The 55969-nt window shown below is 71.2% G+C and carries 56 protein-coding genes (2 of these 56 running past the window's edge); 34 read left to right on the plus strand and 22 right to left on the minus strand.

The features are described from left to right. Window positions 1–16 carry the final stretch of an AAA family ATPase gene (locus tag ACWD5F_RS25785; protein ID WP_451257722.1) on the plus strand. It extends 725 nt beyond the left edge of the window, so 16 of the gene's 741 nt are visible here — the last part of the coding sequence; its start codon lies beyond the left edge, outside the window; the stop codon is at window positions 14–16. Between the two features lie 316 nt (window positions 17–332). Here ACWD5F_RS25785 and ybaK read toward each other — a convergent pair whose 3' ends face one another. From ybaK to ACWD5F_RS25805, 4 genes are all read right to left on the minus strand, one after another. After that, window positions 333–839, minus strand: a complete 507-nt coding sequence (ybaK, locus tag ACWD5F_RS25790) for a Cys-tRNA(Pro) deacylase (protein WP_451257724.1) — start codon at window positions 837–839, stop codon at window positions 333–335. Between the two features lie 12 nt (window positions 840–851). Next, window positions 852–1592: an LON peptidase substrate-binding domain-containing protein gene (locus ACWD5F_RS25795; protein WP_451257726.1), complete on the minus strand. Its 741-nt coding sequence runs from the start codon at window positions 1590–1592 to the stop codon at window positions 852–854. A gap of 11 nt (window positions 1593–1603) precedes the next feature. After that, window positions 1604–2635 (minus strand): hypothetical protein, encoded by a 1032-nt coding sequence (locus ACWD5F_RS25800; RefSeq protein WP_451257728.1) that lies wholly within the window; start codon window positions 2633–2635, stop codon window positions 1604–1606. 217 nt (window positions 2636–2852) lie between these two features. Then, on the minus strand, window positions 2853–4430 hold the full coding sequence (locus ACWD5F_RS25805) for an oxidoreductase (protein WP_451257730.1): 1578 nt from the start codon (window positions 4428–4430) through the stop codon (window positions 2853–2855). Between the two features lie 171 nt (window positions 4431–4601). On the opposite strand from ACWD5F_RS25805, the gene hisD reads away from it, so the two are divergent. The 8 genes from hisD to hisF are packed head-to-tail and all read left to right on the plus strand — an operon-like array spanning window position 4602 to window position 10295. Next, window positions 4602–5924, plus strand: a complete 1323-nt coding sequence (gene hisD, locus ACWD5F_RS25810; RefSeq protein ID WP_451257732.1) for a histidinol dehydrogenase — start codon at window positions 4602–4604, stop codon at window positions 5922–5924. Beyond that, window positions 5921–7030 carry a histidinol-phosphate transaminase gene (locus ACWD5F_RS25815; RefSeq protein WP_401727337.1) on the plus strand — a complete coding sequence of 370 codons (1110 nt, stop codon included), beginning with the start codon at window positions 5921–5923 and terminating at the stop codon, window positions 7028–7030. Before hisD ends, ACWD5F_RS25815 begins: the two co-directional genes overlap by 4 nt. Beyond that, a complete protein-coding gene (gene hisB / locus ACWD5F_RS25820; protein WP_401727336.1) occupies window positions 7027–7620 on the plus strand; it encodes an imidazoleglycerol-phosphate dehydratase HisB in 594 nt (197 codons plus the stop codon). Before ACWD5F_RS25815 ends, hisB begins: the two co-directional genes overlap by 4 nt. Next, window positions 7617–7781, plus strand: coding sequence for a hypothetical protein (locus ACWD5F_RS25825; protein WP_280877318.1), 165 nt, complete (start codon window positions 7617–7619; stop codon window positions 7779–7781). Before hisB ends, ACWD5F_RS25825 begins: the two co-directional genes overlap by 4 nt. Then, complete coding sequence (gene hisH, locus ACWD5F_RS25830; protein ID WP_451257734.1) at window positions 7772–8419, plus strand: imidazole glycerol phosphate synthase subunit HisH; 648 nt, start codon at window positions 7772–7774, stop codon at window positions 8417–8419. The genes ACWD5F_RS25825 and hisH overlap by 10 nt, the downstream gene beginning before the upstream one ends. Window positions 8420–8422: 3 nt before the next feature. Next, the gene (priA, locus tag ACWD5F_RS25835; protein WP_451257736.1) at window positions 8423–9148 is read left to right on the plus strand and encodes a bifunctional 1-(5-phosphoribosyl)-5-((5-phosphoribosylamino)methylideneamino)imidazole-4-carboxamide isomerase/phosphoribosylanthranilate isomerase PriA; all 726 of its coding nucleotides are present in this window, start codon (window positions 8423–8425) and stop codon (window positions 9146–9148) included. Beyond that, entirely contained in the window at window positions 9145–9543 is a 399-nt protein-coding gene (locus tag ACWD5F_RS25840; protein WP_401727333.1) for a RidA family protein, read from the plus strand. The genes priA and ACWD5F_RS25840 overlap by 4 nt, the downstream gene beginning before the upstream one ends. Next, a complete protein-coding gene (gene hisF / locus ACWD5F_RS25845) occupies window positions 9540–10295 on the plus strand; it encodes an imidazole glycerol phosphate synthase subunit HisF (RefSeq protein WP_401727332.1) in 756 nt (251 codons plus the stop codon). Before ACWD5F_RS25840 ends, hisF begins: the two co-directional genes overlap by 4 nt. Window positions 10296–10349: 54 nt before the next feature. Here the strand turns inward: hisF and ACWD5F_RS25850 are convergent, their stop codons facing one another. Beyond that, on the minus strand, window positions 10350–10985 hold the full coding sequence (locus tag ACWD5F_RS25850) for a TIGR03085 family metal-binding protein (protein ID WP_401727331.1): 636 nt from the start codon (window positions 10983–10985) through the stop codon (window positions 10350–10352). Window positions 10986–11068: 83 nt separating this feature from the next. On the opposite strand from ACWD5F_RS25850, the gene hisI reads away from it, so the two are divergent. The 11 genes from hisI to lgt all read left to right on the plus strand — a co-directional run bounded on the left by hisI (window position 11069) and on the right by lgt (window position 20025). Next, window positions 11069–11512, plus strand: a complete 444-nt coding sequence (gene hisI, locus ACWD5F_RS25855) for a phosphoribosyl-AMP cyclohydrolase (RefSeq protein WP_451257739.1) — start codon at window positions 11069–11071, stop codon at window positions 11510–11512. An 11-nt stretch (window positions 11513–11523) separates the two neighbouring features. Then, window positions 11524–13002, plus strand: coding sequence for an anthranilate synthase component I (locus ACWD5F_RS25860; RefSeq protein WP_451257741.1), 1479 nt, complete (start codon window positions 11524–11526; stop codon window positions 13000–13002). Window positions 13003–13085: 83 nt separating this feature from the next. Beyond that, window positions 13086–13727, plus strand: coding sequence for a TIGR02234 family membrane protein (locus tag ACWD5F_RS25865; RefSeq protein WP_451257743.1), 642 nt, complete (start codon window positions 13086–13088; stop codon window positions 13725–13727). A gap of 112 nt (window positions 13728–13839) precedes the next feature. Next, window positions 13840–14100 (plus strand): HGxxPAAW family protein, encoded by a 261-nt coding sequence (locus ACWD5F_RS25870; protein WP_401727327.1) that lies wholly within the window; start codon window positions 13840–13842, stop codon window positions 14098–14100. Between the two features lie 82 nt (window positions 14101–14182). Then, entirely contained in the window at window positions 14183–14629 is a 447-nt protein-coding gene (locus tag ACWD5F_RS25875; RefSeq protein ID WP_451257745.1) for a DUF2752 domain-containing protein, read from the plus strand. Between the two features lie 145 nt (window positions 14630–14774). Beyond that, window positions 14775–15584, plus strand: coding sequence for an indole-3-glycerol phosphate synthase TrpC (gene trpC / locus ACWD5F_RS25880; protein WP_451257747.1), 810 nt, complete (start codon window positions 14775–14777; stop codon window positions 15582–15584). A gap of 21 nt (window positions 15585–15605) precedes the next feature. Next, window positions 15606–15830, plus strand: a complete 225-nt coding sequence (trpM, locus tag ACWD5F_RS25885) for a tryptophan biosynthesis modulator TrpM (protein ID WP_451257749.1) — start codon at window positions 15606–15608, stop codon at window positions 15828–15830. 79 nt (window positions 15831–15909) lie between these two features. After that, window positions 15910–17193, plus strand: a complete 1284-nt coding sequence (gene trpB, locus ACWD5F_RS25890) for a tryptophan synthase subunit beta (RefSeq protein WP_451257751.1) — start codon at window positions 15910–15912, stop codon at window positions 17191–17193. Next, window positions 17190–18008, plus strand: a complete 819-nt coding sequence (trpA, locus tag ACWD5F_RS25895) for a tryptophan synthase subunit alpha (protein WP_401727322.1) — start codon at window positions 17190–17192, stop codon at window positions 18006–18008. The genes trpB and trpA overlap by 4 nt, the downstream gene beginning before the upstream one ends. 126 nt (window positions 18009–18134) lie before the next feature. Continuing rightward, the gene (locus ACWD5F_RS25900; protein WP_451257753.1) at window positions 18135–18911 is read left to right on the plus strand and encodes a DsbA family protein; all 777 of its coding nucleotides are present in this window, start codon (window positions 18135–18137) and stop codon (window positions 18909–18911) included. A 109-nt stretch (window positions 18912–19020) separates the two neighbouring features. Next, window positions 19021–20025, plus strand: coding sequence for a prolipoprotein diacylglyceryl transferase (gene lgt / locus ACWD5F_RS25905; protein WP_451257755.1), 1005 nt, complete (start codon window positions 19021–19023; stop codon window positions 20023–20025). Between the two features lie 20 nt (window positions 20026–20045). Here lgt and ACWD5F_RS25910 read toward each other — a convergent pair whose 3' ends face one another. The 7 genes from ACWD5F_RS25910 to ACWD5F_RS25940 all read right to left on the minus strand — a co-directional run bounded on the left by ACWD5F_RS25910 (window position 20046) and on the right by ACWD5F_RS25940 (window position 28289). Next, entirely contained in the window at window positions 20046–20885 is an 840-nt protein-coding gene (locus tag ACWD5F_RS25910) for an HpcH/HpaI aldolase/citrate lyase family protein (RefSeq protein ID WP_451258274.1), read from the minus strand. A 41-nt stretch (window positions 20886–20926) separates the two neighbouring features. Next, entirely contained in the window at window positions 20927–22117 is a 1191-nt protein-coding gene (locus ACWD5F_RS25915; protein WP_451258276.1) for a CaiB/BaiF CoA transferase family protein, read from the minus strand. 62 nt (window positions 22118–22179) lie between these two features. Next, on the minus strand, window positions 22180–23073 hold the full coding sequence (gene rbsK / locus ACWD5F_RS25920) for a ribokinase (RefSeq protein WP_451257757.1): 894 nt from the start codon (window positions 23071–23073) through the stop codon (window positions 22180–22182). Beyond that, on the minus strand, window positions 23070–24581 hold the full coding sequence (locus ACWD5F_RS25925) for an ADP-ribosylglycohydrolase family protein (RefSeq protein WP_451257759.1): 1512 nt from the start codon (window positions 24579–24581) through the stop codon (window positions 23070–23072). The genes rbsK and ACWD5F_RS25925 overlap by 4 nt, the downstream gene beginning before the upstream one ends. Then, entirely contained in the window at window positions 24569–25744 is a 1176-nt protein-coding gene (locus ACWD5F_RS25930; RefSeq protein ID WP_451257761.1) for an ADP-ribosylglycohydrolase family protein, read from the minus strand. Before ACWD5F_RS25930 ends, ACWD5F_RS25925 begins: the two co-directional genes overlap by 13 nt. An 8-nt stretch (window positions 25745–25752) precedes the next feature. Further along, window positions 25753–27186 carry an ADP-ribosylglycohydrolase family protein gene (locus ACWD5F_RS25935; protein ID WP_451257763.1) on the minus strand — a complete coding sequence of 478 codons (1434 nt, stop codon included), beginning with the start codon at window positions 27184–27186 and terminating at the stop codon, window positions 25753–25755. A 50-nt stretch (window positions 27187–27236) separates the two neighbouring features. After that, entirely contained in the window at window positions 27237–28289 is a 1053-nt protein-coding gene (locus tag ACWD5F_RS25940; RefSeq protein ID WP_451257765.1) for an ADP-ribosylglycohydrolase family protein, read from the minus strand. A 274-nt stretch (window positions 28290–28563) separates the two neighbouring features. On the opposite strand from ACWD5F_RS25940, the gene ACWD5F_RS25945 reads away from it, so the two are divergent. From ACWD5F_RS25945 to ACWD5F_RS25955, 3 genes are all read left to right on the plus strand, one after another. After that, window positions 28564–29295 carry a VIT1/CCC1 transporter family protein gene (locus ACWD5F_RS25945; RefSeq protein WP_451257767.1) on the plus strand — a complete coding sequence of 244 codons (732 nt, stop codon included), beginning with the start codon at window positions 28564–28566 and terminating at the stop codon, window positions 29293–29295. A gap of 371 nt (window positions 29296–29666) precedes the next feature. Further along, on the plus strand, window positions 29667–34259 hold the full coding sequence (gltB, locus tag ACWD5F_RS25950) for a glutamate synthase large subunit (RefSeq protein WP_451257769.1): 4593 nt from the start codon (window positions 29667–29669) through the stop codon (window positions 34257–34259). After that, a complete protein-coding gene (locus tag ACWD5F_RS25955; protein ID WP_401727309.1) occupies window positions 34252–35715 on the plus strand; it encodes a glutamate synthase subunit beta in 1464 nt (487 codons plus the stop codon). Before gltB ends, ACWD5F_RS25955 begins: the two co-directional genes overlap by 8 nt. A 127-nt stretch (window positions 35716–35842) precedes the next feature. On the opposite strand, the gene ACWD5F_RS25960 is transcribed toward ACWD5F_RS25955, so the two are convergent. Both ACWD5F_RS25960 and ACWD5F_RS25965 read right to left on the minus strand, forming a co-directional pair. Beyond that, entirely contained in the window at window positions 35843–36709 is an 867-nt protein-coding gene (locus ACWD5F_RS25960) for a chitosanase (RefSeq protein WP_451257770.1), read from the minus strand. 48 nt (window positions 36710–36757) lie between these two features. Then, on the minus strand, window positions 36758–37669 hold the full coding sequence (locus ACWD5F_RS25965; protein ID WP_451257772.1) for a rhomboid family intramembrane serine protease: 912 nt from the start codon (window positions 37667–37669) through the stop codon (window positions 36758–36760). Window positions 37670–37885: 216 nt separating this feature from the next. Here ACWD5F_RS25965 and qcrB point away from each other — a divergent pair, with 216 nt between their 5' ends. After that, window positions 37886–39544: a cytochrome bc1 complex cytochrome b subunit gene (qcrB, locus tag ACWD5F_RS25970; protein WP_451257773.1), complete on the plus strand. Its 1659-nt coding sequence runs from the start codon at window positions 37886–37888 to the stop codon at window positions 39542–39544. 6 nt (window positions 39545–39550) lie between these two features. Here qcrB and ACWD5F_RS25975 read toward each other — a convergent pair whose 3' ends face one another. Together ACWD5F_RS25975 and ACWD5F_RS25980 are read right to left on the minus strand one after the other, a co-directional pair. Further along, window positions 39551–40510 carry an acyl-CoA dehydrogenase family protein gene (locus ACWD5F_RS25975; RefSeq protein ID WP_451257775.1) on the minus strand — a complete coding sequence of 320 codons (960 nt, stop codon included), beginning with the start codon at window positions 40508–40510 and terminating at the stop codon, window positions 39551–39553. After that, window positions 40510–41649 carry an acyl-CoA dehydrogenase family protein gene (locus tag ACWD5F_RS25980; RefSeq protein ID WP_451257777.1) on the minus strand — a complete coding sequence of 380 codons (1140 nt, stop codon included), beginning with the start codon at window positions 41647–41649 and terminating at the stop codon, window positions 40510–40512. Before ACWD5F_RS25980 ends, ACWD5F_RS25975 begins: the two co-directional genes overlap by 1 nt. Window positions 41650–41697: 48 nt before the next feature. On the opposite strand from ACWD5F_RS25980, the gene ACWD5F_RS25985 reads away from it, so the two are divergent. The 3 genes from ACWD5F_RS25985 to ACWD5F_RS25995 all read left to right on the plus strand — a co-directional run bounded on the left by ACWD5F_RS25985 (window position 41698) and on the right by ACWD5F_RS25995 (window position 44407). After that, window positions 41698–42486 (plus strand): SDR family oxidoreductase, encoded by a 789-nt coding sequence (locus ACWD5F_RS25985; protein WP_451257779.1) that lies wholly within the window; start codon window positions 41698–41700, stop codon window positions 42484–42486. 93 nt (window positions 42487–42579) lie between these two features. Beyond that, entirely contained in the window at window positions 42580–43191 is a 612-nt protein-coding gene (locus tag ACWD5F_RS25990; protein ID WP_401727302.1) for a TetR/AcrR family transcriptional regulator, read from the plus strand. A 58-nt stretch (window positions 43192–43249) separates the two neighbouring features. Then, complete coding sequence (locus ACWD5F_RS25995; RefSeq protein WP_401727301.1) at window positions 43250–44407, plus strand: acetyl-CoA C-acetyltransferase; 1158 nt, start codon at window positions 43250–43252, stop codon at window positions 44405–44407. 61 nt (window positions 44408–44468) lie between these two features. On the opposite strand, the gene ACWD5F_RS26000 is transcribed toward ACWD5F_RS25995, so the two are convergent. The 4 genes from ACWD5F_RS26000 to ACWD5F_RS26015 are packed head-to-tail and all read right to left on the minus strand — an operon-like array spanning window position 44469 to window position 47849. Next, window positions 44469–45521: an NAD(P)H-dependent flavin oxidoreductase gene (locus ACWD5F_RS26000; protein ID WP_451257782.1), complete on the minus strand. Its 1053-nt coding sequence runs from the start codon at window positions 45519–45521 to the stop codon at window positions 44469–44471. After that, entirely contained in the window at window positions 45518–46258 is a 741-nt protein-coding gene (locus tag ACWD5F_RS26005) for a CoA-transferase subunit beta (RefSeq protein ID WP_451257784.1), read from the minus strand. Before ACWD5F_RS26005 ends, ACWD5F_RS26000 begins: the two co-directional genes overlap by 4 nt. Next, the gene (locus ACWD5F_RS26010; RefSeq protein WP_451257786.1) at window positions 46255–47082 is read right to left on the minus strand and encodes a CoA transferase subunit A; all 828 of its coding nucleotides are present in this window, start codon (window positions 47080–47082) and stop codon (window positions 46255–46257) included. Before ACWD5F_RS26010 ends, ACWD5F_RS26005 begins: the two co-directional genes overlap by 4 nt. A 2-nt stretch (window positions 47083–47084) precedes the next feature. Beyond that, window positions 47085–47849, minus strand: a complete 765-nt coding sequence (locus ACWD5F_RS26015; protein ID WP_451257788.1) for an enoyl-CoA hydratase family protein — start codon at window positions 47847–47849, stop codon at window positions 47085–47087. 53 nt (window positions 47850–47902) lie between these two features. On the opposite strand from ACWD5F_RS26015, the gene ACWD5F_RS26020 reads away from it, so the two are divergent. Both ACWD5F_RS26020 and ACWD5F_RS26025 read left to right on the plus strand, forming a co-directional pair. After that, on the plus strand, window positions 47903–48685 hold the full coding sequence (locus ACWD5F_RS26020; RefSeq protein ID WP_451257790.1) for an SDR family oxidoreductase: 783 nt from the start codon (window positions 47903–47905) through the stop codon (window positions 48683–48685). A gap of 1 nt (window position 48686) precedes the next feature. Beyond that, entirely contained in the window at window positions 48687–49592 is a 906-nt protein-coding gene (locus ACWD5F_RS26025) for an SDR family oxidoreductase (RefSeq protein WP_451257792.1), read from the plus strand. A 35-nt stretch (window positions 49593–49627) separates the two neighbouring features. Here the strand turns inward: ACWD5F_RS26025 and ACWD5F_RS26030 are convergent, their stop codons facing one another. Continuing rightward, window positions 49628–50560: a hypothetical protein gene (locus ACWD5F_RS26030; RefSeq protein WP_451257794.1), complete on the minus strand. Its 933-nt coding sequence runs from the start codon at window positions 50558–50560 to the stop codon at window positions 49628–49630. A 176-nt stretch (window positions 50561–50736) separates the two neighbouring features. Between ACWD5F_RS26030 and ACWD5F_RS26035 the strand changes: the two genes are divergently transcribed. Further along, window positions 50737–51531 (plus strand): S1 family peptidase, encoded by a 795-nt coding sequence (locus ACWD5F_RS26035; RefSeq protein WP_451257796.1) that lies wholly within the window; start codon window positions 50737–50739, stop codon window positions 51529–51531. 36 nt (window positions 51532–51567) lie between these two features. Here the strand turns inward: ACWD5F_RS26035 and ACWD5F_RS26040 are convergent, their stop codons facing one another. Continuing rightward, window positions 51568–53346: a glycoside hydrolase family 35 protein gene (locus ACWD5F_RS26040; protein WP_451257799.1), complete on the minus strand. Its 1779-nt coding sequence runs from the start codon at window positions 53344–53346 to the stop codon at window positions 51568–51570. Window positions 53347–53434: 88 nt separating this feature from the next. Here ACWD5F_RS26040 and ACWD5F_RS26045 point away from each other — a divergent pair, with 88 nt between their 5' ends. The 4 genes from ACWD5F_RS26045 to pepN all read left to right on the plus strand — a co-directional run. Beyond that, window positions 53435–54319 (plus strand): helix-turn-helix domain-containing protein, encoded by an 885-nt coding sequence (locus tag ACWD5F_RS26045; protein ID WP_451257801.1) that lies wholly within the window; start codon window positions 53435–53437, stop codon window positions 54317–54319. A gap of 26 nt (window positions 54320–54345) precedes the next feature. Beyond that, window positions 54346–54696 carry a chorismate mutase gene (locus tag ACWD5F_RS26050; protein WP_401727290.1) on the plus strand — a complete coding sequence of 117 codons (351 nt, stop codon included), beginning with the start codon at window positions 54346–54348 and terminating at the stop codon, window positions 54694–54696. A gap of 149 nt (window positions 54697–54845) precedes the next feature. Beyond that, window positions 54846–55388, plus strand: coding sequence for a response regulator (locus ACWD5F_RS26055; protein ID WP_451257803.1), 543 nt, complete (start codon window positions 54846–54848; stop codon window positions 55386–55388). A gap of 85 nt (window positions 55389–55473) precedes the next feature. Then, window positions 55474–55969, plus strand: partial view of an aminopeptidase N gene (gene pepN, locus ACWD5F_RS26060; RefSeq protein WP_451257805.1) — the 5' portion only. The gene runs 1991 nt beyond the window's last position; the window shows 496 of its 2487 coding nt (coding positions 1–496); it begins with the start codon at window positions 55474–55476; its stop codon lies off the right edge, out of view.

Genomic DNA, 55969 nt, shown 5'->3' on the forward strand with positions numbered 1-55969 from the left:
GGCGCCGCTGTCGTAGGCGGGTTTTCTCGCCCCCGCCGCCCCTACCCGTCCCATCCTTCTGGGGCTCCGCCCCAGACCCCGCTCCTCAAACGCCGGAGGGGCTGAGTTTTCACCGACCTGGGCTTGAATCTTTCAGCCCGTCCGGCGTTTGAGGACGAGGCCGTTCAGGCCGAAGCGGGGGTCTGGGGGCGGCAGCCCCCAGAGATGGGGCGAGAGAGGCCCGTTATGCCGGGCGGTGGCCGTGGTTGGCCTTTCTGGTGCGCCACTTGCGTTTGCGGGTTTTCTTCGACATGGGTGTGGGTCTAACCGAGGATCGGGCCCGCGTCGAGGGGTCAGGCGCGGCCGATCGGGGCCAGTACCGCGCCAGTGAGGGTGGCCAGGGAATCCGGCGAGAGTTCCACCTCCAGGCCCCGGCGGCCCGCCGAGACGCAGATCGTGGAGTGGGACGACGCCGACTCGTCCAGCACCGTGGGGAGCTTCTTGCGCTGGCCGAGCGGGGAGATGCCGCCGCGGACGTAGCCGGTCGTTCGTTCCGCCAGCGTCGGGTCCGCCATCGCCGCCCGTTTGCCGCCCACAGCGGCCGCCAGCGCCTTCAGATCCAACGTGCCCACCACCGGGACCACCGCCACCGTCAGCGTGCCGTCCACGTCCGCGACGAGCGTCTTGAAGACCCGGTCCGGGGACACGCCCATCGCCTCGGCCGCCTCCTCGCCGTAGGACGGGTGGGAGGGGTCGTGGTCGTAGGAGTGGATCGTGTGCGACACCCCCGCGGACGTCAGGGCCACCGTCGCCGGTGTGCCGCCCGCGGAGGGCTGGTGCTTCTTGGACTTCTTCGCCATGGGTGCCGTGCCTCAGTTCAGGCTCGTCGGGCTGCGCGTCAGTTCCGACGCCGGTAGGGACGGCAGGTTACGGATGATCGCCGTCTCGGTGCGAAGGAGTTTCAGTTCCTCGCGGAGACGGGAGGCGATGTCCGGCGCTTGCAGCAGACGCTGCTTCGTCGGCGTGTCGAGCATGATCGCGGCGGCCACGAGGTACGAGACCACGGACGGGTCGTCGGGGAGGTCCGCGCCCGTCGACAGCGAGCGCTCCCGCGCCCCTGCCAGCCGCTTCTGATACTGGCGGAACGCCCGCAGCACCCCCTCCGCCAGCGCCCCGGCCTCCTCGCCCTGCTCCTCCGGCAGCTCCTCCACCTCGGCCGTCAGGAACGGGCCCGACGCGTCGACCGACAGCAGCCGCGCCCTGGCCGTGCCCGTGGCGAGCACCTCGAAGGTGCCGTCCGCGCGCTCCCGGATCGTCGCCGCGTCGGCGATGCAGCCCGTGCCGTGGAAGGACTTGAGCGGGTCGGGACCGAAGCCGGCCGCAGGTCCCACATCGCGCGGCGCGGTCGGGTCGGGCATGCCGGGCGCGGTCGGCGCCACTTCATGCCCGTCGCGGATCGCCACGACGGCGAACCGGCGCGGTTCGTCCTCGGGGGTCTTGAGCAGTTCGCGCATCATGGCGCGATAGCGCTCCTCGAAAATGTTCAGAGGCAGCACCAGCCCCGGGAACAACACCGAGTTCAGGGGGAAGAGCGGGAGCTGGACGGTGGTCACGGCGCAGAAGCCTAATGGTCTCCGGAGCGGGCGCGTCCGCCCCGCTCACTCCGTGGATGCCGGGGCGACGACGACAGCACCGCTGAACGGATCTCGTCGCGGGTCCTCAGGAACAGCGCGAGCGGGTCGTCCGACTGCCGGTCCCACGGGAAGGACGTGGCGTACGGGCCGATCAGCCGCAGCTGCGCGTAGGCGTCGTCCCAGCGCTCCAGGCGTACGAGGACGTACATCAGTTTGTTGCGCAGCTCGGCCGGCCAGGGGCGGGCCGCGGGGAAGCGGGCGGAGAGCGCGATCGCCCGGTCGGCCGCCGCGTCCAGCCGGTGCCGGGGCACCTCGGGGCCGCAGTCGTCGGTGAGGTAGGCCAGGACCGCGCGGGCCGGCAGCCCCTGGACCAGCGAGTCCGCGGGCGCGTCCTGTGCGGCCCGGTCGGCGAAGTCCAGGCACTCGCGGTGCGAGCCGTGCCAGAAGGCGGCGAGGTAGTTCAGGGCGGCCACATGGCAGCCGTAGTGGTGCGGGGCGCGGCGGACCGCGGCCTCCCACAGCTCCTCGAAGTACTTGTGCCCGGCGTTCGCCCCGCGCGCGTGGTCCAGCGCGATCCGCCACGGCACCGGGTCGCGGTCGTCGCCGCGCGCCGCGGCCGTGATCAGCGGGCTCACCTCGCGCAGCAGCTCCGCGCGCGCCGGGGAGGGCCAGGCCCGGTCGACGGCGAGCTGGGCCGCGACCACGCGCGCGTCGGGGTCGTTCGGGGCGGCCTCGTACCACTGCTCGAACCACTCCGCGCGTGAGCACGCGAAGGCCGCGAGACGGCGTACGCAGCGGTCGCGGCCCTCCCAGTCGGCGCCCCGGCGGGTGGCGGCGAGCAGATCGGCCGCCGGCCGGTGCTCGCCACGGGCCGCCGCGACCAGCACGGCGCCGAGACCGTCGTCGGGCACGTCGAGCAGCACCTCGTCGTCGGCCGGGAGGCCGGGGGAGAGGCGCGGCTCGGCCCGGGGTGTGCGGGCCGCGCGGCTGAAGGGGTGCAGCAGAGCCATGGTGTCGACCATTGAAGGACCGCAGGTCAGCCCGGCGCCAGATGGAGCGGGCAACTCATCGAAAGTTGTACGCGCCTAGGTCAAGGGAAGGTAAAAGGTGATGACTGTTCAACAACCGTTCGGTCGGGGCAGGCGCGAGATCTGGAGGTCATGTGCGTTCGGTGCGCATTCCGTGTGCACCCCTTGCGCGCCCGGAGACGACTCCAGGCGGCCGCCCCGACGACAGGCCCTAGTTCCGCCGCAGCAGCCGGGTCGCGCCCGCCGCGACCGTCGTCGCCAGGATCCAGCCCAGGATGATCATCGTGGCCGCCAGCCACTGCCAGCCGCCCCTCAGCTGCCAGACGCCGACCTGACCGAGGTCGATCACCGGGAGCAGCAGGTCGAGGGCGAACAGGGCCGGGTTCCACGCCGGATGGCCCCCGGCCTGCACCGGCGGATGGCTCGCGTGCGCGAACGCCACCGAGCCCGCGGCCCACAGCACCGCCATCCACACCGCGGCCCGCCCCGGCCGGTACCCGTAGGCCACCGCCCAGTCCTGCACGTACCCCCAGAGCTTGGCCGCCGGTGGCAGCGTCTCGCGGCGCCGGCGCTGCTTGGCGAGCAGCACCTCGCGCGCGTCCTCGTCCTCGCCGCCGGCCCGCAGCACGGCGGCCAGCCGCTCGTACGGCTCCGGGTTGTACTCGGCGGTCGCCGCGGCCACCCAGCCCAGCCGCTCCTCCAGCGGGAACCGGCCGGTCGGCACCAGGTTCTCGTACGCGAAGCCGCCCATCTGCAGGTTGCCGGGGGTCGGCCAGGCGCTCGACCGGTCGACCAGGTTGATCACCTTCGCGCCCGACAGGACGACCGCCCCGCGCTGCGGCCGCTCGCCCAGGAAGCGCAGTTCGGGCGTCTGCACCCGGCGCAGCGACAGTTCCTGGTCGTCGGTGAAGGTGAACCGGGCCCGTTCCAGGTCGACCGAGTCGCCGAACCGTCCGTCGTCCAGACGCACCCCGCCCTGGCACTCGAAGCGCTGGATGCGGGTCCCGCGCGCGGGCGTCGAACCGCTCAGCGCGGGGCTGCCGACGCCCGCCGGGGTCAGGTACAGGGTCCGGCCCACGGTCAGCTGGGGCGCGTTCAGCGCGAGCCGGGTGTACGGGTTGGCAAGGCGCGCCCCGCGCAGGCTCAGCGAGACGCCGACCTTGGCGCTGCGCAGGCTCAGCTCGCCGTGCGACTCCAGCAGCTCCGCCTGGAGGTCCTGGCCCACCGTCATGCCGTCGGCGGCGATCGAACGGCCGCTGCGGTCGCGGTAGACGATCGCCTGGTTGAGCAGCAGATCGGTGCCGATGTGCGCGTCGGTCAGCCGTACGCCGTTGTGGAACCGGCAGCGGGGCAGGTGCAGGTCACCCTCCGTGTGCACCCGGGCCGCCTCCAGGCGCGGCACCGAGCAGTCCACCATCCGCATGGTCTGGAACCGTGCCTCGGGCAGCAGGACCTCCCGCTCGAAACGGCAGCCGCGCAGCTCCACGTACGGCGTCACCGTGCCGCCCGCGAGGTCCAGCACCCCGCTGATCTGCACGCCACGGAGTTTCAGTGACGCCACCCGGCCGGAGAGCGCGGGCGGGCCGTCCAGCAGCAGCCAGCACACGATCCGCGCGCGTACCGTGCGCTCGGGGCCCCAGGGATGGCCGCCGTGCGGATCGTCGACGACGGTGTCCCCGCTGCTCAGGTCGTACACGCTGCCGTTGCGGAAGGCCTGCCACATGCCGGCCTCGGCGGCGGTCAGATCGTCCGGCAGATCCCCCGCGCGAATGCCGGCACCCTCAGTCACTGCTTTTCCTTCCTCCCCGTCCAGTGACGGGTTTCGCACCCCGGGTGATGCCCGCTCAGTAACGCCCGGAACACTAGACGCGACGACGATCTTCCGGGTTCCGGCCACGTTCTGTATCAGCCATTGATACGCGCGGACGACGGCCGATCGCCGTCTGAGAGAATTGGCCCCGTGATCTCCCGAATCGATCTGCGCGGCGATGCCCTCCCTCAAGGGCCCGCCCTGCGCGACCTGCTGCCCCGAGCCGACTTCGACGTCTCGGCCGCCCTGGAGAAGGTGCGGCCGATCTGCGAGGCCGTGCATCATCGGGGCGACGCGGCGCTGATCGACTTCGCCGAGAAGTTCGACGGGGTGCGGCTGGAATCCGTACGGGTCCCGGTCGAGGCGCTGCGCGAGGCTCTGGAGCAGCTCGATCCGGCCGTGCGCGCGGCCCTGGAGGAGTCCATCCGGCGCGCCCGTCTCGTCCACCGCGAGCAGCGCCGTACGACGCACACGACCCAGGTCGTGCCGGGCGGTTCCGTCACCGAGAAGTGGGTGCCGGTCGACCGGGTGGGGCTCTACGCGCCCGGCGGGCGGTCCGTGTATCCGTCGACCGTGGTCATGAACGTGGTCCCGGCCCAGGAGGCGGGCGTCGAGTCGATCGCCCTCGCCTCCCCGGCGCAGGCCGATTTCGGTGGTCTGCCGCACCCGACGATCCTCGCGGCCTGTGCGCTGCTCGGCGTCGACGAGGTGTACGCGGCGGGCGGCGCGACCGCCGTCGCGATGTTCGCGTACGGCACGGAGTCCTGCGCCCCCACGAACATGGTGATGGGCCCCGGCAACATCTGGGTCGCCGCCGCCAAGCGCTACTTCGCGGGCAAGATCGGCATCGACACGGAGGCCGGTCCCACCGAGATCGCGATCCTCGCGGACGAGACCGCCGACCCGGTGCACGTCGCCTCCGACCTGATCAGCCAGGCCGAGCACGACCCGCTCGCGGCCGCCGTCCTGGTCACCGACTCCGTGACGCTCGCGGACGCCGTCGAGAAGGAGCTGGAGCCGCAGGTCGCGGCCACCAAGCACATCGAGGACCGGATCGTCCCCGCGCTGCGGGGCAGGCAGTCCGCGATCGTCCTCGTCGACGGCGTCGACGAGGGGCTGCGGGTGGTCGACGCGTACGGCGCCGAGCACCTGGAGATCCAGACGGCGGACGCGGCGGCGGTGGCCGACCGGGTCAGGAACGCCGGCGCGATCTTCGTCGGACCCTGGGCGCCGGTCTCCCTCGGGGACTACGCGGCCGGCTCCAACCACGTGCTGCCGACCGGGGGTTGTGCCTGCCACTCCTCCGGCCTGTCGGTGCAGTCCTTCCTCCGGGGCATCCACGTCGTCGACTACACGAAGGACGCGCTGGCCGACGTGGCGCATCACGTGGTCACGCTGGCGGAGGCGGAGGACCTGCCCGCGCACGGCGCGGCGATCAAGGCAAGGTTCGGTTGGAAGGTGCCCGGGAAGTGAGCTTCGGAATCGACGATCTTCCCGTACGGGACGAGCTGCGCGGCAAGTCCCCTTACGGCGCGCCCCAGTTGGACGTGCCCGTACGGCTGAACACCAACGAGAACCCCTACCCGCTGCCCGAGGCCCTGGTCGAGCGCATCGCCGAGCGCGTCCGCGAGGCCGCCCGCGACCTCAACCGCTACCCGGACCGGGACGCGGTCGAGCTGCGCACCCAGCTCGCCAAGTACCTGACGGACACGGCGGGTCACGCGGTCGGCCGGGCCAACGTCTGGGCCGCCAACGGCTCCAACGAGGTCATCCAGCAGCTGCTCCAGACCTTCGGCGGACCCGGCCGCACGGCGATCGGCTTCGAACCGTCGTACTCGATGCACGCGCTCATCGCGCGCGGCACGGGCACGGGCTGGATCTCCGGCCCGCGCAACGCCGACTTCACGATCGATCTCGCCGCCGCCGAGCGGTGGATCGCCGAGAACAAGCCCGACGTCGTGTTCATCACCACCCCCAACAACCCCACGGGCAACGCCGTTCCGCCCGAGACGGTCCTCGCGCTCTACGAGGCCGCGCAGGCCGCCAAGCCCTCGATGGTGATCGTCGACGAGGCGTACATCGAGTTCAGCCACGGCGACTCGCTGCTGCCGCTGCTCGAAGGTCGGCCGAATCTCGTCGTCTCGCGGACGATGTCGAAGGCGTTCGGGGCGGCGGGCCTGCGGCTCGGCTATCTCGCCGCGCACCCGGCCGTCGTCGACGCCGTGCAGCTCGTACGGCTGCCCTACCACCTGTCGGCCGTCACCCAGGCGACCGCGCTGGCCGCCCTGGAGCACACCGACACACTGCTCGGGTACGTGGAGCAGCTGAAGGGCGAACGGGACCGGCTGGTGGGCGAGTTGCGGGCCATCGGCTACGAAGTCGTCGAATCGGACGCCAACTTCGTGCAGTTCGGGCGGTTCGCGGATTCCCACACCGCCTGGCAGGCGATCCTCGACCGGGGTGTCCTGGTCCGGGACAACGGCATCCCGGGGTGGCTGCGGGTCTCCGCCGGAACCCCGGAGGAGAACGACGCGTTCCTCGACGCGGTCCGTGAACTGAAGAAGGAGCAGAGCGCATGAACCGCGTAGGACGTGTGGAGCGGGTGACCAAGGAGACCTCGGTCGTCGTCGAGATCGATCTCGACGGAGCCGGCAAGGTCGACGTGTCGACAGGGGTCGGCTTCTACGACCACATGCTCGACCAGCTCGGCCGGCACGGTCTGTTCGACCTCACGGTGAAGACCGAGGGCGACCTGCACATCGACTCGCACCACACCATCGAGGACACCGCCCTCGCCCTCGGCGCCGCCTTCAAGCAGGCGCTCGGCGACAAGGTCGGGATCTATCGGTTCGGGAACTGCACGGTCCCGCTGGACGAGTCCCTCGCCCAGGTGACCGTCGACCTCTCCGGCCGCCCCTACCTCGTGCACACCGAGCCCGAGAAGATGGCGCCGATGATCGGCGAGTACGACACGACGATGACCCGGCACATCCTGGAGTCCTTCGTCGCCCAGGCCCAGATCGCGCTGCACGTGCACGTGCCGTACGGGCGCAACGCGCACCACATCGTGGAGTGCCAGTTCAAGGCGCTGGCCCGGGCCCTGCGCTACGCCTCCGAGCGCGACCCGCGCGCGGCCGGCATCCTCCCCTCCACGAAGGGCGCGCTGTGACCGGCCTGTCGACCATCCTGATCGTCGTCGGCCTCTTCCTGGTCGGCGGCATCATCTCCTTCGTCAAGCAGGAGATGCCCAAGAGCCTGATCGTGCTGCTGTCGATCGCCGCCGCGATGTGCCTGGTGGCGGGTGTGGTCCGGCTGGAGGTGTGGAATTGAGCGCGGCCAAGAAGGTCGTCGTCTTCGACTACGGCTTCGGGAACGTCCGTTCCGCGGAACGTGCCCTCGCGCGCGTGGGTGCCGAGGTCGAGATAACGGGCGACTTCGACAAGGCCATGAACGCGGACGGTCTGCTGGTGCCGGGCGTCGGCGCCTTCGCCGCCTGTATGCGGGGTCTCAAGGACGCGCGCGGTGACTGGATCGTCGGCCGCAGGCTGGCCGGCGGGCGCCCGGTGCTGGGCATCTGCGTCGGCATGCAGATCCTGTTCGCGCGGGGCATCGAGCACGGCGTGGAGACCGAGGGTCTCGACGAGTGGCCCGGCACGGTCGGACCGTTGCAGGCCGACATCGTGCCGCACATGGGCTGGAACACCGTCGAGGCACCGGCCGACTCCCAGCTCTTCGCAGGCCTGGACACGGACGCGCGCTTCTACTTCGTGCACTCCTACGCCGTCCACGACTGGTCCCTGGAAGTCCACAACGGCCTGCTGCGCGCACCCAAGGTGGCCTGGTCGACGCACGGCAAGCCCTTCGTGGCGGCCGTGGAGAACGGCGCCCTGTGGGCCACCCAGTTCCACCCCGAGAAGTCCGGCGACGCCGGAGCACAGCTGCTCACCAACTGGATCGGAACCCTCTAGACCATGGCCAAGCTCGAACTCCTTCCCGCCGTCGACGTCCGTGACGGTCAGGCCGTCCGCCTCGTGCACGGCGAGTCCGGCACGGAGACCTCGTACGGCTCCCCGCTGGAGGCCGCCCTCGCCTGGCAGCGGTCGGGCGTCGAGTGGCTGCACCTGGTCGACCTGGACGCCGCGTTCGGGACCGGCGACAACCGTGCGCTGATCGCCGAGGTCACCGGAGCCATGGACATCAAGGTGGAGCTGTCCGGCGGCATCCGCGACGACGACACCCTCGCCGCGGCCCTCGCCACCGGCTGCACCCGGGTGAACCTCGGCACGGCCGCCCTGGAGACCCCGGAGTGGGTCGCCAAGGTCATCGCCGAGCACGGCGACAGGATCGCGGTCGGTCTCGACGTACGCGGAACGACCCTGCGCGGCCGCGGCTGGACCCGTGACGGCGGCGACCTCTACGAGACGCTGGAGCGCCTCGACAAGGAGGGCTGCGCGCGGTACGTCGTCACCGACATCGCCAAGGACGGCACGCTCCAGGGCCCCAATCTGGAGCTGCTGCGCAACGTGTGCGCGGCCACCGACCGCCCGGTCGTGGCGTCCGGCGGCGTGTCCTCGCTCGACGACCTGCGCGCCATCTCCGAGCTGGTACCTCTCGGTGTCGAGGGCTCCATCGTCGGGAAGGCCCTGTACGCGAAGGCGTTCACCCTGGAAGAGGCCTTGGAGGCGGTAGCCAAGTGAGCGGTGTACGACGCGTGTCGAGCGGAGCGCCCTGGGAGGAGCAGTTCGGCTACTCCCGCGCGGTGGAGCTGCCGAACGGACTGGTGCTGGTCGCCGGCTGCACGTCGATAGTGGACGGCGAGATCGCCGGGGGCGGTCCCTACGAGCAGACGATCAACGCGTTCAAGGTGGCGGTCGCGGCACTCGAACAGCTGGGTCTGGGCCGGGACGACGTGGTGCGTACGCGCATGTACATCACGCATGCCCGGGACGTGGACGACGTCGGGCGCGCGCACAAGGAGCTGTTCGACACGGTCCGGCCCGCCGCATCGATGATCATCGTCTCCGGCTTCGTGGACCCCAGCCTGGTCGTCGAGGTCGAGGTGGAGGCGTACCGAGGGGAGTCCTCCGCATGACCCTCGCGGTACGCGTCATCCCCTGCCTGGACGTCGACAACGGCCGGGTCGTCAAGGGCGTCAACTTCCAGAACCTGCGCGACGCGGGCGACCCCGTCGAGATGGCCAAGGTCTACGACGCCGAGGGCGCCGACGAGCTGACCTTCCTGGACATCACCGCGTCCTCGGGCAACCGCGAGACGACGTACGACGTCGTGCGCCGCACCGCCGAACAGGTGTTCATCCCGCTCACGGTCGGCGGCGGTGTCCGCACCGCCGAGGACGTGGACAAGCTGCTGCGGGCCGGCGCCGACAAGGTGGGCGTCAACACGGCGGCGATCGCGCGCCCCGAGCTGATCCAGGAGATCGCCGAGCGCTTCGGCAGCCAAGTGCTGGTCCTCTCGGTGGACGCGCGGCGCACGGAGAGCGGGTCCTTCGAGGTCACCACGCACGGCGGCCGCAAGGGCACCGGCATCGACGCGGTCGAGTGGGCGCACCGGGCCGCCGAGCTGGGCGCGGGCGAGATCCTGCTCAACTCGATGGACGCGGACGGCACCAAGGACGGCTACGACATCGAGATGATCGAGGCCGTCCGCAAGCACGTCACGGTCCCGCTGATCGCCTCCGGCGGCGCGGGCCGGCTCACCGACTTCCCGCCGGCCATCGGCGCGGGCGCGGACGCCGTGCTCGCCGCGTCCGTCTTCCACTTCGGGGATCTGCGGATCGGGGAAGTGAAGCGGGCGCTCAGGGACGCGGGGCATCCCGTTCGCTAGCTGAAGAGGGGCGCCCTTCCAAAGAAGAGCGCCCTTCCGGATGCCTGGGATGCCTCAGATCCCGAGCTGCTTGGCCTCCTGGAGCTTGGCGATCGCGTTCTCGTCGCCGTCCAGCTCCACCTTGGCCACGTTCTGCCGGCCGTGGACGAACAGCAGCAGCTCCGAGGGCTCACCCGTCACCGTCACGACCGGTGCGCCCTTGTGGGCGACCGCGGTCTGGCCGTCGGGACGGCGCAGCACCAGGCCGGTGGGCGCGCCGCGGCCCATCAGCCGGGCCATGCGCTCCAGGCGGGACCACAGGGCGTCCTGGAACACCGGGTCCAGCTCGCGGGGCGTCCACTCCGGCTGCGCACGCCGTACGTCCTCCGTGTGGACGTAGAACTCGACCGTGTTGGACGCCTCGTCGAGCTGCTTGAGCTGGAACGGCGAGAAGCGCGGCGGCCCCGTACGGATGAGCTGGATCAGCTCCTCATAGGGCTTCGCCGCGAACTCCGCCATCACCCGGTCCAGACGTGGCGCGAGCTGCTTGATCATGATGCCGCCGGCCGCGTCGGCGCGGCGCTCGCGCACCACCACGTGCGCGGCGAGGTCCCGGGCCTGCCAGCCCTCGCAGAGGGTCGGGGCGTCAGGGCCCGCGGTTTCCAAGAGATCGGCGAGCAGAAGCCGTTCGCGCTTGGCAAAGGTCGACATGCTGCCAGCGTACGACCGTCCACCAAGTCCGCACAGTGGACACCGTCCCGTCACTGTCAGTGCCGCGCGGCACAATGGCACCCATGACCAGCAAGCCCCAGTCCAGCGGTCTCGACCCCGAGATCGCCGCCCGCCTCAAGCGCAGCCCCGACGGGCTCGTGCCCGCCATCGCCCAGCAGTACGACACCGGAGAGGTGCTGATGCTCGGCTGGATGGACGACGAGGCGCTGCACCGCACCCTGACCACCGGCCGCTGCACGTACTGGTCGCGCAGCCGCCGGGAGTACTGGGTCAAGGGCGACACCTCGGGGCACGTCCAGCACGTCAGGTCCGTCGCCCTGGACTGCGACGCGGACACGGTCCTCGTGAAGGTCGACCAGGTCGGCGCCGCCTGCCACACCGGCGCGCGCACCTGCTTCGACGCGGACGTGCTCCTCAAGGACGGTGCCGAGGCGCTTCTCAAGGACGGCTCCGAAGCGCTCCTCAAGGACGGCTCCGATTCCGGCTCCGCCGTCCCGAATCAGTAGGGTCAGCCGCCATGGACCTCGAGACCTTCCGCAAGCTGGCCACCGACCGTCGGGTCATCCCGGTCACCCGCAAGCTCCTCGCCGACGGCGACACCCCGGTCGCGCTCTACCGCAAGCTCGCCGCCGAGCGCCCCGGCACCTTCCTGCTGGAGTCCGCGGAGAACGGCCGCTCCTGGTCCCGGTACTCCTTCGTGGGAGTCCGCAGCGCCGCCACGCTCACGGCCCGCGACGGCCAGGCGCACTGGCTGGGCACCCCTCCCGTCGGCGTCCCGGTCGACGGTGACCCGCTGGCCGCCCTGCGCGCCACCATCGAGGCCCTGCACACCCCCCACCAGGAGGGCCTGCCGCCCTTCACCGGCGGCATGGTCGGCTATCTGGGCTACGACATCGTGCGCCGCCTGGAGAAGATCGGCCCCGGCGAGCGGGACGACCTCAAGCTCCCCGAGCTGACCATGCTCCTGACCAGCGACCTCGCCGTCATGGACCACTGGGAGGGCTCGGTCCTGCTGATCGCCAACGCGATCAACCACAACGACCTCGACACGGGCGTCGACGAGGCCCACGCGGACGCGGTCGCCCGCCTCGACGCCATGGAGGCCGACCTCTCGCGCGCGGTGGCCCAGCCGCCGGCCATACTCCCGCCCTCCGAACTGCCCGAGTACACCGCGCTGTGGGGCGGCCCCGACTTCCGGGCCGCCGTCGAGGACGTCAAGGAGCGCATCCGGGCCGGCGAGGCCTTCCAGGTCGTCCCCTCCCAGCGCTTCGAAACGCCGTGCACGGCAAGCGCGTTGGACGTCTACCGGGTCCTGCGGGCAACCAATCCGTCGCCGTACATGTATCTCTTCCGCTTCGAGGGCTTCGACGTGGTCGGCTCCAGCCCGGAGGCGCTGGTGAAGGTCGAGGACGGGCGGGCCATGGTCCACCCCATCGCCGGCACCCGCCCGCGCGGGGCCACTCCGCAGGAGGACCAGGCCCTCGCCGACGAGCTGCTCGCCGACCCCAAGGAGCGCGCCGAGCACCTCATGCTGGTCGACCTCGGACGTAACGATCTGGGACGGGTCTGCGAGCCGGGCTCGGTCGAGGTCGTCGACTTCATGTCCATCGAGCGCTACTCGCACGTGATGCACATCGTCTCCACGGTGACCGGCCGGGTGGCCCCGGGCCGCACCGCCTACGACGTCCTGACGGCCTGCTTCCCGGCCGGCACCCTCTCCGGCGCGCCCAAGCCCCGGGCGATGCAGATCATCGACGAACTGGAGCCGTCCAGGCGGGGGTTGTACGGCGGCTGCGTCGGCTACCTCGACTTCGCGGGCGACTCCGACACCGCCATCGCCATCCGCACGGCCCTGCTGCGCGACGGCACAGCGTACGTCCAGGCGGGCGCCGGCATCGTCGCCGACTCCGATCCGGTCGCCGAGGACGAGGAGTGCCGCAACAAGGCGGCGGCGGTCCTGCGCGCCGTCCACACGGCGAACCGGCTGGGCAGTTAAGGCCGCAAACCGGACTCTTTCCGGGCAGTGGGGCGCGTATCACGTGAGCCCCGGGTGACGGTTCGCCCGGGGTTCAGGCGATAGTGGGGTACGTGACTGCTGTTCCTCACCCCCGATCCGAAGCCGCGGGACCCGCTCGGGCCGCCCGCCGGAGTCTTGCCGTGGCCCTGACGTCCGGCGCGCTCGGCGCGGCCGTGGCCCTGTTGTCGACGCGACAACGCTGGTCGGAGGGCACCGCGACGGTGGCCGGCGGCGCGTTTCCGCTGACCGCCAGGGGAAGCGACGTCACGGGTGTGCCCGCGGCGCTGGCGATAGTCGGCCTTGCCGCGCTGGTCGCCGTTTTCGCCGTTCGCAAGGCGGGGCGGTTGCTGGTCTCGGTGCTGCTCGCGCTCTCGGGCGCCGGCACGGTTGCCGCTGCGCTGCTTGGCGTGTCCGACAGCTCGGCGTTGGACGAGCAGGCGGCGAAGGCGGCGGGCGATACGTCGGCGACTGTGGATGCGCTCTCGCATACCGCTTGGCCGTACGTCGCGGCGGTGGGCGGGGCGCTGATTCTGCTGGCCGGTCTTCTCGCCATTCGCTATGGGCGCCTGTGGCCTGCGATGTCCGGTCGTTACGAGCGCAATGGGGCCCCGAGGGTTCGCCGTAGGGCCGCGCCGGTCGACCCGGATCGGCCGGAGGAGATCTGGAAGGCACTCGACAGGGGTGAAGATCCGACGGGCGCCTAGCCGTTCCGGAGTGACCCCGGGATAGGTTGCACCGGCGTATGCGGAAGAATGAGATCTGAGCGTTCCTGCTCGGAGACGTACACGACGTACACACAGCAACGAGGAGCAAGTCATGGCGGGCAGCAGCCACGGTCACACCCCGGCCGCCTGGACCGGTGTCACGATCGCCTTCATCGGGTTCTGCGTTTCGGGTGTCTTTATGGTGATGGCTGAGCCCGCGGGCTTCTGGGCCGGCATGGTCGTCGTGGTCCTCGGCGGGGTCGTCGGCCTCATCATGCGCGGGATGGGCCTCGGCCAGTCGAAGGAGGACCCGCACGCGGAGGCGCGGGCCGCCGCGGCTGCCGCGAGCAACCCGGTGGGCGTCAAGAGCTGACGCGCGTACACACCTTTTGTGAGGGGCGATCCGGTGCCGGGTCGCCCCTCACTCGTGTCGCATTCGTGTGCGAGGGGGCAGAATGCGAGACGTGAACGCCGACAGCCAGAGGGTGACGCCGTCCGACTCCGGGTCGGCACTGGGACGGATCGCGGTCCCCGCGGGGATCCTCGCCGCGGTCGTCGGAGCCTTCGCCTACGTGGGCACCGTGGACCCGAACGAACCCGGCCACTACCCGGCCTGCCCCCTGTACAGCCTCACCGGCATCTACTGTCCCGGCTGCGGCGGCCTGCGCAGCGCGCACGCCTTCGCGCACGGGGACTTCCTGGCGGCGCTCCAGGACAACGCGCTGGCCGTGGTCGCCTATCTGGGCTTCGCCGTGGTGTGGACCGTATGGGTGGTGCGCGCGGCGCGCGGACGGCCGCTGCGGATCGATCTCGGGCCGGTGCACCTGTGGTCGCTGGGGACATTGCTGCTGGTCTTCACGGTTGTCCGGAACCTGCCCCTCGGTGGCTGGCTGCACCCTTGATCAATTGCCGAATGTCCAGGTAGTGGGACCGGCGTCAACCGGATGTGAGGCCTACGCCCCGCTCCGGATACCATCGACGTGACCACCGGTTTTATCTCCGGGTCAACCGCTTCAACAGTCAACCGTCTGGAAGGGGGCCGCTCGCGTGAGTGTGCTCGACGAGATCATCGACGGAGTCCGTGCCGACCTCGCGGAGCGGCAGGCGCGCGTCAGCCTCGACGAGCTCAAGGAGCGCGCGGCGAAGGCTCCCGCGGCCAAGGACGGACTGGCCGCGCTCAAGGGCGACGGCGTCAAGGTCATCTGTGAGGTCAAGCGCTCCAGCCCCTCCAAGGGCGCGCTGGCCGCGATCGCCGACCCGGCCGGACTCGCCGCGGACTACGAGGCGGGCGGCGCGGCCGTCATCTCCGTGCTGACCGAGCAGCGCCGCTTCGGCGGCTCGCTGGCCGACCTGGAGGCCGTCCGCGCCCGCGTGGACATCCCGGTCCTGCGCAAGGACTTCATCGTCACGTCGTACCAGCTGTGGGAGGCCCGCGCGTACGGCGCCGACCTCGCGCTGCTGATCGTGGCCGCCCTGGAGCAGCCGGCCCTGGAGTCGCTGATCGAGCGGGCCGTCTCCATCGGGCTGACCCCGATCGTCGAGGTGCACGACGAGGACGAGGTCGAGCGGGCGGTGGACGCGGGCGCCAAGATCATCGGCGTCAACGCGCGCAACCTGAAGACCCTGGAGGTCGACCGCGGCACCTTCGAGCGCCTCGCGCCCGAGATCCCCGCCGGCCTCGTCAAGATCGCCGAGTCCGGCGTCCGCGGCCCGCACGACCTCATCGCCTACGCCAACGCCGGCGCCGACGCGGTCCTGGTCGGCGAGTCCCTGGTGACGGGCAAGGACCCGAAGACCGCGGTCGCGGACCTGGTGGCCGCGGGCGAACACCCCGCACTCCGCCACGGCCGCGGCTGATCTCCGGCTAGAGTTGCCCCGATGACGCTCACCCTGACCCCCATGGACCGGCACGCCCGCCTCGCGCGCGGCTGCCGCCCTCGGGGCTGCCGCGCCCCGGCGCGCAGGATCCACGGCCGCAGGGTCCGTTACGTCATCGGAGACGAACCCGGGCAGGTGAACGGCCGCCGATGGCAGCGCCCCGTAAGGGGCGCGGGGCTCTTGTCGACGTGCGGCTACCGCCGCGTGAGCGCGAGCAACCACTGACGGCCTGCCGTCAACAGACAAGTCCCCGCCCCCACGGCGAACAGTGTCTTTTCACACGCACTCACCGTGAGGTTTCCGCATGCCCAGCGAGTTCTTCATTCCCGACCCCGAGGGTCAGATCCCCAGCGCCGAAGGCTACTTCGGCGCGTTCGGCGGCAAGTTCATCCCGGAGGCTCTCGTCGCCGCCGTGGACGAGGTCGCCGTCGAGTACGAAAAGGCCAAGCACGACGAGGAGTTCGCCCGCGAACTGGACGACCTCCTGGTCAACTACACCGGCAGGCCGAGCGCGCTCACCGAGGTGTCCCGTTTCGCCGCGGAAGCGGGCGGTGCCCGTGTGTTCCTCAAGCGCGAGGACCTCAACCACACCGGCTCGCACAAGATCAACAACGTCCTCGGCCAGGCCCTGCTCACCAAGCGCATGGGCAAGACCAGGGTCATCGCGGAGACCGGCGCCGGCCAGCACGGCGTGGCGACCGCGACGGCCTGCGCGCTGTTCGGCCTCGAATGCACCATCTACATGGGCGAGATCGACACCCAGCGGCAGGCCCTGAACGTGGCCCGCATGCGCATGCTCGGCGCCGAGGTCGTCGCCGTGAAGTCCGGCAGCCGCACGCTGAAGGACGCGATCAACGAGGCCTTCCGCGACTGGGTCGCCAACGTCGACCACACGCACTACCTGTTCGGTACGGTCGCCGGCCCGCACCCCTTCCCGGCCATGGTCCGCGACTTCCACCGCGTGATCGGCGTCGAGACCCGCCGGCAGATCCTGGAGCGCGCCGGACGCCTCCCCGACGCGGCGATCGCCTGTGTCGGCGGCGGCTCCAACGCCATCGGCCTGTTCCACGCCTTCATCCCGGACGCCGGCGTACGCCTCATCGGCTGCGAGCCCGCGGGGCACGGCGTGGAGACCGGCGAGCACGCGGCGACCCTCACCGCGGGCGAGCCCGGCATCCTGCACGGCTCCCGCTCCTACGTCCTCCAGGACGAGGAGGGCCAGATCACCGAGCCGTACTCCATCTCGGCCGGCCTGGACTACCCGGGCATCGGCCCCGAGCACTCCTACCTCAAGGACAGCGGCCGCGGCGAGTACCGCGCGGTCACCGACGACGCGGCGATGCAGGCCCTGCGCCTGCTGTCCCGCACCGAGGGCATCATCCCGGCCATCGAGAGCGCCCACGCGCTGGCCGGCGCCCTGGAGGTCGGCCGGGAGCTGGGCAAGGACGGGCTGATCGTCATCAACCTGTCCGGCCGCGGCGACAAGGACATGGACACGGCCGCACGCTACTTCGGCCTGTACGACACCGACGCCGAGGTCGCGGCCGACGCCGCCGCCACCGCCGAGATCGAGGGGGACGCCAAGTGAGCGGGAACATTCAGCTGCTGTCCGACACCCTCGCCGGTGCCAAGGCCGAGGGCCGCTCCGCGCTCATCGCCTACCTCCCGGCCGGGTTCCCGACCGTGGACGGCGGCATCGAGGCGATCAAGGCCGCCTTCGACGGAGGCGCGGACGTCGTCGAGGTGGGGCTGCCGCACAGCGACCCCGTCCTCGACGGTCCCGTCATCCAGACCGCCGACGACATCGCCCTGCGGGGTGGCGTCAAGATCGCGGACGTCATGCGTACGGTCCGCGAGGCGCACGCGGCGAGCGGGAAGCCCGTACTCGTCATGACGTACTGGAACCCCATCGACCGCTACGGCGTCGAGCGCTTCACCGCCGAGCTCGCCGAGGCCGGCGGGGCGGGCTGCATCCTGCCCGACCTGCCGGTGCAGGAGGCGGGGCTGTGGAGGGAGCACGCCGAGAAGCACGGGCTCGCCACGGTCTTCGTGGTCGCGCCCAGCAGCAAGGACGAGCGGCTCGCACGGATCACCGCGGCGGGCAGCGGCTTCGTCTACGCCGCCTCGCTGATGGGCGTCACCGGTACCCGCGCCTCCGTGGGCGCGCAGGCCCAGGACCTGGTGGCACGCACCCGCGCCACCGGCACCGACCTGCCCGTCTGCGTCGGGCTCGGGGTCTCCGACGCCAAGCAGGCCGCCGAGGTGGCCGGCTTCGCCGACGGTGTGATCGTCGGCTCGGCCTTCGTCAAGCGCATGCTGGACGCGCCGGACGACGCGGCCGGCGTCGAGGCGGTCCGCGCGCTCGCCGGTGAACTGGCCAAGGGCGTGCGCGGACAGGCGTAGGCCGAACGGAGGCGTGAAGGCGTGGACACGCGCGCCTGAAAGCTCGTGACAGAACAGCCAGTCACTCGAACGGGTGGAGCTGGGACCGGGGAGGCGCGCTGCGCCTCCCCGGTTCGTTCTGGGGGTGTGAGTGAGAAGAACCGTGACGGAAAGCGCACCGCTCGCGAGCGGCTGGCGGTCGAGCGTGAGAAGCAGAAGGCCGGGGAGCGGCGACGGCGGACGCTGATCGTGGGCGCGAGCGTCGTCTGCGTCCTGGGTCTTGCGGCGGTGATCGGCGTGGTCGCCGCCAACTCGGGCAAGGACGACGGCAGCAAGTCCGCGGGACCGGTCGTGGCACCCTCCGGGGCGCAGGGCAAGGACAGCCTGGCGATCCCGGTCGGCAAGGACGGGGCGAAGACGACCCTCACGGTCTGGGAGGACTTCCGCTGCCCGGCCTGCAAGGCCTTCGAGTCGGCGTACCGCTCGACGCTGCACGAGCTGACGGACTCCGGCCAGTTGCGGGTCGAGTACCACCTGGTCACGATCATCGACGGCAACCTCGGCGGCACCGGCTCGCGCAACGCGGCCAACGCGGCGGCCTGCGCCCAGGACGCCGGAAAGTTCCGCGACTACCACGACACGCTGTACGAGAACCAGCCGACGGAGACAGACGACGCCTACGCCAAGAACAGCAAGCTGATCGAGCTGGCGGGCAAGGTCGACGGACTCGACACGGCGACGTTCCGTACATGTGTCGAGGACGGTACGCACAACAGCTGGGTCGCGAAGTCCGCGCAGGCCTTCTCCACCGGCGGCTTCACCGGCACGCCGACCGTCCTGCTGAACGGCAAGAACATCTACGCGGACCAGTCGATGACTCCCGCGAAGCTGAAGCAGCAGGTGCAGGAGGCGGACAAGGGGTAGCGATCCAGGGTGCGCCATCAAGGGTGAGCGATTCTCACCACCCTGTTATGGACCCGTTGCCGGGCCGCCCGTCGTGTGCCCGGTCCGGCACGGTAGCGTCGACCCTGCCATGGAACTTGCCTACATTCCCAGCCCGTCGCGCTCGGTGGTGCACCTCTTCGGTGTCATTCCGCTCCGCGGCTACGCGTTCTGCATCATCATCGGCGTCTTCGTCGCGGTCTGGCTCGGCAACAAGCGCTGGATCGCCCGCGGCGGGCGGGCCGGCACAGTGGCCGACATCGCGGTCTGGGCCGTGCCGTTCGGCCTGGTCGGCGGTCGCCTCTACCACGTGATCACGGACTACGAGCTGTACTTCAGCGAGGGCCGTGACTGGGTGGACGCCTTCAAGGTGTGGGAGGGCGGCCTCGGTATCTGGGGCGCGATCGCCCTCGGCGCGGTGGGCGCCTGGATCGGCTGTCGGCGCCGGGGCATCCCGCTGCCGGCGTGGGCCGACGCCCTCGCACCCGGCATCGCCCTCGCACAGGCGATCGGCCGCTGGGGCAACTGGTTCAACCAGGAGCTCTACGGCAAGGCGACGGATCTGCCCTGGGCCGTGAAGATCACGTCCTCGACGGACGGGCGGGTGCCCGGCACCTACCAGCCGACCTTCCTCTACGAGTCCCTGTGGTGCGTCGGCGTCGCCTTCCTGGTCATCTGGGCCGACCGGCGCTTCAAGCTCGGCCACGGGCGGGCCTTCGCGCTGTACGTCGCCTCGTACTGTGTGGGCCGCGCCTGGATCGAGTATCTGCGCGTCGACGACGCCCACCACATCCTGGGCCTGCGGCTGAACGACTGGACCGCGCTGGTCGTCTTCCTGCTGGCGGTCACGTACTTCGTGATCTCGGCGAAGAAGCGGCCGGGACGCGAGGAGGTCGTGGAGCCGGGTGCCGCGGAGGACGGCGAGGCCGACGGCGACGGGGACGAGAAGAAGACTGACGTCTCCGCCAAGGCGGACGCCGGTGACAAGGAGGCGTCCTCGGAGGCGAAGGAAGCCGCCGAGGACGACACCACCGACGAGAAGGCCGTAGCCGGCGAAGACGTGAAGGACGAGGCCGAGTCGGCCAAGAAGGGCTGACCGGCCAGCTTTTCCGACTCTCAGCGTCGGCGGGCGAGTGACAGGGTGCGGTGCGCCGCTGTCACCACCGCCGCGTCGATGAACCTCCCGTCCGGCAGCGCCTGGGCGCCCTGTTCCCTCGTCGCCGCCTTCACGACCGTCTCCGCCTCCTCGATCTCCCGTTCCGTGGGCAGGTAGGCCCGTTCGATGATCGGGAGTTGACGGGGATGGATGGCGGCCCGGCCCAGGAGACCCAGGGTGCGGCCGTGCGCGCAGGACGCGGCCAGGCCCTCCAGGTCACGGATGTCCGGATGGACCGATTGCGGCGGCGGGGGCAGCGCGGCCGCCCGTGCCGCCACCACGACCCGCGACCGGCACCAGTCGAGCCCCGCGTCCTCGCGTACGCCCAGGTCGGCCCGTAGATCCGCCTCGCCCAGCGCGATACCGCGCAGCGCGGGGTGGGCGGTGGCGATGGCGTGGGCGTGTTCGATGCCGAGGGCGGATTCCAGGAGGGCGTGGAGGGCGGGCGCGTCTCCCTCGGCGGGGGCGGCGGGGGCCGTGGCCTCCGCGACGACGATCACCTGTGCCGCGGACGTCACCTTCGGGAGGCGGAGACCGGAGAGACCGGGGAGGGCGGCCAGTACGGCGAGGTCCTGGACCGCGAGCGGGCCGTCGAGGGCGTTCACGCGGACGTGGACGGGGACGGGCTGGGGTGCGGTGAGGAGTTCGGCGGTGGCCGCGCGGGCGTACTCCTTGCGGTCCGGGGCGACCGCGTCCTCCAGGTCGACCACCACCACATCGGCGCCGGACGCGAGCGCCTTGGCCACCACGTGCGGGCGGTCGCCGGGGGCGTAGAGCCACGTCAGTGGGGTCGTGGGCAGGAGGGTCGTGCTCGTCGCGGTTGCGTTCAGCGGGGTTGCGTTCATACGGCGCCCGCCGCGCGCAGGGTGGCCAGTTCGGCCGGGGTCAGGCCCAGGTCGGTCAGGACCTCGTCGGTGTCCGCGCCGTGCGGGCGGCCCGCCCAGCGGATCGCGCCGGGGGTGGCGGAGAGGCGGAAGAGGACGTTCTGCATGCGCAGGGGGCCCAGTTCGGGGTCCTCGACGGTGGTGATCGTGTCGAGGGCCGCGTACTGCGGGTCCTCCATCACATCCCGTACGTCCTGGATCGGGGCGACCGCGGCCTCCGCCTTCTCGAAGGCCGCGAGCACCTCGTCGCGAGGGCGCTCGGCGATCCAGCCGCCGACGGCCTCGTCGAGCAGGTCGGCGTGGCGGGCCCGTCCCTCGCCCGTCGCGAACCACGGTTCGTCGATCAGCTCCGGGCGGCCCACCAGGCGCAGCACCCGCTCGGCGATCGACTGGGCGGAGGTCGAGACGGCGACCCAACTGCCGTCGGCGGTGCTGTAGGTGCCGCGCGGGGCGTTGTTGACGGACCGGTTGCCGGTGCGCGGCTGGACGTGGCCGAGCTGGTCGTACCAGAGGGGCTGCGGGCCGAGCACGGTGAGGATCGGCTCGATGATCGCCATGTCGACGACCTGACCCTCGCCGGTGCGGTCGCGGGCGGCGAGTGCGGTCATCACGGCGTACGCCGTCGCCAGGCCCGCGATCGAGTCGGCCAGGCCGAACGGCGGGAGGGCCGGGGGCGCGTCCGGTTCGCCGGTGATGGCGGCGAAGCCGCTGAGCGCCTCCGCGAGGGTGCCGAAGCCGGGGCGGTGCGCGTACGGGCCGAACTGACCGAAGCCGGTGACCCGGGCGAGGACCAACCCGGGGTTGGCGGCGGAGAGTTCGGCCCACCCGAGGTCCCATTTCTCCAGGGTGCCGGGGCGGAAGTTCTCGATGATCACGTCGGCGGTGGCGGCGAGGCGCAGGAGAGTCTCCCGGCCGCCGGGTTTGGACAGGTCCAGGGTGATCGTGCGCTTGTTGCGGCCCAGCAGCTTCCACCACAGGCCGACGCCGTCCTTGGACGGGCCGTGGCCGCGCGAGGGGTCGGGTTTCGTCGGGTGCTCGATCTTGACGACCTCGGCGCCGAAGTCGCCGAGCAGGGTGGCGGCGAGGGGGCCGGCGAAGAGGGTGGCGAGGTCGAGGACGCGCAGGCCGGTGAGCGGGGGAGAGGTCATGGAGGCAGAGGTAGTGGCGGGGGTGGTCGTGGTGGCGGGGGTGGTTCTGGTGGGTTCGGTGTTCATGAGGCGTACTCCGTCTCGATCTCGGTGCGGTACGGCATCGACGCCGACGCGCCCCGACGCTGTACCGACAACGCGGCTGCCGCTGCTGCCCACTTGAGGGCCTCGCGGATCGGGCGCTCCTCGGCGAGGGCCACCGCGAGGGCGCCCACGAAGGTGTCGCCGGCGCCGGTCGAGTCGACGGCGGTCGCTTCGGGTGCGGGGACGGCGAGGGGTTCGGCGCCGCGGGTGACGTAGAGGCAGCCGGCCGGGCCGAGGGTGACGACGGCCGCCGGCACGCTGTCGAGCAGGGCGGTGGCCGCGGCGATCGGGTCGGCGAGGCCGGTGAGGGTGGTCGCCTCGTGCTCGTTGGGGACCAACAGGTCGACGGCGGCGAGGAGTTCGGGTGGGAGCGGTTGGGCGGGGGCGGGGGTGAGGATCGTGCGGACGCCGTGGGCGCGGGCTGTCTGCGCGCCCACGATCACCGCCGCGAGGGGGATCTCCAACTGGAGGAGCAGGGCGTCGGCGGAGGCGATGAGGGCCTCGTCGCCGGGGGCGAGGTGGTCGACGGTGCCGTTGGCGCCGGGGATGACCACGATCGCGTTGCCGCCGTCGTCGTCCACGACGATGTGGGCGGTGCCGGAGGGGGTGTCGATCGTGCGGAGGAGGTCGGTGTCGACGCCGGAGTGTTCGAGGGCGGACCGGAGTTGGGGGCCGTACACGTCATTGCCGACGGCGCCGATCATTGTCACGGTGGCGCCGGCGCGGGCGGCGGCGATCGCCTGGTTGGCGCCCTTGCCGCCGGGGATCGTACGGAACTCCCGTCCCGTCACGGTCTCTCCGCGCTCCGGCGCCCTGTCGACGTACGCGACCAGGTCCATGTTCGTGCTGCCCAGCACGACGATGTGGGTCATGGGCGGGAAGCCTCCCGGTGGGTGAGGTGGGCCAGGGTGTCGAAGCCGGTGCCGTCGAAGTCGCCGACGGAGGTGGCGAGTCGGTTCTTCAACGGGGTCGTCCAGTGGTCGGGGAGGGCGGTGGGGGTACCGGCGAGGAGTCCGGCGATGCTGCCCGCGGTGGCGCCGTTGGAGTCGGTGTCCCAACCGCCGCCCACCGCGCGGGAGATGGAGCCGGTGAAGTCGCCGTTCGCGTGGGTGAGGGCGGCGGTGATCAGGGCGGTGTTGGGGATGGCGTGGACCCAGTGGTGGGTGGGGGTGTAGGTGGCGTGGAGTTCGTCGACGACCGTGTCGAAGTCATCGTGTTTGTGGGCGAGTTGGATCGCGTGGTGGATGGCTTCGGCGAGGCGGGATCGGGGTGGGATCACCGTGAGGCCGGTGCGGAGGCAGGTGTGGATGTCGTGGGTGCCGGTGGTCGCCTGGGCGATGGTGGCCGCGATGAACATCGCCGCGTAGACGCCGTTGGCGGTGTGGGTGAGGGTGGCGTCGCGGTGGGCCTGTTCGGCCGCGGCGGCGGGGGCGGCGGGGTTGGTCCAGCCGTGGACGTCGGCGCGGATCAGAGCGCCGATCCATTCTCGGAAGGGGTTGCGGTGGCGGGCGGTCTGTGGGGGTTCGATGCCGGTGAGGAGGTTGCGGTAGGCGATTCGCTCCGCGGTGAAGGTGCGGCCGGCCGGGAGTTCGTCGAGCCAGAGGGTGGCCAGGTCGGTGGGGGTGAAGTGTCTGCCGTGGCGTTGTAGCAACAGGAGGTTCAGGAGGGGGTAGTTGAGGTCGTCGTCCTCTGGCATGCCGTCGATGTTCTCGGCGAGGGAGGTGGGGGCGGAGCGGCGGTTCCAGGGGTGGGTGGAGAGGAGTTCGGTGGGGACGCCTTTCGCTGTGAAGTAGGTGTTCAGGGGCCAGTTGTCGGTGGATTTGGCCAGTTGGCGGATGGCGGGGAGAGGGAGTTTCTCCACTGGTTTGCCTAGGAGGCAGCCGATGGCTCTGCCTAGCCAGGCTGCTTCCAGGCTCGCCTGGGTGGGGGTTGTCGTAGGGGTGGGGTCGCTTGCCCGCGCTTGCGGGGTGCCGCCTTTCTTTGGGTCGGGAGCCGCCCCAGCGGCACGACTGCCCGCAGCTGGGGCGGGAGGGGGGCAGGTGGGGCCGCCAGCTTGGGCTGGGTGGGGCAAGTCTGGGCCGCTGGGTTGGGCTGGATAGGGCCAGTGGGGGCAGCTTGCTTTGATTTTTGCTAGGTCGGTGGGTTCTTGGTCGGTCAACTTGCTTGGTAGGTCTGTTAGTTCGTCGAGTAGGTCTTCTGCCAGTTGGCGTAGGTAGCGGGTGGTTGGGTCGGGGGACGCGCCTGCTCTGGGAGGGGCTTCGTGGCCTCCCGCTGCTCGCCAGCGGGTTGCGATTGTTGTGGGTTCTCGGCCGTCCAGGGTTGCCTGGTGGAGTTCGTGGCCGATCAGGTCTTCTGGTTGGACCCAGGTCAGTCGGAGCATCTGGGGCCTGCGATCTGCGTGAACGCGGCCTCGTGGGCTCGGCGTCGGTGGACGTCTCCTTCGAAGATCTCGCGCGCTACGGCGGTGAGGGTGGTCGCCGGTTCCCAGAGGTCCAGGCGGCTGGCCTCCGCGATTGTCTTGGACCAGTCCTGTGGGACCGGTGAACCCAATGCGCCGGCCACCGCGCCCGCCATCGTCGCGATCGAGTCGCAGTCCCGGCCGTAGTTCACCGAACCCAGCACCGCGTGGCGGAAGTCGCCGCCGGAGACCACCAACATGCCCAGGGCGATGGGGAGCTCCTCGATCGCCCGGGTGCGGGAGGGGCGGCGGGCGTCCAGGGAGGGGGAGCGGTAGTCGGGGCCCACGGTGTCGTACGGCGCCACCGCCTCCCGTAGGGGAGTCAACGCCGATTCGAAGTCCGAGTAGTGCGTGGCTACTTCGCAGACCTGCTCGATTGCCGTGCGGGTGCCGTCCTTCGCCACGGTGAGGCAGGCCGCGACCACCGAGTCGGGGGTTGCGCCCGGTACGCAGGCCGCCGCCACCGCCGCCGCGAAGACCGCTGCCGCCTCGCGGCCGTACGAGGACTGGTGGGCCGCCGCGATGTCCAGGGCTTCGGTGTACGCGCCCCTCGGGTTGGCCGCGTTGACCAGGCCCACCGGGGCCATGTACATCGCCGCACCGCAGTTGACGATGTTGCCCACGCCGGCCTCGCGTGGGTCCACGTGGCCGTAGTGGAGGCGGGCCACCAGCCACTTCTCCGCGAGGAAGATGCGGTGGAGGGGGAGGGCCTCCGCCTCCAACTCCGGGATCCAGCGCGGGTTCGTCGTCAGGTCGGGGACCAGGTGGTCGGCGATCGCGTACGCGTCCAGGTGGTCGCGGACCTTCGCGTAGACGCGGATCAGCGCGTGCGTCATCAAGGTGTCGTCGGTGACGTGGCCGTCGCCCTTGTGGTACGGCGCGATCGGGCGGGCCGTGCGCCAGTCGTCGCCGTTCCAGGGGCCGACGATGCCGTGGACGCGGCCGCCGTGGCGTTCGAGGATCTGGTCGGGGGAGTAGCCCTCGACCGGGCCGCCGAGGGCGTCGCCGACCGCCGCGCCCACCAGGGCTCCGGTGATGCGGTCCTCAAGGGTGGTTTCTTGTTGTGCGGGTTGTTTGAGAGGCATGTACCGAATCATGCTCCTGGCGGGGCCGGTTGTGCGGCTTCCAGGAGTCCGGCGAGTTCCACCAGGTCGGTGCCGGTGAGGCGGGGGAGTGCGCAGCCGGAGAGGGTGCGGCAGGCGTCCCGCCAGGTGGCGGGGATGGCGTCGCCGCCGCTCAGTGCGCCGGTGAGGGCGCCGACCAGGGCGGGGGCGGAGTCGGCCACGCGGGAGAGGCAGGCGGCGGCGGGGACCGCCTCGGCGATACGGCCCCGTGCGGCGGTTGCCAGGGCGAGGGCGACCGGGACGGTTTCGGCGGCGGCGATGCCGTAGCTGTAGACGTGGTCGACGATTTGGTGTTCGAGGAGGGGGATCAGGGCGAAGGCGGATTCGATGGTTGCGGCCAGGTGGAGGGCGTGGCGGGCGTTGCGGCCGATCTCTGTGGATTCGGGGAGTTCGGTGAGGGCTGCGGATACGCAGGTGTCCACGTCGGCTCCGGTCAGGGCGAGGGATACCGCCGCGGCCATCGCCCTTGCTCCGTGTACGCCGTCGCCGTCCTGGGTGTAGCGGGCGTCGAACTCGGCCAGGGCGGCGGCGCGTTCGGGGTCGCCGGGGTGGGCTACTGCGAGGACGCAGGCTCTTACGCAGGCCGCGTCGTCGAAGTAGTGGGGGTTGTCGTGGCCGGTGGCGGGTGGGCGTAGGCCGGCTGCGAGGTTTCCTAGGCCTGCTCTTACTGAGATGCGGGCGCGGAGGGGGAGGACGGCGGATTCGACTTCCGGGGCGCGGTTTGCTGCGGCGGCTACTTCTGCGGCGAGGGCGTTCCAGGTGAGGTCGATGGCGGCTCTTGTGCGGCGGTCTCTTGAGAGGTCGCCCAGGGCGGTGTCGTCGCCGGCCTTCAGTAGGGCTTCTGCGGCGAAGGCTGCCCATTCCGCGTCGTCCGAGGGGCCGAGTTTGAGGGGCTCGGGGGGTTGGTTCAGGGCGATGGGGACGGGGAGGGTGGTGGTTGCGTTCTGTTCGGCGAAGGTGTCGAGTTCGCGGGTGAGGCGGCGGGTCCAGTCGGGCATGCGGGTTGCTCTGTGACGGGCGGAGGGCCAGCCGGCGGCGTCGCCGGAGGCCAGGCCCAGTAGGAGGCCGAGGGTTGCTTTGCGGGCCTCGGCTTCGCCTTCGGCCCGGTTGTTCCCACCCGCACCACCCGTACAACTTTCGTTGTCGGGTGCCGGTGGCCCCTGTGGGGCGATCCCGCCATCGGCGACCTCCGGTCCGATCGGCTTCGCCGCGGAAGTCGGTTCGCTGGTGGTCGGCGTGATCGTGGACGTGGGCTCGCTGGTGGTGGATGTCATCGCGGGCGTCGGTTCGCTGGTGGTCGGCGTGGTCGTGGGCGTCGGCTCGTCGGTGGTGGGCGTGCTCCTGGGCGTCGCCTCAATGGTGGCCGGCGTGATCCTGGGCGTCGGCTCGTCGGTAGGTGTCATGGTCGTCGGGGCGCTCGTGCCCATTCCTTCGGTCCACGGTCCCGGTGGTCTCATCGTGTCGCCCCCGATCCGTCGACCGTCGGCTCGGCGGCCTCGTATCCCCTGGGCATCGCCCGGGTCAGCAGGTCCGCCACCTCCAGGACGTGGTGGCCGGACATCGCCGGTAGGCAGCTTCCGCGTGCTGGGCCGATTCGTGTTGCCCACTCCTCCGGGATCGACGACATCCCCCGCGTCGCTCCCGCCAGCGCCCCCGCCACCGCCGCTGTCGTGTCCGCGTCGCGGCCCATGTTGACCGCCGTGAGGACCGCTTCCGCGAAGTCGCCGTCCGCTGCCGCGTACGCGCCGAAGGCCAGGGCGACCGCCTCGGGGGCCAGGTCGGTCCAGGGGTAGCCGCCGATGACGACCGCGGAGCGGACGGCGCGTTCGCCTCGGTGGGCCACTGCCACGGCTCGGCGCAGGGAGCGGGCCGTCCAGGAGTCGTCCGGGATCACCGCCAGAGCCGAGGCCACCACCGCGATCGTGGGGGCGCCCGCCATCGCCGCCGCGACGCCTGCCGCTACCGCCTGGCCGCCGTAGATGCCCTCGCCGTCGTGGCTCACCGAGCCGTCGATCGCGACCAGGCGGGCCGCCTCGGCGGGGCGGCCCGCGGCGAAGACGCCGAAGGGGGCCGCGCGCATCGCCAGGCCGTCGCTCCAGGCATGGCGGTGTTGCGCGGAGATGGGGGCCGCCAGGCCTCGGCGGAGGTTCTCCAGTGTGCCGCGTTCGCTGAAACCCGCGCCCTTGAACGGGCCCTCGTCCCGGTCCGCGATCCACTCGTGCCAGGCCGCCTCCACGTGGGAGGGGGAGAGGGCCGAGCCGTGGCGGGCCAGGAGCAGGCCCGAGAAGATCGCGTACTCCGTGTCGTCCGTGCCCGCCGGTTCCTCGGCCACGTAGCCCGTGATGCGGCCCCAGCGGGCGCGGATCTCGGATGGCTTCATGTTCTCGGCGGGGGCCCCGAGGGCGTCGCCGACGGCCAGGCCGAGCAGGGCGCCGCGGGCCCGCTCGCGGAGTTCGGGGGCGTTCCCGGGGGCCGGGGCCGAGGGGATGCAGGCGATCGATGTCATGGACGGCCTCTCCGGGAGGGGGTCCGCACAGGGCGCGGCACCTTTGCGGATGTGTCCCACCATCGGCGGTTGACCAGAGCGTCCGGAGGTCTCATGTCACCCGGTCGACATCTGGGCGGAGCCCCGCACGGGTGAGCGGGAGGCGGTAAAGCCGCAGGTTAGCGCAGCCTTTCCTTGCTGGTGAGCGGGAATGGGCGTGTGTATCTTTGGCGTTGTTCAAGAGTAGAACTTGTCTAAAGTTAGCTTTGGCTTAGCTTGCTGGGGAGATTCGCGCATGGCCATCATCGAGACCGAGGCCGCCCTTCATGAGGCGCACCGTGACAACCACACGCACCGGGATGTGACGGGAGGGTGGCTGCGGCCCGCCGTGTTCGGGGCCATGGACGGGCTGGTGTCCAACCTCGCGTTGATGACCGGTGTCGCCGGTGGGTCCGTCGGGCATCAGGCGATCGTCCTCACGGGGCTGGCAGGGCTTGCCGCCGGCGCCTTCTCCATGGCCGCCGGGGAGTACACGTCTGTGGCGTCTCAACGCGAGCTCGTCGAGGCCGAGTTGGACGTGGAGCGCAGGGAGCTGCGGAAGCATCCGCAGGATGAGGAGGCCGAGCTGGCCGCCCTGTACGAGGCGCGGGGGGTCGACTCCCACCTTGCGCGTGAGGTGGCGCGGCAGCTCTCTCGTGATCCCGAGCTTGCTCTTGAGATCCATGCTCGCGAGGAGCTCGGCATCGACCCGGGGGATCTGCCCTCGCCGGCGGTCGCGGCCGTGTCGTCGTTCGGGGCCTTCGCGCTGGGGGCCCTGCTGCCTGTACTGCCGTATCTGCTCGGTGCGACCTCGCTGTGGCCTGCGGTGCTGCTCGCGCTGGTCGGGCTGTTCGCGTGTGGGGCCGTGGTGGCTCGGGTGACGGCTCGGAGCTGGTGGTTCAGCGGGCTTCGGCAGCTCGCTCTCGGGGGTGCCGCGGCCGGTGTGACGTACGCCCTGGGCGGGTTCTTCGGGACGGCCGTAGGATAGGGGGACCGCTAGGTATGCGGACTGACGCATAAGTAGCCGTTACTAGCTGGTTTCGAGTGCTTAACCACCGGGCATGAGCCGTAAGCGCTGCGGGCAATGAGGCCTGTCGCGCATCCGTGAGGTGGGCGACGCAGCCCTCCTCGCGCTCGGACCGACGGGCATCGATCTGTCCGCTCGGGTCCCCTATGGCTTCCGTCGCTGGGCCCGGTACCCCCACCGCGACCCCGTGACGTCCGCATGTTGGGACGTAGTATCCAGTTCCCGAGAACCGCCCCATCATGTAACCTGCACGAAATTTTGCACTCCGCAGAGGGCCAACGTCGTCCCTCGGCAATATGCATATGCCACTTGAGACGACGACGGGAGAGCCGATGCGTACGCCGCGCCAGCCGTCCCAGCATTCCGAGAATGGCCAGAACTGGTCCTTCATGGATGCTCGCCCTGCTGCGCAGGGTATGTACGACCCCCGCAACGAGCACGACGCGTGTGGCGTCGGCTTCGTGGCCACCCTCACCGGCGAGGCGTCCCACACCCTGGTCGAGCAGGCCCTGACGGTCCTGCGCAACCTCGAGCACCGCGGCGCCACCGGCTCCGAGCCCGACTCCGGCGACGGCGCCGGCATCCTGTCCCAGGTCCCCGACGCGTTCTTCCGCGAGGTGGCCGGATTCGAGCTGCCCGAGGCGGGCGGCTACGCGGTCGGCATCGCCTTCCTGCCGGAGGCCGGCCTCCAGGACGCCGTCTCGCGGATCGAGACGATCGCGGCCGAGGAAGGCCTCACCGTGCTCGGCTGGCGCGATGTGCCGGTCGCTCCCGAACTGCTCGGTGCCACCGCCCGTTCGACGATGCCCGCCTTCCGGCAGATCTTCGTCACCGACGGCGAGTCGAAGGACATCGTCCTGGACCGCCGGGCCTTCGTGCTGCGCAAGCGCGCCGAGCACGAGGTCGGCGTCTACTTCCCCTCGCTGTCCGCGCGGACCATCGTCTACAAGGGCATGCTGACCACCGGCCAGCTGGAGCCCTTCTTCCCGGACCTGTCCGACCGCCGCTTCGCCTCCGCGATCGCGCTCGTGCACTCCCGCTTCTCCACGAACACCTTCCCGTCGTGGCCGCTGGCCCACCCGTACCGCTTCGTGGCGCACAACGGTGAGATCAACACCGTCAAGGGCAACCGCAACTGGATGGCCGCCCGCGAGTCGCAGATCGCCTCGGACCTCTTCGGTGACAAGGGACTCGAGCGCGTCTTCCCGATCTGTACGCCGGACGCCTCCGACTCGGCGTCCTTCGACGAGGTGCTCGAACTCCTGCACCTGGGCGGCCGTTCACTGCCGCACTCGGTGCTGATGATGATCCCGGAGGCGTGGGAGAACCACGACTCCATGGACCCGGCCCGCCGCGCCTTCTACACCTTCCACTCCACGATGATGGAGCCCTGGGACGGCCCGGCCTGCGTCACCTTCACCGACGGCAAGCAGGTCGGCGCGGTCCTCGACCGCAACGGCCTTCGCCCCGGCCGCTACTGGGTCACCGACGACGGCCTGGTCGTCCTCGGCTCCGAGGTCGGCGTCCTGGACATCGACCCGGCCAAGGTCGTCCGCAAGGGCCGCCTCCAGCCCGGCCGCATGTTCCTCGTCGACACCGTCGAGCACCGCATCATCGAGGACGACGAGATCAAGGCGGAGCTCGCCGCCGAGAAGCCGTACGCCGAGTGGATCGAGGCCGGCGAGATCGAGCTGGGCGACCTGCCCGAGCGCGAGCACATCGTCCACACCCACGCCTCCGTCACCCGCCGTCAGCAGACCTTCGGTTACACCGAGGAGGAGCTGCGCGTCATCATCGCGCCGATGGCCAAAGCCGGTGCCGAGCCGATCGGTTCGATGGGTACGGACTCGCCGATTGCCGCGCTGAGCGAGCGCCCCCGGCTGCTCTTCGACTACTTCACCCAGCTGTTCGCGCAGGTCACCAACCCGCCGCTGGACGCCATCCGCGAGGAGCTCGTGACCTCGCTGCGTTCCTCCCTCGGGCCCGCGAGCAACCTCCTCGAGCCGACGGCTGCTTCGTGCCGTAGCGTCACCCTGCCCTTCCCGGTGATCGACAACGACGAGCTGGCCAAGCTCATCCACGTCAACGCCGACGGCGACATGCCCGGCTTCAAGGCCGCGACCCTTTCCGGTCTCTACCGGGTCTCCGGCGGCGGCGACTCCCTCGCCGCGCGCATCGAGGAGATCTGCGCCGAGGCCGACGCGGCCATCGAGAACGGCGCCCGGCTGATCGTCCTGTCGGACCGCCACTCCGACGCCGAGCACGCGCCGATCCCGTCGCTGCTGCTCACCGCGGCCGTCCACCACCACCTCATCCGCACCAAGCAGCGCACCCAGGTGGGCCTGCTGGTCGAGGCCGGTGACGTCCGCGAGGTCCACCACGTGGCCCTGCTGATCGGCTTCGGCGCCGCCGCGGTCAACCCGTACCTGGCGATGGAGTCCGTCGAGGACCTGGTCCGCGCGGGCACCTTCCTGCCCGGCATCGAGCCCGAGCAGGCCATCCGCAACCTGATCTACGCGCTCGGCAAGGGCGTCCTGAAGGTCATGTCCAAGATGGGCATCTCGACCGTTGCCTCCTACCGCGGCGCCCAGGTCTTCGAGGCCGTCGGTCTCGACCGGGGCTTTGTGGAGACGTACTTCAGCGGCACCGCCACCAAGATCGGCGGCGTCGGCATCGACGTCATCGCCAAGGAGGTCGCCGCCCGGCACGCGAAGGCGTACCCGGCGAGCGGCATCGCCCCTGCGCACCGCGCCCTCGAAATAGGCGGCGAGTACCAGTGGCGCCGTGAGGGCGAGCCGCACCTGTTCGACCCGGAGACGGTCTTCCGCCTCCAGCACTCCACGCGTGCCAACCGCTACGACATCTTCAAGAAGTACACGGACCGTGTGAACGAGCAGTCCGAGCGCCTGATGACGCTGCGCGGTCTGTTCGGCTTCAAGAGCGGCCGCGAGCCGATCTCCGTCGACGAGGTCGAGCCGGTCTCCGAGATCGTCAAGCGCTTCTCCACCGGCGCCATGTCCTACGGCTCCATCTCGCGCGAGGCGCACGAGACGCTGGCCATCGCCATGAACCAGCTGGGCGGCAAGTCCAACACCGGTGAGGGCGGCGAGGACGCGGACCGGCTCTACGACCCGGCCCGGCGCAGCGCCATCAAGCAGGTCGCCTCCGGCCGCTTCGGCGTCACCAGCGAGTACCTGGTCAACGCGGACGACATCCAGATCAAGATGGCCCAGGGCGCCAAGCCCGGCGAGGGCGGCCAGCTGCCCGGCCACAAGGTCTACCCGTGGGTCGCCAAGACCCGGCACTCGACGCCGGGTGTCGGGCTCATCTCGCCGCCGCCGCACCACGACATCTACTCCATCGAGGACCTCGCCCAGCTGATCCACGACCTGAAGAACGCGAACCCGCAGGCGCGGATCCACGTGAAGCTGGTCTCGGAGGTCGGTGTCGGCACGGTCGCCGCGGGTGTGTCGAAGGCGCACGCGGACGTCGTCCTGATCTCCGGCCACGACGGCGGTACGGGTGCCTCGCCCCTGACCTCGCTCAAGCACGCCGGTGGACCTTGGGAGTTGGGGCTCGCCGAGACCCAGCAGACCTTGCTGCTCAACGGACTGCGCGACCGGATCGTCGTCCAGACCGACGGTCAGCTGAAGACCGGCCGTGACGTCGTCATCGCCGCGCTGCTCGGCGCCGAGGAGTTCGGTTTCGCGACCGCGCCGCTCGTCGTCTCCGGCTGCGTCATGATGCGCGTCTGCCACCTCGACACCTGCCCGGTCGGCATCGCCACCCAGAACCCGGTGCTGCGCGACCGGTTCGCCGGCAAGGCCGAGTACATCGTGAACTTCTTCAAGTTCATCGCCGAGGAGGTCCGCGAGATCCTCGCGGAGCTGGGCTTCCGCACCATCGAGGAGGCCGTCGGCCAGGCCGGCACGCTCGACGTCGAGCGCGCCGTCAACCACTGGAAGGCGCAGGGCCTGGACCTGGCCCCCCTCTTCTACGTGCCCGAGATGCCCGAGGGTGCCGCGCTGCACCAGGTCATCCAGCAGGACCACGGCCTGGAGAAGGCGCTCGACAACGAGCTGATCAAGCTCGCCGCCGACGCCCTGGCCGCGTCCAGCGCCACCGACGCCCAGCCGGTGCGCGCCCAGGTCGCGATCCGCAACATCAACCGCACGGTCGGCACGATGCTCGGCCACGAGGTGACGAAGAAGTTCGGCGGTGCGGGCCTGCCCGAGGACACCATCGACATCACCTTCACCGGCTCGGCGGGCCAGTCCTTCGGCGCCTTCCTGCCACGCGGTGTCACGCTGCGCCTGGAGGGCGACGCCAACGACTACGTCGGCAAGGGCCTTTCGGGCGGCCGGGTCGTCGTCCGCCCGGACCGGGGCGCCGACCACCTCGCCGAGTTCTCGACGATCGCGGGCAACACCATCGCGTACGGCGCGACCGGCGGCGAGCTGTTCCTGCGCGGGCGTACCGGCGAGCGGTTCTGTGTCCGCAACTCCGGTGCCACGGTGGTCTCGGAGGGCGTGGGCGACCACGGCTGCGAGTACATGACCGGCGGTCACGCGGTGGTCCTGGGCGAGACGGGCCGCAACTTCGCGGCCGGCATGTCCGGTGGCATCGCGTACGTCATCGACCTGAACCGCGACAACGTCAACGTCGGCAACCTGGGCGCGATCCAGGAGCTGGACGACGCGGACAGGCAGTGGCTGCACGACGTGGTGCGCCGCCACCAGGAGGAGACCGCGTCGACGGTCGCCGAGAAGCTGCTGGCCGAGTGGGACACCGCGGTCGAGCGCTTCACCAAGATCATCCCCAGCACGTACAAGGCAGTGCTCGCCGCCAAGGACGCCGCCGAGCAGGCGGGACTCTCCGAGTCCGAGATCACCGAGAAGATGATGGAGGCGGCGATCAATGGCTGACCCGAAGGGCTTCCTGAACCACGGGCGCGAGGTCGCCAAGTCCCGCCCCGTCGACGTACGGCTGAAGGACTGGAACGAGGTCTACGTCCCCGGTTCGCTGCTGCCGATCATCAGCAAGCAGGCCGGCCGGTGCATGGATTGCGGCATCCCGTTCTGCCACAACGGCTGTCCGCTGGGGAACCTGATCCCCGAGTGGAACGACTACGCCTACCGCGAGGACTGGTCGGCCGCGCAGGAGCGCCTGCACGCGACGAACAACTTCCCCGAGTTCACGGGGCGGTTGTGCCCGGCTCCGTGCGAGTCGGCGTGTGTGCTCGGCATCAACCAGCCGGCCGTCACCATCAAGAACGTCGAGGTCTCGATCATCGACAAGGCGTGGGAGACCGGTGACGTCGCCCCGCAGATCCCCGAGCGGCTGTCGGGCAAGACCGTCGCCGTCATCGGCTCGGGCCCGGCGGGCCTGGCCGCCGCCCAGCAGTTGACCCGGGCCGGTCACACGGTCGCCGTCTACGAGCGCGCGGACCGCATCGGGGGCCTGCTCCGGTACGGCATCCCCGAGTTCAAGATGGAGAAGCGGCACATCAACCGCCGTATCGAGCAGATGCGCGCGGAGGGCACCCGCTTCCGGACCGGCATCGAGATCGGCGTCGACCTCAAGGCGACCGACCTGAAGAAGCGCTACGACGCCGTCGTCATCGCCGCCGGTGCCACCACCGCCCGTGATCTCCCGGTCCCGGGGCGGGAGTTGACCGGCGTCCACCAGGCGATGGAGTACCTGCCGCTGTCGAACAAGGTCCAGGAGGGCGACTACGTCACCTCCCCGATCTCGGCCGAGGGCAAGCACGTCGTGGTCATCGGCGGCGGCGACACCGGCGCCGACTGCGTGGGCACCGCCCACCGTCAAGGCGCCGCCTCCGTCACGCAGTTGGAGATCATGCCCCGCCCGGGCGACGAGCGGAACCCGGTCTCCCAGCCGTGGCCGACCTTCCCGATGCTCTACAAGGTGACGTCCGCGCACGAGGAGGGCGGCGAGCGGGTCTACTCCGTCTCGACCACCCACTTCGAGGGCGACGAGGACGGCAACGTCCAGTGGCTGCACCTCACCGAGGTCGAGTTCGTCGAGGGCAGGCTGACCCCGAAGCCGGGCACCGAGCGCAAGATCCCCGCCCAACTGGTCACCCTCGCCATGGGGTTCACCGGCACCGACCGGGACAACGGCCTGGTCGACCAGTTCGGCCTGGACCTCGACGAGCGCGGTAACATCGCCCGCGACGCCGACTTCCAGACCAATGTGCCGGGCGTCTTCGTCGCCGGTGACGCCGGCCGCGGCCAGTCGCTCATCGTGTGGGCGATCGCCGAGGGCCGTTCGGCCGCCCGCGGCTGCGATCGGTTCCTGGCCGGCGCGAGCGACCTGCCGGCGCCGATCCGCCCGACGGACCGGTCGTTGATGGTCTGACGGTTCATCAAGAAACGTCCGTACAAAGGCGTACGGAGCACTGACGGCGTCTGCCCGACAAGTCCCCGACCGGACCCAAGGGCAGGCGCCGCCGCGTTGTCCCGCCGCAGCGCCGACCGCGCGCCCGTCAGGGCACCTTGTACGTCTCCCCGTACACCTGCCACGTCAGCGGGGTCTTCAGGGCCAGGTTGCCGTCGTACAAAAACCGCCGCTGCTCCGTGTCGACGCGGGAGGTGTCGAGGCCGGGGCTCTTGGCCTTCATGGCGGCGCGGCGGATGTCCAGGAAGATGTCCAGGTACGCCTTCTCCGAGCCGCCCTGGGCGGGGGTGTCCGCCTCTCGGATCGCGCGCTCGCGCAGGCCGTGGAAGCTGGTCGCGTCGTCGCCCGGGCCGTGGAAGACCATGGCGTCGTAGTAGATGAACTGGCCCAGGGTGCCCAGGCCGTCGAGCTTGGCCTCGCGGACCGCCGGGTCGAAGTAGACGCGGTCGCGCTCCTCGTCCTGGGCCGCGCGGAAGGCGGGCAGCTTCGCCTCGGCCTTCCAGGCGGCGGTGAAACCGGGGTCCAGGCCCTCGTGCGAGTCCGTGCCGTCGACCTTGCGCAGAGCGGGGAGGTAGCCGGCCAGGCCGTTGCCCGGATGGGTCTTCGTGTAGCGCTGGACCAGGGTGAGCAGGTCGTGGGTGCCGGTGCAGAAGCCGACGAGGCCGGCCGTGTAGCCCTGGCCGTCGCCGATGTCCTCGATGTAGCCGTAGGCGCTGCGCCAGTCGAGGGTCGAGTTCTCGGCGCTCGCCACCAGCTGCTGGGCCAGCTCCTTCTTCGCGGGCGCGGCGAGCCCCGGGGGCAGGCCGGCGAGCGCCCTGTCGTCCTGCGAGGCGGCGGCGGAGGGGTTCTTCGACGCGCCGTCGGAGGTGCCGGACGGGTCCCCGGGCAGGAAGTAGAACCCCGCCGCGAGGGCGACGGGGACCGCCGCGAACAGGAGGAAACCGGCACGTCTCATGACGCACAGATTAGGCCAAGGTGTTTCAGCCACCCGCGCCCAGGTCGCTCACACGGTCAGCTCCGCGACCCTCGCCAGCGACAGGACCACCAGCAGCGTGAGCAGTGCCACGCAGGCGCCCGCCTGGACGAAGGGGCGGCGCCGGTCGCGCGGGGCGTAGGCGAAGGCGACCGTGACCAGGCTGCCGGCCAGCAGACCGCCGAGGTGGCCCTGCCAGGAGGTGAGGCCCGCGGAGATCAGCAGCCACAGCAGCAGGCCGGCCATGAAGCGGTTGACGCTCGCCATGTCGGCGCCCAGCCGGCGGGCCATGACGTAGTAGGCGGCGCCGAGCCCGAAGATCGCGCCGGACGCGCCGAGGGTGGGGGTGTCGGGGGCGATCAGCAGCACCAGGACCGAGCCGCCGAGGGCGGACAGAAGATAGAGGGCGAGGTAGCGGACCCGGCCGAGCTGGGCCTCGACGACCCGCCCGATGTTCCACAGCGACACCATGTTCATCACGATGTGCAGGATCCCGAACGACCCACCGGTGGGCGGCAGATGGAGGAAGGCGCCGGTGAGCAGCCGGTACCACTCGCCGTCCACGACACCCTCGGCGTGGAAGGTGCCGGGGTAGACCGCCTGCCACACGTAGTGGCCGCCGTCCGGCCCGACCAGACCCCGGCCCAGCATCTCGAACCGGTCCACGACCGCGGGCCGCGCCACCTCGGCCACGTAGGCGAGCACATTGAGCGCGATCAGTACGTACGTCACCAGCGGCACCGTCGAGATCCGGCCACCGAACGCCGTCCGCGGCTCACGCACCGACCGCGCGCCCTCGCGTACGCACTCCACGCACTGGTGGCCGACGGCGGCCTCCCGCATGCAGTCCGGGCAGATGTACCGCTCGCAGCGGGTGCACCGGACGTGGGACTCCACCTTGGGATGGCGATAGCAGGTGGTGACGGCGGACTCGGAATCCACGGCCGGCTCCTCGGACAGGGGTTGGACGGAGGGGTGGGGAGGGGTGGGACGGAAGGGTGGGGCGGAAGAGCGAGCCGGTTGGGGCGGCGGCGAACAAAATATCGAACACCCGGGTGATCAGGAAAACGGGTCGGCCGGCCGGACGGGCCGCACGCACCGTTGGCTAAGTCCCCCGCCCGTGCAACCCTGATGTCGATCCGACGGGGAGGCTGCTGCATGGACGGGGCGCGATCGGTCAACGGGGCTGCGGAGACGGGTGGTTCGGCCCGTCGAAGCCCGGCCGGGAAGGGCGAGAAACTCGCCGACTGGGCCGACGGACGGCTCGGGCTCTACGGCCTGGCCAAGGCCAACATGCGCAAGGTCTTCCCGGACCACTGGTCCTTCATGCTCGGCGAGATCTGCCTCTACAGCTTCATCATCCTGATCCTGACCGGCATCTACCTCACCCTGTTCTTCGAGCCCAGCGGCGTCGAGGTCGTCTACCACGGCTCGTACGAGCCGCTCAACGGTGTCGTCATGACCCGGGCCTACGAGTCCTCGCTCGACATCAGCTTCGATGTGCGCGGCGGGCTGCTGATCCGGCAGATCCACCACTGGGCGGCCGTGGTCTTCATCGCCGGCATGCTCATCCACATGATGCGGGTGTTCTTCACCGGCGCCTACCGCAAGCCGCGCGAGGTCAACTGGATCTTCGGCTGGACCCTGTTGATGCTCGGCATCATCACCGGCCTGACCGGCTACTCGCTCCCGGACGACCTGCTGTCCGGCACCGGCATCCGCTTCGCCGACGGCGCGATCCTGTCGATCCCGATCGTCGGCACGTATCTGTCGATGTTCCTGTTCGGCGGCGAGTTCCCGGGGCACGACATCATCTCGCGGCTCTTCCCGGTCCATGTCCTGCTGCTGCCCGGGATCATGCTGGGCCTGGTGGTCGCCCATCTGATCCTGGTCTTCTACCACAAGCACACCCAGTACCCCGGGCCGGGACGCGACCAGAAGTCGGTCGTCGGCATGCCGTTCCTGCCGGTCTACATGGCGAAGGCGGGCGGCTTCTTCTTCCTCGTCTTCGGCGTCCTGACGATCATGGGCGGCATCGCCAGCATCAACCCCGTCTGGGCCTTCGGCCCCTACCGGCCCGACCTGGTGACGACCGGTGCCCAGCCCGACTGGTATCTCGGCTTCTCCGAGGGGCTGATCCGGGTGATGCCGGGATGGGAGATCAGCGCCTGGGGCCACACCCTCGTGCCGGGCGTCCTGATCCCCTTCTCGCTCTTCCCGCTGATCCTGCTCGCCCTCGGCGTCTACCCGTTCGTCGAGGCGTGGATCACCGGCGACAAACGCGAGCACCACATCCTGGACCGGCCGCGCAACGCGCCCGTGCGCACGGGGCTCGGCGTCGCCTGGCTCAGCCTGTACGGGGTGCTGCTGATCGGCGGCGGCAACGACATCGTGGCCACGCATCTGCATCTGTCCATCAACGCGATCACCTGGTTCGTGCGGATCGGCTTCTTCGTGGTGCCGGTGCTGGCCTTCCTGATCACCAAGCGGTTCTGCATGGGGCTGCAACGGCGCGACCGGGACAAGGTGCTGCACGGCCGGGAGACCGGGGTCATCCGGCGGCTGCCGCACGGGGAGTTCGTCGAGGTGCACGAGCAACTCCCGCAGGACCAGCTGCACACCCTCACCCAGCACGAGCAGGACCCGGCCTACGAGATCGGCCCGATGGTCGACGCCAACGGTGTACGGCGACAGGTCACCGTCTCGCAGCGGGTACGGGCCCAGCTCGCCCGGGCGATGTTCGGGCCGGAGTCACGGATCCCGAAGCCGACGCCGGAGGAGTACAAGGAACTCACCAGCGGCGACCACCACCACTGAGGTCGTTCACCAGCGGCGACCGCCGCCGCTGAGCACCGTCTCCCGGCACTCGGTGGGGCCGCCCCAAGCGGTGCGCAGCGCACGGGCCTTGGTCAGCCACAGGGAGAGGTCGTACTCCGCGGTGTAGCCGATCGCGCCGTGCAGTTGCAGTGCCGTACGGGCGGTCGTGTACGCCGCCTCGCAGGCCGCGACCTTGGCGGCGGCCACGTCGGCCGGGTCCAGGGTGAGCGCGGCGCCGAACACCAGGGGCCGTGCGAACTCCAATGCGATCTTGGCGTCGGCCAGTTGGTGCTTGACCGCCTGGAACGACCCGATGAGGACGCCGAACTGGAGCCGCTGCTTGACGTAGGCGACGGTCCGGTCGAGCAGGGCGAGTCCGACGCCGAGGGCCTGGGCGGCGGTGGCGAGCCGGGCCCAGGTGAGGGCCTCGCCGAAATGCGCCTCCGCGCGCAGGAGTTCACCGCCGGTGGCGGGTAGGGTCAGCCGCCGTGCCGGGTCCAGCGAGGCGCGTACGGGGCCGTGGCCGGGGGCCAGGCGCAACTCACCGTCGGTCAGGGTGAACAGCGCGGTCGCCGCGTCCCCGTCCAGCGCGTACCCGCCCGCGGTGGCGAGCGTGGCCACGGTCTCGCCCGAGGCCAGCGCCGGCAGATACCGCTTCGCCGGGCCCGGTTCGGTCAGCAGGGCCGCCGCCGTCACCGTCTCCACCAGTGGCCCCGGGACCGCGTGCCGGCCCAACTCGACGAAGGCGACGGCCAGTTCGACAGGTCGCGGCCCCAGACCCTCGTACGCCTCCGGCACCGCCAGCGCGAACACGCCCGCCCCGGCGATACGGCCCCACAGGTCGAAGCCGCGCGCGTGGTCGCCGGCGCTCCAGGACCGGATCGCCGACGGGGTGTCCGCGGACGCCAGCATCGAGTCCAGGGAGGCGGCGAACGCGCGCTGTTCCGTGTCGAGCAGGAAGCGCATCAGCGGCGTCCCTTCGGCAGGCCGAGCAGGCGCTCGGCGATGATGTCGCGCTGGATCTCGTTCGTGCCCGCGTAGATGGGTCCCGCGAGGGAGAAAACGTACCCCTCGGCCCACTCGTTCTCCGTCAACTCGCCCTGTTCGCACAGGAGATCGAGTGCTGTCTCGTGCAGCGCGATGTCGTACTCCGACCAGAAGACCTTGTTCAGGCTGGACTCCGGGCCGAGGGACTCGCCGTCCAGGAAGCGGGAGGCGTGGGCGTAGGTGAACAGGCGGTAGGCGCGGGCACCGATCACCGCGTCGGCCACCCGGTCGCGCATCGCCTCCGGGGCGCCCTGCGCCTGCCACAGCCGGTGCAGCCGTCCCGCGCCGGCCAGGAAGCGGCCGGGGGAGCGCAGCATCAGCCCCCGCTCGTTGCCCGCCGTCGACATGGCGATCCGCCAGCCCGCGCCCGGCTCGCCGATCACGTCCTCGTCCGGCACGAACACCTCGTCCAGGAACAGCTCCGCGAACGCCGGTTTCCCGTCCAGGCGTCCGATCGGGCGGACCGTGACGCCGGGTGCGCGCAGGTCGAACATCAGGTAGGTCAGGCCCTGGTGGGGCTTCGGGGTGTCCGGGTCGCTGCGGAACAGGCCGAACGCGCGGTCGGCGAACGCGGCCCGCGAGGACCACGTCTTCTGCCCGCTCAGCAGCCAACCCCCGTCCGTGCGCACGGCCTTGGACCGCAGGGAGGCCAGATCGGACCCGGCCTCGGGCTCCGACCAGGCCTGCGCCCAGACGGTGTCGCCGGTGGCCATGGACGGCAGCACGCGCGCCCGCTGCTTCGCCGTGCCGTGGTCGAAGAGGGTGGGCGCGAGCAGACTGATCCCGTTCTGCCCGACCCGGCCCGGCGCGCCCGCCGCCCAGTACTCCTCCTCGAAGACCAGCCAGGAGATCAGGTCGACGCCCCGGCCGCCGTACTCCACCGGCCAGTTGACGACCGACCAGCGGTCCGCGGCCAGTTCGGCCTCCCACGCGCGGTGCGCGGCGAAGCCCGCCTCGGTCTCCAGGGACGGCAGGGCGGTGCGCGGCACATGGTCCGCGAGCCACGCCCGGGCCTCCGTGCGGAAGGCGTCCTCGTCCTGCGTGAAGGCGAGATCCATGGGCTGCCATCCTTCCCTAACAAGTGTTTGGTAGGTTAGCGTGGCCCTATGACAGGCGTCGAGAGTCCCGCGTACGAGCCGGGGCACGGGCTGCTGGCGGGGCGGTCCGCGGTCATCACGGCCGCCGCCGGAGCCGGCATCGGGGGCGCCACCGCCCGACGGTTCCTGGAGGAGGGCGCGCGCGTGCTGATCAGCGACGCACATGTGCGCCGCCTCAAGGAGCACGAGGCCGAGCTGGCCGGGGAGTTCGGGACGGACGCGGTCACCGCGCAGCCGTGCGATGTGACCGACGAGGGGCAGGTCACGGCCCTCTTCGAGACGGCCGTACGCGCGCACGGGCGGCTGGACGTCGTCGTCAACAACGCGGGTCTGGGCGGGACTTCGGACCTCGTCGACATGACCGACGAGCAGTGGGGCCGGGTCCTGGACGTCACCCTCAACGGCACCTTCCGCTGCACCCGGGCGGCCCTGCGGCTGATGCGGGAGGCCGGCGCCGGGGTCATCGTCAACAACGCCTCCGTGGTGGGCTGGCGCGCCCAGGCAGGCCAGGCGCACTACGCGGCGGCCAAGGCGGGCGTGATGGCGCTGACCCGCTGTGCGGCGATCGAGGCCGCAGCGTACGGGGTGCGGGTGAACGCGGTCTCGCCGAGCCTGGCCATGCACGCGCACCTGGCGAAGGTGACGACGCCCGAGCTGCTGGAGCAGCTCACCGCGCGCGAGGCGTTCGGACGGTACGCGGAGCCCTGGGAGGTGGCCAACGTGATCGTGTTCCTCGCCTCCGGCTATTCCTCGTACATGACCGGCGAGATCGTCTCCGTCAGCAGCCAGCATGCGTAGGGCCTGTCCGGCGGATCAGCCTGGCTGTGAGGTGCGGTGCGTCTTGGACGCCGGGCTGATCCGCCGGACAGGCCCTGGCCGCACAATGGTCGCGTGCCGACCAAGAAGAAGCCCCAGGTGACCGCCGCTCCCGCGCGCCGCCGCGAACTCCTCGACACCGCCGCCGAGGTCTTCGCCGAGCAGGGCTACAACGCCACCACCGTACGCAAGATCGCGGACCACGCGGGCATGCTCGCGGGCAGTCTCTACTACCACTTCGACTCCAAGGAATCGATGCTGGAGGAGATCCTGCGGACCTTCCTCGACGAGCTCTGGAGCGGCTACGACGCCGTCCTGGACGCCGAGTCGGGGCCCCGCGAGACGCTCGCGGCCCTGGTCACCGAGTCGTTCCGGGAGATCGACCGGCACCGCGCCGCCGTCGCGATCTACCAGAAGGAGAGCAAGCAGCTCGTCGCGCAGGAGCGGTTCGCGTTCCTCGCCGAGTCGCAGCGCAAGTTCGAGAAGGCGTGGCTGTCCACGCTGGAACGCGGCGTCGCCGCCCAGGTGTTCCGGGCCGACCTCGACGTCCGGCTCACCTACCGGTTCGTGCGCGACACGGTGTGGGTGGCCGCGTCCTGGTACCGGCCCGGCGGACAGCACAGCCCGGAGGAGATCGCCCGGCAGTACCTGTCGATGGTGCTGGACGGGATCGCCGTACGCACATAGCTCGTAACGCGCACCACTCGTAACACTCACAACTCAAGGGCGAGTCTGGGGAGTTGGCATGGCCGAGGCCTACATCGTCGAAGCGGTCCGGACGCCCGTCGGGCGGCGCAAGGGAGGGCTGAGCGGAGTCCACCCGGCCGACCTCGGGGCGCATGTGCTCAAGGAGCTGGTCGCGCGGTCGGGTGTCGATCCGGCCGCCGTCGAGGACGTCGTCTTCGGGTGCCTGGACGCGGTGGGGCCGCAGGCCGGGGACATCGCGCGGACCGCCTGGCTGGCGGCCGGGCTGCCCGAGGAGGTGCCGGGCGTGACGATCGACCGGCAGTGCGGATCCTCGCAGCAGGCCGTGCACTTCGCGGCGCAGGGCGTGCTGTCCGGCACGCAGGACCTGGTGGTCGCGGGCGGTGTGCAGAACATGTCGCAGATACCGATCGCCTTCGCGACCCGCCAGGCCGCCGAGCCTCTCGGCTTCACCCAGGGACCCTTCGCGGGCAGCGAGGGCTGGCGCGCGCGGTACGGGGAGCGGCCGGTGAACCAGTTCGCCGGCGCCGAGATGATCGCCGCGAAGTGGGGGATCAGCCGGGAGGACCAGGAGGAGTTCGCGCTCCGCTCGCACCGGCGCGCGCTGTCTGCCATCGACGAGGGCCGCTTCGAGCGGGAGACCGTCGCCTACGGTCATGTGACCGTCGACGAGGGGCCGCGCCGGGACACCTCCCTGGAGAAGATGGCCGGACTCAAGCCGGTCCTCGACGGCGGCACCATCACCGCCGCCTGCTCCTCGCAGGTCTCCGACGGCGCGGCGGCGATGCTCCTGGCCTCGGAGCGGGCGGTACGGGAACACGGACTGACCCCGCGTGCGCGCGTCCACCATCTCTCCGTGCGCGGCGAGGACCCGATCCGCATGCTCTCCGCGCCCATTCCCGCCACCGCCCACGCCCTGAAGAAGACCGGCATGACCATCGACGCCATCGACCTCGTGGAGATCAACGAGGCGTTCGCGCCGGTGGTGTTGGCCTGGCTGAAGGAGACGGGCGCGGACCCCGATCGGGTCAACGTCAACGGCGGCGCGATCGCCCTCGGTCACCCGCTCGGCGCGACCGGCGTCAAGCTGATGACGACCCTGCTGCACGAACTGGAGCGCACGGGCGGGCGGTTCGGCCTGCAGACCATGTGCGAAGGCGGGGGACAGGCCAACGTGACGATCATCGAACGGCTTTGACCTGCACGGCCGTTGAAGGATTGTGGGCCGCGCGGTCACCGGACAGTCGTGAACCGCGCGCTCACTGATCGGCTCTGAGCCGTTCCGTCACCTCGTCCGCCTCCTTCATGATCCGGTCCACCAGCTCCGCGCACGAGGGCAGGTCCCCGATCACCCCGGCGACCTGCCCGGACGCCATCACACCGAGGTCCGTACGGCCGTCCACCATCGCCGACCTGAGCAGCATCGGGGTGTTCGCGGCGAGCAGGACCTGGCTCCAGCTCAGTTCCTTGCCGTGCTTCATGGCGAGTCCGTCGCGCACCAGTTGGCGCCAGGTGAGCCCCGACAGCTTCCGGAACCCGGCCGCCCGGCGGACGGCGTGCGACAGGGCTCGCGCGCGGCCCGAGTTCTCCAGGGAGTCCACCAACTCCGTGCGCAGCATGCGGTGCGGCAGGCCGTCCACCGCCGTGGTGACGGTGACGTCCTTCACCGTCGCCGCCAGATACCGGGCCTTCACCGCGTCCGGCACGGTCGAGTCCGAGGTCAGCAGGAACCGCGTGCCCATGGCGACCCCGGCCGCCCCGTAGGCCAGCGCGGCGACCAGACCGCGCCCGTCGAAGAATCCGCCCGCCGCCACCACCGGGATGTCCACCGCGTCCACGACTTGCGGCAACAGCACGGTCGTCGCCACCTCGCCGGTGTGCCCGCCGCCCTCCCCGCCCTGCACGATCACGGCGTCCGCGCCCCAGGCCGCGACCTTCTCGGCATGCCGCCGGGCCCCGATCGAGGGGATCACGACCACGCCCGCCGCCTTCAACTCGGCGATCAGCTCGGGGGAGGGCGCCAGGGCGAAGGACGCGACCCGGACGCCCTCCTCGATCATGATCCGCACCCGGTCGCCCGCGTCCGACGCGTCGGCCCGCAGATTGACCCCGAAGGGCGCGTCCGTACGGGACTTGACCTCCCGGACCGCCTCGCGCAGCCGGTCCGTGGTCATGGTCGCGGAGGCCAGAATGCCCAGCGCGCCGGCGTTCGCCGTCGCCGAGACCAGCCGTGGGCCCGCCACCCAGCCCATCCCGGTCTGCACGATCGGGTGCCGGACCCCGACGAGCCGGGTCAACGCGGTCTCCCTCACGAACCGACCTCCCTGGCCCGGGAGCCGGCCGGGTCGATGACCTCGCGGATCAACCGCAGTTCCTCGGCGGTGGGTTCACGGGTCGCCGGGATCTCGTCCGGGACGGCGAGGTCGAAGCCGGTCGCCTCTCTGACCTGCTCCACGGTGACGCCCGGGTGCAGCGCGGCCAGTCGCATCGAGTGGTCCGGAGTGGCGAAGTCGAAGACACCCAAGTCGCTGACGACACGCGGGATACGGTGATGGCGCGCGCCGTCCGCATGGTCGTAACCGACTCCGCAGACCATGTCGACCTTCTCCACGAAGACCCGCCGGGAGTGCTTCGGGATCCAGTAACTGGTCGGGTTGTTCAGGGTGTTGATCGGCGCCCCGCGCACCCCGAGCAGCTGTCGCTTGGGCCGCTCCCAGTCGCCGATGCACGAGATGTTCTGGTTGCCGAACCGGTCGATCTGGCTCGCGCCCATCATCACGTGCCGCCGGCCGCTCGCGACCATGGTCAGGTGCTGGCGGTACGGCAGCCAGCCCTCGGGCGTCCCGTCCGGGCGGACGATCGTCGCCTCGCCGTCGGTCAGCAGCAGGTCGGGCGAGAAGGTGAGCCGGGCCAACCGCGCTCCCACGGACGGGATCAGGCCCATCGGGCTGGCCAGGATCTCCCCTCCGTCGCGCCAGGCCTCGGCGCAGGCGATCACGCAGTACTCGGCGCGGGTGGGCGGGAGCAGTGGGGTACGGGTGACGGTCATGAGCCGGTCCCCTCGGGCGAGGTCTCGGGCGAGGCGAGGTACCGCTCCGCGAACTCCGGCCAGGGCGTGGTCGCGTACTCGCGTTGCGCGGCCTCGTCCCGGCCGTAGTCGGGAGCGCAGGAGGTGAAGTGCGCGCCGCCGGGGGCCTCGACCACTCCGGTGACGGTGTGCCGTTTGATCAGCAGCGACTGGGGCGGTGCCTCCTTCGTCAACTCGGCCGTGTCGACGACCCGTTCGCACGACAGGTACGCCGCGTCCGCGGCCTCGCAGAACAGGTCGTCGAAGTACGGGTCAGGGCCCAGGTACTGCCCGTTGCCCAGCCGGTCGGCGCGGTTGACGTGCACCAGGGCGGCGTCCAGGCGCAGGGCGGGCATCGCGACGAACGTCTCGCCGTCCTCGTACGGCGAAGTCACCGTCCGCAGAGCGGGGTTGACCCGCATCACGTCCGAGCCGAGACCGGCGCGCACCGGCAGGAACGGCAGCCGGTTCGCCGCCGCGTGCAGGCCCCACATGAACATCGCCTCGTCGACCTCCATCAGCTCGAAGGCGCCACGCTCGCGTGCCGCGCGGTAGTTGGGCTCCAGCGGGATCGAGTCGAGGGTGACGAAGGCGGCGACCAGCTTGCGGATCCGGCCGGCCGCGGCCAGCATGCCGACGTCCGGGCCGCCGTACGAGACGACGGTCAGGTCGGTGATCTCCGAGCGGAGCAACGCCCGTACCAGGGCCATCGGTTTGCGGCGGGAGCCCCAGCCGCCGATGCCGAGGGTCATGCCGCTCTCCAGGCGGGAGACGGCCTCCTCGGCGGTCATCGTCTTGTCGCTCACGCCTACGCCCCCTCTTTCTGCGCCCCGAATGTGTCGCGAACCCGGTCCGCCACCCCGACCGCGCTCGCCTCGAAGGTGAAGCCCTGCTCGAAGCGGTAGCTGCGGCGCACGTCGACCGGGTCGATGCCGTTGATGGCGGCCTTGGCCAGGCGCAGCAGCTCCCCGTCCTTGGCGGCGATCTCCCGCGCCAACTCCAGCGCCGCATCCAGGAGTTCGGCGCGCGGCACGACCCGCCACACCGAGCCGTGCGCGTGCAGCTCGGCCGCGGTCGCCGTGCGCGAGGTGTAGTACAGGGCGCGCATCAGGTGCTGCGGGACCAGCCGGGACAGATGCGTCGCCGCGCCCAGGGCGCCACGGTCCAGCTCCGGCAGCCCGAAGGTGGCGTCCTCGCTCGCCACGATCACGTCCGCGTTGCCGACCAGACCGATCCCGCCGCCCAGACAGAAGCCGTGCACCGCCGCGATGACCGGCACCTCGCACTCGTACACGGCCGCGAAGGCCTCGAAACAGCCGCGGTTGGCACCGACCAGCGCGCTCGGCCCCTTCGCCTGCAACTCCTTGATGTCCACACCCGCGTTGAAGCCCCGGCCCTCGGCGGTGAGCAGCACGCAGCGCGTACGTGGGTCACGGCCGGCCGCGCGCACGGCGTCGGCGAGGGCGAACCAGCCCTGCACCGGCAGGGCGTTCACCGGTGGGAAGTCGACCGTGACGATCGCGATGCCGTCTTTTTCGGGCCCCTTTTCCGGGGACGAGGTGGAGACACCCATGCGCGCATCAGCTACCTTTCCACCAAACGTTTGTTAGGTGGAGGGTAGCGGCGATGGATCTGAACGGGAAGGTCGCCGTCGTCACGGGCGGCACCCGAGGTGTCGGGGCCGGGATCGCGCGGGCCTTCGTCGAGGCCGGCGCCGAGGTGGTGGTCTGTGCGCGCAGACCGCCCGAACAGCCGCTCAAGGGAACGGAGTTCGTCTCCCTCGACCTGCGGGACCCGGACGCCGTACGGGAGTTCTTCACCGGCCTGCCCCGGCTCGACGCGCTCGTCAACAACGCGGGCGGTGCGCCCTACCGGCCGCTCGACCAGGCCCCGCTGGAGTGGCACGCGCGCGTGATCGAGCTCAACCTCACCACCGCGCTGGGCGCTTCGCTCGCCGCGTACGAGCAGCTGCGGCGGACGCGAGGTGCCGTCGTGATGATCGGCAGCGTCAGCGGCGGCCGGCCCTCGCACGGCTCGGCGGCGTACGGCGCGGCCAAGGCCGGTCTGGAGAGCCTCGCCCGCTCGATGGCCGTGGAGTGGGCGCCGGAGGTGCGCGTCAACACCCTCGTCGTCGGCATGGTCCGCACCGAGCTGTCCCATCTGCACTACGGCGGCGAGGACGGCATCGAGGCGGTCTCCCGCACGGTGCCGCTCGGCCGGCTCGCCGTGCCCTCCGACATCGGCGCGGCGGCCGTCTTCCTCGCCTCGGACGCGGCCGCGTACATCAGCGGGGCGAGTCTGCTGGTGCACGGGGGCGGGGAGGCGCCGGCTTTTCTGGACGCGGCCACCGCCAACAAAGAGACCTCGGTCCCGATGAAGCAGGCGTCAACTCCCCAGAAGGAGGCGTGAGATGAGCGGAATCTGTCACGGCCGGGTCGTCGTCGTCACCGGTGCCGGGCGCGGGCTCGGCCGGGCCCACGCGCTCGCCTTCGCGGCAGAGGGGGCACGGATCGTCGTGAATGACCTGGGAGTCGGTCTGGACGGGTCACCGGGCGCGGACAGTCCGGCCGCGCAGGTCGTGGCCGAGATCCGCGCGGCCGGCGGCGAGGCGATCGCCCACGGCGGTGACATCGCCACCACGGAAGGCGCGTCCTCCCTGATCGCCGCCGCCCTGGAGGCGTACGGCCGGCTCGACACCCTCGTCAACAACGCGGGCTTCCTGCGCGACCGGATGCTCGTCAACCTCGACGAGGACGACTGGGACGACGTCGTACGCGTCCATCTCAAGGGCCACTTCCTTCCGCTCAAGCACGCCGGCGCGCACTGGCGGGCCGAGGCCAAGGCGGGCCGGGCGCCGACCGCGCGGATCGTCAACACCAGTAGCGGGGCAGGGCTGTTGGGGTCGGTCGGGCAGGGGAACTACAGCGCCGCCAAGGCCGGCATCGTCGGGCTGACCCTGGTCGCCGCCGCCGAACTCGCCCGCTACGGCGTCCAGGTCAACGCCATCGCCCCCGCGGCGCGCACCCGCATGACGGAACGCACCTTCGCCGAGACCATGGCCGCCCCCGACGCCGGTTTCGACGCGATGGCCCCCGAGAACGTCTCCCCGCTCGTGGTCTGGCTCGGCTCGGCCGCGAGTGCCGGGGTGACCGGGCGGGTCTTCGAGACGGAGGGCGGCCGGATCACGGTCATGGAGGGCTGGCGGCCGGGGCCGAGCGCGGACAAGGGGGCGCGATGGAGCCCGGCGGAGGCGGGGGAGACGGCGCTGAAGCTGCTGGCGGAGGCGGGGGTGCCGGGGGCCGTGTACGGAGCGTAGGGGGCCGCTGAGGAGGGCCGGCCGCGGAGTCCTGCCTAGGTGTCGCACTCCAGCACCGTCCGGCACAGCCCGCAGCGCGCCCTGACCCGCCCCTTCACCGGCACCCTGATCCGCTGATGGCAGGTCGGGCACGGGAACGACACCCGGAGCGGCCCGTGGCCGTCGGACGTGCCGTCCGGTGTGAAGGAGTACGAGACCGCCGAACCCGCGGAGCCGGGCGCGGAGCCCGACGCCGGGCCGGTGTGGTGGGCCTGGGCATGCCGTCGGTCGCGTGCGTACCGGCGCCGCCCCGCCCACCCCGCCGCCGTCAGCGGGGGCTGCTGTTCGTCGTTGCGGGCCTTGGTCATGCCGCGGGTGTAGGCCTCGTAGGCCTGGGGGCTGGTGAACCAGATCGACGGGTCCTCGCCGAAGACCAGGGCCCGCTTCGCGAGGACGTAGCCGAACTCCTCCGGGGTGAGGTAGCCCAGCTTCTGCGAGGAGGCCGCGTCCTCCCGGTAGGCGTCGAGCAGCAGCCAGCCGGCGCCGAGATACGTCGTCGCCGTGTCCGTGAGGATCTCGTTGTCCCGGGTGCCGGGGAAGGAGAGGTCGAGGCGGTGCAGGTAGACGTGCATGACCTCGTGGGCGAGGGCCGCGCCGATGTCCCGGCGGTGGGTGCGGAACCGGTCGTTCAGCTCGATGAAGTACTCGGGTCCTGCGGCGAGTTCGACGTTCGCGGCATGGGTCATCTCGCGGAAGCCGACGATCATCCGGGCGTCGGGCAGGCGGTAGTGCCGGACCAGTTCGCGGGCCACGCGCTGGGCGCCCAGATGCAGGTCGTCGGTGTCGGCGAAGGCCACGTCGGCGGGGAGCACGCTGGTCGAGAAGGTCTGGACGGTGTCGTACGACAGGCGCTTGTAGAGCGCGGTGACGGCGGCGCGCACCGTCTCCAGGTGCGGGTAGCCGTGCTCGACCGGACCGTCGTTCGCCACGTCCGACCCCCTTCAGACGCCCTGAACCCGATTCCACTCTACGGGGAGGCGAGCCGAATCCCCGTGGGCGGCTTCCGCGGCCCGGCCGGACGGCCCCCTTTGTCGATCCCCCTTGTCAAAGGGCCTGTTCGATCTTCATAATGCGGGCCGCCCAACTTGCCACGAAAGGATCCACGTTGACCTCCACCCCGCCCAGGAGAACCCGCTCGGCCCTGAGGCTCAGAGCCGCGGCCGTCGGTGTCGTCGCCCTCGCCGCGGCCGGCCTCCAGCCCGTGAGTGCGCAGGCCGCGCCCTCGCCCGTCGTCGGAGGAACGCCCGCCGGGTCGAGCGAGTTCCCGTTCATGGTCCACCTCTCCATGGGCTGCGGCGGAGCGCTCTACAAGAAGGACGTCGTGCTGACGGCCGCCCACTGCGTGGCGGGTTCCGGGACCAACACCGGCATCACCGCCACCGCCGGGGTCGCCGACCTCACCTCCGCCGCCGCGATCAAGGTCAAGTCGACCAAGGTCAAGCAGGCCACCGGCTACAACGGCGTCGGCCGGGACTGGGCGCTGATCAAGCTGGCCCACCCGATCGACCTGCCCACCCTGAAGATCGCCACCGACACGCGGTACAACCGCGGTGTCTTCACCATCGCGGGCTGGGGTGACACCAAGGAGAACGCCAACACCGGCTCGACCAAGCTCCTCAAGGCGAACGTCCCCTACGTCCCCGACTCGCAGTGCAAGTGGTACTACGGGAACGAACTGGTGCCCAAGCAGGAGCTGTGCGCCGGTTACCCCCAGGGCGGCGTCGACACCTGCCAGGGCGACTCCGGCGGACCCATGTTCCGCAGGGACGCGGCCGACAAGTGGATCCAGGTCGGCATCGTCAGCTGGGGCGACGGCTGCGCCCGCCCCGGAGTCGCCGGCGTGTACACGCAGGTCAGCACCTTCGCGGCCGACATAGCGAAGGCGGCGAACGCCCTCTAGGGGCCTTGAGGGGCCTTGAGGGGCCTTTAGGGGCTTCTAGGGGGCGACTCCGCGAGCCGCCGCCTCCTGGACGGGCCGCAGCCGCACCCCCTCCGGCGCCGCCTCCTCCGTCTCCAGCACCCACACCTCGTTGACGCCCTCCCGCAGCACGGGCCCGGGCACGTACAGCGAACGCTGGGGGCCGACGGACCAGTAGCGGCCCAGGCAGAATCCGTTGATCCACGCGAACCCCCGGGTCCAGCCCGGCAGTTCGAGCCGGGCGTCCCCGGCGCCCCGCACCTCGACGGTGCCCCGGTACAACCCCGGGGCACCGTCCCCCGGCAGCTCCCCGAAGGGCACCGCCCCGACGTCCTCAAGGGCGTCCAGGCGCAGCCCACGCGCGCGTACGTCGTGCAGGAACTGCCGCTCGTGCAGCAGCCCCCCGGTGATGCCCTTGGGCTCCCCGGAGCGCGGCCCGTAGTTGACCCGCCCCAGGGACTCCACCCACAGCTCCACGCGCGCGTGCCCCGCGACGGGCTCCTTCAGCCGCTCGTCGCCCTCGGCGAGCACCCCGGCCCGCTCCCCGTCGACGTACACCACCGCCAGATCGCGCAGCCCGCGCGCGGTGAGCGGGTACGGCTGCCGCGGCCCCGGCACGGTCACCGCGTACCGCACGAGCCCCCGGTCCACGTCCAGCTCCTCGAAGGTCGGCGGGACGGGAGCCGCGACCTCGGGGCCGCCGAGCGTGTCCAGTACGACGTCCAGGGGCGCCCAGCCGGTCAGCCGCGCGTCCGTGTCCGCGGCCAGCCCCGGAGGCGCCGGCGGGGGCTCGGGCAGCGGCCCGTCGGCGTACTCGGCGAGCACCTCCCTGAAGCGCCGGAACTTCTCCGTGGGCCTGCCGTACTCGTCGATCGGCGCGTCGTAGTCGTAGGACGTCACGTCGGGCTCCAGCGGGCCCTCGTGCAGGGCGCCGCCGCCGCGGTTGGCGCCCGCCCAGCCGCCGAAGCTGGTGCCGCCGTGCGCCATGTAGAGGTTGACCGAGGCGCCGCACTCCAGGATCTCGCGCAGGGCCTCCGCCGCGTCGCCGGCGTCCCGTACGACGTGCTCGCCGCCCCAGTGGTCGAACCAGCCGCACCAGAACTCCATGCACATCAACGGCCCTTCGGGGCGGTGCTCGCGCAGCGTCTCGAACGCCTCGCGCGCGTGGGAGCCGAAATTGACCGTGGCGAGGACACCGGGGAGCGAGCCGCCGGTGAGCATGTGGTCCTCCGGGCCGTCCGAGGTGAACAGCGGGACCGTGATGCCGCTCGCCCGCACCAGCTCGGCCAGCCGTTCCAGATAGGCCGCGTCGGAGCCGTAGCTCCCGTACTCGTTCTCGACCTGCACCATGATCACCGGGCCGCCCCGGTCGATCTGCCGGTCGGCGATCCCGGGCAGCAGCGCCTCGAACCAGCGCTCCACATGCGCCAGGAACCGCTCGTCACGCGTGCGTGCGCGTGCCCCCAGCTCGCCCGTCACCCAGTGCGGAAGGCCGCCGTTCTCCCACTCGGCGCAGATGTAGGGCCCCGGGCGCACGATCGCCCACAGCCCCGCCTCCCGGGCCGCGTCCAGGAAGCGGCCGAGGGCCTCTACGTCCTTGTGGCGACCGGGACTTGGCTCGTGCAGGTTCCACGGCACGTACGTCTCCACGCAGTTCAGGCCCATCGCCCGCAGCATCGCCAGCCGGTGGCCCCACTGCGCCTCGTGCACCCGGAAGTAGTGCAGCGCGCCGGACAGCAGCCGCACCGGCCGCCCGTCCAGCAGGAAATCCGTGTCCCCCACCGTGAACTCGCTCATGCGTCCAGCCTCACCCCTGGCGGCGATCACCGTCCATGGACAAAGATCGCCGCTACTTGGACTGCTCGGACCGGAGAGGGCCGCCGCGATGTACCACACCTGGATGCGGTTCTTCACGCCCGGACCGGCCCATCACCGGCTCGGCCTGGTCTGCCTCGGGGTCGGCCTCCAGTACGGCGCCCTGCCCACCGTCGGCCCCCGCACCCTCGACCACCACGTGGCCGTCGTCGTCAACGCGGGCACCGGCTGGTACCTGAGCCCCGACGGCCGCCGTACGACCGTCACCGCGCCCGCCCTGCTGTGGCTCACCCCGGGCGTCCCGCACCACTACGCGCCCGACGACGGGACCGGCTGGGACGAGGGCTTCGTCGACTTCGCCGGGCCCGCGACCGCCACGTACACCGAACTCGGCTACATCGAACCGGACCGGCCCGTGGTGCCCCTCTCGGACGCCACGGGCGCGCGTGCCGTCATCGGCCGCATGGCGCGCGCCGCCCGCCGCGACAACCCCCTCCTGGAGGTGGAGACCGGCGCCGCCGTCCACGAACTCCTGGTCGCCCTGCGCCGGGCCCGCGCCGACCTCGCCCCCTCCGGCGAGGCCGTCCTCAAGGCCCTCGCCCGTGACGCGTGTCTGCCGCTGTCGGTCGCCGACCACGCGGCCAAGCACGGCATGACCCCGGCCGAACTGCGCACCGCCGTCCGCCGCGGCGCGGGGTGCAGCCCCAAGGACTATCTGCTCGGCATCCGCCTGGCCCGTGCCAAGGAGCTGCTCGCCACCACCGGACTGCCCGTCGCGGCCGTCGCCCGCCGCGTCGGCTACGACGATCCCGCCTACTTCTCCCGCCTGTTCACCCGCCGCGTAGGCATGGCTCCGGTCCGCTTCCGCGCCCAGCAGTTCCGGGCCGTCCCCGGCGGCTGGAGCAACCAGGTGCCGGACCCCGCCGATCCACCGGTGATCGGGCGGAACCGGTGAACCCAGGTCACGTAGGGTGGACGCCCATGACCACCAGCAACACCGGTACCGGTGACGTCGACCCCGCCGTCCGCGAGGAGCTCGCCCGGCTGCGCGACAGCATCGACAACATCGACGCGGCCGTCGTCCACATGCTCGCCGAGCGCTTCAAGTGCACCCAGCAGGTCGGCGTCCTCAAGGCCGCGCACCAGCTGCCGCCCGCCGACCCGGCCCGCGAGGCCCGCCAGATCGAGCGCCTTCGCACGCTGGCCGAAAGCGCCAAGCTGGACCCGGCGTTCGCTGAGAAGTTCCTCAATTTCATCATCGGCGAGGTGATCCGCCACCACGAGCGCATCGCCGAGGACGTCGTTAACGGCTCCCCGCGCGCGGGGAACTGACCTCGGACGATGTCCGGAGGATGCCTGGGGGGTCGTGACAGACGGGCCCGGGCGGTGCATGCTGCTGTGCACTCCTTGTCAGCCGACGGACACACCCCGTCAGCGACCCGCACCTAAACTGGTGGACCACGCGGGAGGGACACCGGGCCATGCCGTCGGACGCAAAGATCCTCATCGTCGACGACCACGAGGACACGCTGTACGCGCTGGAGAGCGCCCTGGCGCCGCTGGGCTACCGGCTCGGCCGCGCCACCAGCGGCGACGAGGCGCTCAAGCAGGTCCTGCGCGGACAGGTCGGCCTCCTGCTGCTCGACGTCCGCATGCCCGGCGTCAGCGGCCTGGACGTGGTGCGCTACCTGCGCCGCCTGGAACAGACCCAGCACATTCCGGTCATCCTGCTCACCGGCTTCGGCGCCGACCACGAACTGACCGCCACCGCCTTCGCCCTGGGCGTCGCCGACCTCGTCATGAAGCCCGTCGACCCCTGGTCCCTGCGCACCAAGGTCCGCTACCTGTACGACACCCACCAGCGCCACCTCGCCCTGGAGAGCGAGGTCCGCGAACTGCGCGCCCTGGTCAAGGACCACGATCCCGACCGCGCCACCACGCGCCCCGCGCGCCCCCACCCCGACCCGCACGTCCCGCCGCAGCGCGACGGCGAGCAGCAGCCGACGGCACAGGAACGGACCTAGCGGGGCGCGGATCGGCGTACCGGACGTAGGGCGCGTACCGGCCCTCCTCTGTGCCTTGTCGGTGCCATCAGGCAGCATGTCCTGCATGTCCGTACTCACGCGCGACGAAGCGCAGACCCGTGCCAGGCTCCTCGACGTCCAGCGGTACACGATCGACCTCGATCTGACCGTCGGCGACGAGCACTTCGACTCCCGGACCGTCATCCGCTTCACGGCCCGCGCGGACGCGGACACCTTCGTCGAGCTCAAGCCGGCCGAACTACGCACGGTCGTCCTCGACGGACAGCCCCTCGACCCGGGGACACTGGAGGAGAACCGGCTCCCGCTGAGCGGCCTCACCGAGGGCGAGCACGAGCTGATCATCGACGCCGTCATGAGCTACTCGCGCACCGGCGAGGGCATGCACCGCTTCACCGACCCCACCGACGGCGAGACCTACCTCTACACCCAGCTGTTCATGGAGGACGTCCAGCGCGTCTTCGCCGCCTTCGACCAGCCCGACCTCAAGGCCGTCTTCGAGCTGACCGTCCAGGCCCCCGAGGGCTGGACCGTGCTGGCCAACGGCATCGCCGAGGACCTCG

This window comes from Streptomyces sp. NPDC002499, assembly GCF_053595415.1.

Bases quoted from the DNA above. Each gene is read 5' to 3' on its own strand.
- ybaK (WP_451257724.1), bottom strand. From the start codon at position 839: ATGGCGAAGAAGTCCAAGAAGCACCAGCCCTCCGCGGGCGGCACACCG.
- ACWD5F_RS25800 (WP_451257728.1), bottom strand. From the start codon at position 2,635: ATGGTCGACACCATGGCTCTGCTGCACCCCTTCAGCCGCGCGGCCCGC.
- hisB (WP_401727336.1), top strand. From the start codon at position 7,027: ATGAACCGCGTAGGACGTGTGGAGCGGGTGACCAAGGAGACCTCGGTC.
- priA (WP_451257736.1), top strand. From the start codon at position 8,423: ATGGCCAAGCTCGAACTCCTTCCCGCCGTCGACGTCCGTGACGGTCAG.
- hisF (WP_401727332.1), top strand. From the start codon at position 9,540: ATGACCCTCGCGGTACGCGTCATCCCCTGCCTGGACGTCGACAACGGC.
- ACWD5F_RS25850 (WP_401727331.1), bottom strand. From the start codon at position 10,985: ATGTCGACCTTTGCCAAGCGCGAACGGCTTCTGCTCGCCGATCTCTTG.
- hisI (WP_451257739.1), top strand. From the start codon at position 11,069: ATGACCAGCAAGCCCCAGTCCAGCGGTCTCGACCCCGAGATCGCCGCC.
- ACWD5F_RS25860 (WP_451257741.1), top strand. From the start codon at position 11,524: ATGGACCTCGAGACCTTCCGCAAGCTGGCCACCGACCGTCGGGTCATC.
- ACWD5F_RS25870 (WP_401727327.1), top strand. From the start codon at position 13,840: ATGGCGGGCAGCAGCCACGGTCACACCCCGGCCGCCTGGACCGGTGTC.
- ACWD5F_RS25875 (WP_451257745.1), top strand. From the start codon at position 14,183: ATGCGAGACGTGAACGCCGACAGCCAGAGGGTGACGCCGTCCGACTCC.
- trpM (WP_451257749.1), top strand. From the start codon at position 15,606: ATGACGCTCACCCTGACCCCCATGGACCGGCACGCCCGCCTCGCGCGC.
- trpB (WP_451257751.1), top strand. From the start codon at position 15,910: ATGCCCAGCGAGTTCTTCATTCCCGACCCCGAGGGTCAGATCCCCAGC.
- lgt (WP_451257755.1), top strand. From the start codon at position 19,021: ATGGAACTTGCCTACATTCCCAGCCCGTCGCGCTCGGTGGTGCACCTC.
- ACWD5F_RS25915 (WP_451258276.1), bottom strand. From the start codon at position 22,117: ATGACCTCTCCCCCGCTCACCGGCCTGCGCGTCCTCGACCTCGCCACC.
- rbsK (WP_451257757.1), bottom strand. From the start codon at position 23,073: ATGACCCACATCGTCGTGCTGGGCAGCACGAACATGGACCTGGTCGCG.
- ACWD5F_RS25925 (WP_451257759.1), bottom strand. From the start codon at position 24,581: ATGCTCCGACTGACCTGGGTCCAACCAGAAGACCTGATCGGCCACGAA.
- ACWD5F_RS25930 (WP_451257761.1), bottom strand. From the start codon at position 25,744: ATGCCTCTCAAACAACCCGCACAACAAGAAACCACCCTTGAGGACCGC.
- ACWD5F_RS25935 (WP_451257763.1), bottom strand. From the start codon at position 27,186: ATGACACCTACCGACGAGCCGACGCCCAGGATCACGCCGGCCACCATT.
- ACWD5F_RS25940 (WP_451257765.1), bottom strand. From the start codon at position 28,289: ATGACATCGATCGCCTGCATCCCCTCGGCCCCGGCCCCCGGGAACGCC.
- ACWD5F_RS25945 (WP_451257767.1), top strand. From the start codon at position 28,564: ATGGCCATCATCGAGACCGAGGCCGCCCTTCATGAGGCGCACCGTGAC.
- gltB (WP_451257769.1), top strand. From the start codon at position 29,667: ATGCGTACGCCGCGCCAGCCGTCCCAGCATTCCGAGAATGGCCAGAAC.
- ACWD5F_RS25955 (WP_401727309.1), top strand. From the start codon at position 34,252: ATGGCTGACCCGAAGGGCTTCCTGAACCACGGGCGCGAGGTCGCCAAG.
- ACWD5F_RS25960 (WP_451257770.1), bottom strand. From the start codon at position 36,709: ATGAGACGTGCCGGTTTCCTCCTGTTCGCGGCGGTCCCCGTCGCCCTC.
- qcrB (WP_451257773.1), top strand. From the start codon at position 37,886: ATGGACGGGGCGCGATCGGTCAACGGGGCTGCGGAGACGGGTGGTTCG.
- ACWD5F_RS25975 (WP_451257775.1), bottom strand. From the start codon at position 40,510: ATGCGCTTCCTGCTCGACACGGAACAGCGCGCGTTCGCCGCCTCCCTG.
- ACWD5F_RS25980 (WP_451257777.1), bottom strand. From the start codon at position 41,649: ATGGATCTCGCCTTCACGCAGGACGAGGACGCCTTCCGCACGGAGGCC.
- ACWD5F_RS25985 (WP_451257779.1), top strand. From the start codon at position 41,698: ATGACAGGCGTCGAGAGTCCCGCGTACGAGCCGGGGCACGGGCTGCTG.
- ACWD5F_RS25995 (WP_401727301.1), top strand. From the start codon at position 43,250: ATGGCCGAGGCCTACATCGTCGAAGCGGTCCGGACGCCCGTCGGGCGG.
- ACWD5F_RS26005 (WP_451257784.1), bottom strand. From the start codon at position 46,258: ATGACCGTCACCCGTACCCCACTGCTCCCGCCCACCCGCGCCGAGTAC.
- ACWD5F_RS26015 (WP_451257788.1), bottom strand. From the start codon at position 47,849: ATGGGTGTCTCCACCTCGTCCCCGGAAAAGGGGCCCGAAAAAGACGGC.
- ACWD5F_RS26020 (WP_451257790.1), top strand. From the start codon at position 47,903: ATGGATCTGAACGGGAAGGTCGCCGTCGTCACGGGCGGCACCCGAGGT.
- ACWD5F_RS26025 (WP_451257792.1), top strand. From the start codon at position 48,687: ATGAGCGGAATCTGTCACGGCCGGGTCGTCGTCGTCACCGGTGCCGGG.
- ACWD5F_RS26040 (WP_451257799.1), bottom strand. From the start codon at position 53,346: ATGAGCGAGTTCACGGTGGGGGACACGGATTTCCTGCTGGACGGGCGG.
- ACWD5F_RS26045 (WP_451257801.1), top strand. From the start codon at position 53,435: ATGTACCACACCTGGATGCGGTTCTTCACGCCCGGACCGGCCCATCAC.
- ACWD5F_RS26050 (WP_401727290.1), top strand. From the start codon at position 54,346: ATGACCACCAGCAACACCGGTACCGGTGACGTCGACCCCGCCGTCCGC.
- ACWD5F_RS26055 (WP_451257803.1), top strand. From the start codon at position 54,846: ATGCCGTCGGACGCAAAGATCCTCATCGTCGACGACCACGAGGACACG.